Below are 54788 nucleotides of genomic sequence, written 5' to 3' on the forward strand. Positions count from 1 at the left end.
GGTCGGTGTGCATACCGCTGACCGTCGACGAGGTCGGACCCGGCACGTTGTCGTGGCCGAGGATGTGCTGCCGGTCCAGCGGGATGCCGTACTTCTTCGCCAGATACGTCACCAGGCGGGCCGAGGACCGGTACATCGCCTCCGTGTACCAGGCGTCCGGCCGCGCCAGGAAACCCTCGTGCTCCAGACCGATCGACTTGGCGTTGACGTACCAGTTGCCCGCGTGCCAGGCGATGTCCTTGGCCTTCACATGCTGGGCGATGTGACCGTCCGTGGAGCGCAGTGTGTATTGCCACGACACATAGGTGGGGTCCTGCACCATGGTGAGGACTCCCTCCCAGGCGCCCTCTGTGTCGTGGATGACGATGTGGTCGATGCCCGGGGAGGCCGGACGATCGGCCAGGTCGTGGTTGCCGTAGTCGCCGTCCCCGAACTGCTTGTACGGCGCCGGGATCCACTCGCAGGACACCGTCGCCGGGCATTCCGTCCCCGCGGGATCGAGCGTCCGCAGCCCCGCCCGCCTCAGCTGCCCGGTGTCGGGGGAGAGACGCGGCTGGGCGGCCAGGGCGACCAGCTGGCCCGCGTCCGTGGCGCGCTTGTGGCCGGTGCGCAGCAGGTCGTAGACGTCATCGGCGTACGCCCTCGCCGTCGCCGTGTCCTCGGCGCCGGAGAAGCGGGCCACCGCGCCGTACCAGTCCGCCGGGTCGGAACTCAGCGGTGCGCCCAGCTCCTTCTGCGCGGCGGCGAGCAGAGCGGCACCGCCGGCCACATTGGCCGCCGGGTCCGTACGCAGCTGCCGGGCGCTGAGCCCGGTCAGTTCGGCCGCCCTCGGCAGCGTTCTGAGGCGGGCCGGGATCTCCGCGACCTCCGGCAGCTTCGCCTTGGGGAGCAGGGGCGCGCGGGCGTCGTCGCCGCGTGCGTCCTCCGAGCCGTCGCTGTGGTGCGGCGGCCCCTCGGCGAGCGCGGTGCGGGCGTCGGTGAGGTGCATCGGGCCGTAGCCGCCGGTCACACTGGGCGCCCCGGCATGCGCGTCCCAGCGGGACTGCAGATAGGAGACGCCGAGCAGGACGCTCTGCGGCACGTGGTACTCGGCGGCCGCGGAGGCGAAGGCCGACTGCAGGCGGTACTCCGGGCTCCGTGCATCGGACGGGGCGGCGCCCAGCAGCGGGAACAGCAGTGCCGCAGCGGCCATGGCGGTGACGGATCCTCGCAATGCAGCCTCCAGGGACGGTCGGGCGCGATGAGCCGTGCGGGGCCGGGCGTGTGCTTGTGGCACCGGCTGTCCGACGATCCGTCAATCATGCCGACCGGCAGGGGGATACCCCTGCAAATCGAGGGTCCCGGGAGTTTCGCGGCGGCGGCCTGCGGACCTGCGGGGCGTCCGTGGCGTACACCAAAGGTGCTGTTCACGGCCGCACGGGTGAGCTTTGCGCGGTCGTACGGAGGAGGACTTCGTGGCCGTACACACGACGGTCCGCGGTGCGCCGCTGTCGAGGGCGCACCGCGGACCGTCGTCCCCGTCAGCGAGTGCCGACCGCCGCGCGCACGGCCCGCCGGGCCAGCTGGCAGTCGTCGTGCAGCCGCCTCAGCAGAAGCCGCTGTTCCTCGCCGGACGGCGCAGCACCCGGGTGGGCCACTCCCGGTGCCGCCGGGGTCGGAGCGTCGTGCATCGAACGCTGCACGGCCGTCTCATAGGTACGGATCTCCCGGGTCAGCACGAGCATCAGGTTCACCAGGAACGCGTCCCGTGAGGCCGGGCCCGCCGACTGCGCGATCTGGCTGATCTGCCGACGGGCCGCCGGTGCGTCCCCGAGCACCGACCACAGCGTCGCCAGGTCGTAGCCCGGCAGGTACCAGCCCGCGTGCTCCCAGTCCACCAGCACTGGACCGGCCGGTGAGAGCAGGATGTTCGAGAGCAGTGCGTCGCCGTGGCAGAACTGGCCCATGCCCTGCCGGCCCGCGGTCGCCGCGATGCCGTGCAGCAGCTTCTGCAGATCGCCCATGTCCCGGTCGGTGAGCAGCCCCAGCTCGTGGTACCGGGAGATCCGGGTCGCGTAGTCCAGCGGCGCGTCGAACGTGCCCGCCGGTGGCCGCCATGCGTTGAGCCGGCAGATCGCTCCGAGTGCCGCCCTGATGTCCGCACGCGGCGGCGCCTCCAACGGGTGCCGCTGCAGTGCCGCCACCCGGCCCGGCATCCGCTCGATGACGAGTGTGCAGTTGTCCGGATCCGCTGCGATCAGTCTCGGCACGCGCACCGGTGGGCGGTGCCGGACGAACGAGCGGTATGCCGCTATTTCGTGCCGGATCCGCTCGGCCCACGCCGGCGAGTGGTCGAGTAGACACTTGGCGACGGCCGTGCTGCGTCCGGTCGTGCCGACCAGGAGCACGGACCGCCCATTGCGGCGCAGCACCTGCACCGGAGCGAACTCCGGGCAGATCCGGTGCACCGACGCGATCGCCGTGCGCAGCTGGGCGCCCTGGGGGCCGGACAAGTCGAGTCTCCCGCTGAGCGGTTGGTTGCCGAGCCCCGCGGGACGCCGCGGCCGGCCCGGACCGAGTACGGGGGGGACCGCCGGCCGCGCGGGGTCGAGGTAGGGGCCGCCGCCCGCCGGACGGGGGCGCAGCGGCCTGGGCGGGGCGGACACGGAGGATGATGCTGCGTACATGGGAGAGACAGATCCCTTCGTGTGCCTGCGAAGTCAAAGCGCCGCCCGAGCCGGCCGCCCGGGTACACCCTGGGGAATGCACCAGCCGTAGCTGGAGGGCGACCGGGTCGGGGTGGCGCGTTCCTACCTGACACCCGATGACCAGTGGCACACCATCTGGCGCACCCTGGCGAACCCTGGCGAATAGTCCCGGGGCAACTCTCACCGGGCTACTGTCAACTCAGCCGAGAACCTGGGGGCTTGACGTGAGCGGAGAACCCAACACCCGCCTGGCGGACCTGTTCGGCCTGGCCGGCTGGTCCAAGGGCGAACTCGCGAGGCTGGTCAACCGGCAGGCGGCGGCCATGGGCCACCCCCAGCTGGCGACCGACACCTCGCGGGTGCGGCGGTGGATCGACATGGGAGAGATCCCGCGCGATCCCGTGCCGCGGGTGCTGGCGGCCCTGTTCACCGAGCGTCTCGGCCGTGTCGTGACCATCGAGGACCTCGGTCTGGTCCGGCACGGGCGTGCGGGGAAACGGCAGGACGCCGGGAGTGTGGAGCATCCCGACGGTGTGCCGTGGGCGCCCGAGCGGACGGCTGCGGTCCTCACCGAATTCACGGGAATGGACCTCATGCTCAACCGACGCGGCTTGGTGGGCGCGGGTGCCGCGCTCGCCGCGGGATCCGCACTCAGCAGCGCCATGCACGACTGGCTGCACACCGACCCGGCCCTCAAGGCCGACGCCCCCCAGTTCGACGACCCGTTGCACGTCGACCCCGCCGGGTTCGACCGGTACGAGGCGGCCCCGATCGGGTCGCAGGAGATCGAGGAACTGGAACGCTCGGTCGAGGTGTTCCGGGCCTGGGACGCGGCCCGCGGCGGCGGGCTCCAGCGCAAGGCAGTCGTAGGCCAACTCAACGAGGTGGGCGGCATGCTCGCCTACCGACACCCCGAACATCTGCAGCGGCGCCTGTGGGGCGTCGCCGCCAACCTCGCCGTCCTCGCGGGCTGGATGTCGCACGACGTCGGCCTGGAACCCACGGCCCAGAAGTACTTCGTCATCGCCGCCCACGCGGCCAGAGAAGGCGGCGACCGGCCCCGCGCCGGGGAGGCGCTCTCCCGAGCGGCTCGCCAGATGGTGCACCTCGGCCGGCCCGACGACGCACTCGACCTGATGAAGCTCGCCCAGTCCGGCTCCGGCGACGAGGTGCTGCCGCGCACCAAGGCCATGTTCCACACCATCGAGGCCTGGGCACAGGCGTCCATGGGCAAGGGCCAGGCCATGCGCCGCACCCTGGGACAGGCGGAGGACCTCTTCGTCTCCGACAAGAGCGACGTGCCGCCACCGAGCTGGATGCAGTTGTTCAACGAGGCGGACCTGTACGGCATGCAGGCTCTGTCCTACCGGACGCTGGCGGAGTTCGAGCCGGGCGCGGCCGCGCACGCCCAGCACTACGCGGAGAAGGCCCTGGCGCTGCGCGTCGACGCACAGGAACGCTCAAGGATCTTCGACAACCTGTCCATGGCGTCCGCCTGTTTCATCGCGGACGACCCTGAACAGGCCGACCGGTACGCGCGGCTGGCCCTGATGGCGATGGGCTCGAACTCATCCGGCCGCACCTGGGACCGGCTGCGCCAGATGTACCGGCTCACCGCCGAGTACTCCACCTACCCGAGGATCAACGAACTGCGTGAGGAGATCCGGTCGGCACTGCCCAAGCCGAGGAAGTCGGGCGGTGGCAACAGCGCACAGGCATAGGGGGACTGTGCGCCCGACCGACACGCGGAAGTACTAGGACGTCACCCTGGCCACGAGCACACAGGCATGGTCCTCGCGCTCGCTCTCGCCGAACTCCTCCACGACCAGCCGTACGCAGTCCTGTGCGCTGTGTACCCCGCCGAAGCGGGGGGCCAGGTCGAGGAGACGGTTCACGCCCGCTCCGCTGTGCCCCGGCACCAGTCCGTCCGTGTGCAGCAGGAGCAGATCGCCCACCTCGAGGGTCTCTTCGGCCTGTGCGTAGACGGCACCCGAGGTGGCGCCGAGCAGGACGCCGTCCGGCGCGTGCAGCCTGCGCCCCGTCCCGCCGCGGAACAGCAGCGGGGCGGGGTGTCCGGCCTGCGCCCAGGTCAGGGTGCGGGTGGCGGGCCGGTAGCGGCAGCAGACGGCGCTGCCGAGGGCCGGCTGGACGGTGGCGTCGAGTAACTGGTTCAGCAAGGACATCAGCTGTCCGGGCTGGGTGCCCGCCATGGCCATGCCGCGTACGGCGCCCAGCAGCGTCGCCATGCCCGAGGCCACGGCGACGCCGTGCCCGGTGAGGTCGCCGATGCTCAACAGCGTTTCGCCGTCGGCCAGTTCGAGGGCGTCGTACCAGTCGCCGCCGATCATCGCACTCGTCGACGACGGCAGCCGGTGCGCCGCGAGGTCCAGGGTCTTCGGACCCCGGTGCGGGAGCCGCAGGGAGCCGCGCCACGGTGGCAGCACGGCCTCCTGCAGCTCGACCGCGAGCCGGTGCTCGGTCTGCGCCTGGTGCTGCCGGCGTTGGAGCGAGTCACGGGTCTCGCTCACCGCCCGCTGGCTCAGGCGCAGTTCGCTGACGTCCCGCAGTACGGCCCACATGGAGGCGGTGCTGCCGTCGGCGTCGAGCACGGGCTCGCCCATCATGTGCAGGGTGCGGACCTCGCCGTCCGGCCGTACGACGCGGAACTCGCCGTCGATGGGCTTGGCGTCGACGAGGCAGTTCGTGACCATCGCCGTCAGTTTCGGACGGTCCTCGTCGAGCACCAGGGACGGCAGCTCGTCGAGGGTGAGCGGCGCAGTGGCGGGGTCACGGCCCAGGATCTGGTAGAGCTCGCCGGACCAACTGGCCTCGTCCGTCAGCAGGTTCCACTCCGCGCTGCCCACCCGGCTCAGCAGCGAGTCACGCGCGGGAGCGGGCGGCGCGGCGTCGGACGTGGCCGCGGGAGCCGCGGCCACCGGGGCCGGGCCGTCCCGCAGTTGCGCCAGGTGCTCGTCGAGGTCGTTGAGCTGGTGCAGGGCGAGGTCGTACAGCGCCCGCTGCCACCGCTCCTGCGGGTCCGAGCCGTCGTCGCTGCGGGTGTCCCGGCGTACGGCGTCGACGTCGCCCTTGAGCCGCCGCGTCTGCGATATGAGCGCTTCGACCGAGCCGCGTCCGGGCGGCTGAGCGGCGGGGCGGTCCGCAGAGAGATGGGGCGGCATGACGCACTCCGATGCGAGGACGGTACGACCAAGGCTGACGGAAGGACCATTACGACTGTTGCACAGCCCGCCACGCCCTGTAAGGGATTTGGCAACACCCGATACGGTGGTGCGTCTGGCATATGCCAGAGTCTTCACGGCGGGCTCGTGCCATGCGATTGCCGTAGGTCACCAAGGGGGTCAAGTCGTAGGCTGCGTACGCGATTTGACGTCCTGTCGAGGCGATTGTGCGTCGCTCAATCGGGTGTTCGACGGTCGGATGTTCTAGGGGTGGGGCGGGAGTGGTCGCCGATCGGGGCGATGCGTTCTTCGGGCGTGATGCAGGTCACATAAATGATGTGCGCTCCGGCGTAATGCAAACGGCGTCTGGGGGGTCGTAAAAGCACAGCGGCAAAAACCGTCCTACCTCCGACCCGCAGGGGAGACCGCCCATGGACATCGCCATCGAGCAGCCCGCCCGCGCCCGTCTCATCACCGGCGAGGAGCGCGAACTCCCTGTTCCCGCCAGGCTGCGGTACGCCTCCACGGACCCGCTGGCGGTGCACATGGACTTCCCGGGCGAGGTCTCCCTCGATGGCCAGGGGGCCACCTGGACCTTCGCCCGGAGCCTGCTGGAGGCGGGCCTGCGCGGGCCGGCCGGGGACGGTGACGTGCACATCTGGCCGTGCGGCCAGGAGCGCACGGTCGTGGAGCTGCACTCGCCGTACGGCATGGCGCTGCTCCAGTTCGACACCTCCGCCCTGCACCGCTTCCTGCTGCGCACGTACGCGGTGGTCGCGACCGGTGAGGAGGACCTCGGGGCGGTCGTGGAGCGCGGCCTGAGCTCGCTCTTCGGCGGCGTGTGAGGTAGGCGGGCGGATGAGGAGGTCACCGGGCCGCCGCCGCTGTGCCTCCTCATCGCCCCGGCGTCAGTACCGCAGCACCCCGGCGATCCCCTGGGCGTCGCTCAGCATGCCGTCCGGTACGAAACGGACCTCGGCGCCGGTCTCCAGGCACTGCTCGACGATCTCGTCCACGATGTCCTCGCGGGCGTCGAGGTCGCCGCTCTCGGCCGGGATGAGATGGTCGCCGTCCTCGCCGCGCACCGTCACCCGGTAGTTCTCCTCGACGGCCAGCAACCGGATCCGGCCTTCGCGGGCGCTGCGCCAGACCTCGTCGACACCGGCCGCGAACGCCTTGCGGCCACGGGCCGATTCGAGTTCCCGCGCCACGGCGGCGGCGGTCCTGCGGTCCTCGGCGGTGACCAGCGGACGGATCGCCTGCCACACCGCCTCGTGCGTGCCGTGCGCGAGCCCGCCGTGCGGGACGTGCACCGCGTCCTTGGCGACGCCGCCGATCTCGTCCAGCAGGGACAGCGCCGCCTGCTCACCGGTGACGTACAGCGGCCGCGGGTTGTCCCGGAGGATCGCGCTCATGGCGGAGTCCGCGTCCTTGAGGAAATGGCGGGTGCCCTCGTCGCGGAACGTGCTCGGCATGTCGCCGATCCGCTCCTGGCGCTCGGCGTCGAAGTTGTCGAAACGCCTGGTCAGCGGGAAGCCGCCGATACGGGCCTCGGTGACGCGGTCCGGGCTTCCGGTCCACAGCGTGACACGGTCGGGGGAGACCGAGAGCACCCAGAACGGCCGCTCGGCGGCCTCCGCGGAGACGAGGTTGCGGGTGAGGAAGGTGTCCGAGAGCACCACGCGCTCGGGCACCGTGCGGGCGAGTGACCACACCTGGTGCTCGCCCGGGGCGGCGAAGATCACCAGGCCGTCCTCGGCGTACGTGAGGTCGACCTCCGCGAGGGCCTGGTCGAGCTGTCGCTCGACATCCGCCCGTCGCTCGCGGGTGACCGAGGGATCGGCCTCCAGCTGTTTCTTGGCCTCGGCCACGACATTGCGCAGCCGGACCTGGTCCTGGGCCCGATAGGGCTCTCGGCGATGCGTGGGCGTCAGCACGGACACGGCCGGATAGGGGCGCGGGCGCCGCAGCTCGATGAGGGTCGTGGGACTGAGTGCGTGCTCCATAACAGCACGATAGGGCCGATTCACCGATCGGGCATTAGGGGCAATCCCCTCGCCCTCACGTGCCTACTCCGCGTCGTCCTCCGGCCCGCAGGAGCTGCCGTCGGCCGGCAGCGTGCCGTACAGCAGGAAGGTGTCGACCTTGCGGTGCACGCACTTGGAGGAGGCGTACCCGGTGTGACCGCTGCCCTTGTTGTCCAGGACCACGGCCGAGGGGCCGAGTCGCTTCGCCGTCTCCAGGGTCCAGCGGTACGGCGTCGCAGGGTCGCCGCGGGTGCCCACGAGCAGCATCTTCGGCGTACGTACGTCCTTGACGTCGTCGCGGATGAAGTCCGTGCCCTTGGGGCGGCCGTAGCACATCAGCACCCCCGTGAGCCGGTACGCGCCGAAGACCGGTGACGCCTGCTCGTACTCGGCGCGCAGCCGGTCGAGATCGCCGATGATCTGCTCGTCCGTCGGGCGGTCCGGATCGTCCGCGCAGTTGATCGCCATCAGTGCCGCGGGGAGGTTGTCGAGCGGGATCTCCTCCTCGTCGACGAGACCGCCCTCGGGGTCCTGGGTCTCCTCGGTCCCATCGGTCTTCTCCCGGGCCGTGGGTGCGGCCCCGCCGGTGGCGAAGGTCTCGATGGCGTGCGTGTCGCCGTCCTCGACCAGCGAGGCGAGGGCCCGCTCCAGGGAGGGCCACAACTCTTCGCTGTAGAGCGCCTGTCCGATGGCGCCGACCAGGTCCTGCCCGGTGAACGGCTCACCGAACGCCGACGGCACCGGGTCCTCGTCCAGCGAGTCGACGAGTCGTACGACCTGCTTGCGGGCCTCGCGCGGATCCTGCCCGAACGGACAGGCGATGTCCTTCACACACCAGTTGATGAACTCCTCCAGCGCCTGCTGCTGCCCCTTGGCGCCTGCCACCCCCTGCTCGGTCAGCGGTTCGGTCAGCGTGTCCACCCCGTCGAGCACCAATCGGCCGACCTTCTCGGGGAATTGGGCGGCGTACACCGCGCCCAGCCGCGTTCCGTAGGAGAAGCCGAGGTAGTTGAGCTTCTTGTCGCCGAGGGTCTGGCGCATCACGTCCATGTCGCGCGAGACGTTGACCGTGCCGATATGGGGGAGCACGGGCCCGGAGTGCCGGGCGCACGCGTCGGCCGCCTTCCTCAAGTGCTTGAGGACGGCTTGCGGATCGCGGCCGATCTCCGTGCCGTCGTCCGCCACGGAGATGTCCTCCTCGCCGTCCCCGCAGCTGACCGGCGAGGACCTGCCGACGCCACGCGGATCGAAGGTCACGATGTCGTAGCCGTCCGTCAGCTCCATGAAGTCCTTGCCGCCGGCGGCGAACTCGGGGATACCGGCGCCGCCCGGCCCGCCGAAGTTGAGCAGCACCGAGCCCTGCTTCTTGCCCGTGGCCCGGTAACGGGCGAGCGCCAGATCCAGCGTCCCCGCCCGGGGGCGGGCGTAGTCGAGGGGGACGGTGACCTTGCCGCACTGCAGATCCTTCGGCAGGCCCTCGCCCGGGCACTTGGCCCAGGTGACCTTCTGCCGGTAGAAGCGGGTGAGGTCGGGCTCGGCACCGTCCGTGGCCGTCGGCAGCCCCGTGCCGAGCAGGACCAGTCCGACAGCGCCGGTGACCGCGCAGCGCCGCAGCGAGGGCCGCGTTGACAGCTTGGCCAGCATCAATGCCTCCAGGGACGCCCGTCGCGGACCGGGATACGGCGTCCTCGATCACGATAAGGGGGCCCCGGAACGCACGCCTCCGGACGAGCGGGACACCCTGCACCGACGGCACCGGCTTCGGGCGGACCGGAGCGAGCCCGGCGGGGCGCGCCCGCCCGCGGGCGGGCGCAGCAGCCCCGCATGCGAGCGGCCGACGCAGGCCGCACCCTGGTGCCATGGACGGCGATCAGCCCATCGCGATCTACCCGCCCGCCGAGGACGGCGGTCGGCGGGTCCGCGCCGGTGACCACTTCCTCGGCATGGCGTACGGGCTGCTGGACGTCGCCGAGTTCCTGCGCCGGGCGGGGATCGAGGACGCCGACGAGGAGTACGTACGGCGGTCCAGGCTGATCGAGTGGCGTGGCGGCGGCCCCGAGGCGTGGACGCGGTGACTTCGGCCCCGCGGACGTCGGTGATGCGGTGAGTCCTCCCGCCATCGGCGGCGCGGCGGGCGCGTGGTCGAAGGCGGCGCCCTCGGCGGGGCGGCTTGCCGGGGCGCATGCCCGGCACCACAAGTCGGATGAACGGGGAGTCATCACTCAGTTCGACAACCATGCCGCTCGATGGGGTGAAAGACCGATAAGCCATAACTCGAATGGTTCATCGGCGTTTTATCCGGTGCGGGCGAGTGCTCGCGACCATGTCTGGAAGGCAGGGAACCTATGAGACGGGTTACCCGAAACGGTGTGATCGCCTTCGCCGCCACCGGCGCGATGGCTGTGACGATGCCGGCGTATGCCGACTCCGCGGCGAACGGCGCCGCGGCCGACTCACCCGGGCTGATCTCCGGCAACACCATCCAGCTCCCGGTGCACGTCCCGGTGAACGTGTGCGGCAACACCGTGAACGTGGTGGGGCTGCTCAACCCCGCCGTGGGCAACAGCTGCGCCAACGAGGGCGGTGGGGGCAAGAAGGGCACCGCGTCGAACGGCGGAGCTTCGGCCGAGGGACGCGGAAAGGATTCGCCGGGCGTCGCGTCCGGCAACACCATCCAACTGCCGGTCCACCTCCCGGTGAACGTCAGCGGCAACACGGTGAACGTGGTCGGCGTCGGCAACCCGGCGACCGGCAACGAGTCCGTGAACACTCCCGGCGACCGGCCCGCGCACACCGCGAAGCCGACGCCGAAGCCGTCCGTACCGCCGACCCGGCACCAGCCGCGTCCGGTGCCGTCCGCGTTCGTTCCGGACGGACCCGAGGCCGCCCTCGCCCACACGGGAGCGGACCAGACCCTCGCCGCCGTGGCGGGCGGCACGGTTCTCGTCCTGAGCGGCGCCATCCTGTACCGGCGTTTCCGTCCCCAGGCGGTGCGCTGACCCCGCGTCTCGCACGCGGCACGGAAGGCCCCACCGGACTGCCGAGCGGTGGGGCCTTCGTCGTGCCGAGGTTCCGAACACCCGGACGGTCAGGGCCCTTTGGAACCCGTCAACGGCTTGATCACGCCGTGGCGCCCTCCCGGACGATCCGCAAGGATGCTGCGTGCGCGGTCGCTCACCGTGCGCATACGAAGCCCCCAAGGATTGGAGCGCACCCATGGCCTCTTCGGCCCCCGAAGACCTCGTCGTCACCCGTGCCGGCCTCGACGACTGGCCGGTCATCAGCGGATGGGCCGCCGACGAGAGCTGGAACCCGGGGCTCGCCGACGGACCGGCCTTCTTCGCCCAGGACCCCGACGGCTTCTTCCTCGGCCGGATCGCCGGCGAGCCCGTCTCGGCGATCTCGGTCGTCAACTACGGCACGGACTACGCCTTCCTCGGCTGCTACCTGGTCCGCCCCGACCTGCGCGGCCGCGGCCACGGCCTCACCACCTGGAAGACCGCGCTGGCGCACGCCGGAAGCCGCACGATCGGACTCGACGGCGTCGTCGCCCAGCAGGACAACTACCGCCGCTCCGGCTTCGAACTCGCCCACCGCACAGCCCGGTTCACCGGAACCGCGCCCGCCTTGGAGGTGCCGGCGGATGTGCGGGCCGTACGGTCCGAGGACCTCGCGGACATCACCGCGTACGACGGCACCTGCACCCCCGCCGACCGTCCCCGCTTCCTCGCCCACTGGCTCACCGGCAGCGGACACCACGCCGTGGTCCGCCGCAGCGGCGACCGCGTCACCGGCTACGGCGTGATCCGCCCCGGCCACGACTGCCCGCGTATCGGACCGCTCTTCGCCGACACCGCCGAGGACGCGCGAGCCGTGTTCGCCGCCCTGACCGCCGACGTGGCCGGCCGCGAGGTCGCCATCGACGTGCCCGAGCCCAACGCGGCGGCCGTGGCTCTCGCCGAGGAGGCCGGATTCACCCCCTCTTTCGAGACGGCACGCATGTACACGGGCCCGGTGCGGCCGTACGCCGAGGAACGCGTCTTCGGCGTCACCACCCTGGAACTCGGCTAGCACCCACACCGCTGCGGCGTCCCGCTCTCGTGAACGCCGGCCCGTCAGCCCGTTCGCCGGTGGAAGCGGAAGTGCAGTGCGCGGATGTCGTCCGTCAGCTCGGGCACCGGGCCGTCCACGACCACGCCGGGCGCGACCTCCTGGACCGCAAGGGTCCGCACGGGCGGGGCGGGTACCCCCAACTCGCCCAGCCACCCGGCCAGTTGCTCCGACGAGGCGACGTACACGATGCGCCCCAGGCCCACCCACGCATGCGCGGCCGCGCACATCGGGCAGTGCTCGCCGGAGGTGTACACCGTGGCGGCCGCCCGCTCCTCGGGCGTCATGTGGGCGGCGGACCAGCGCGCCAGCTCGAACTCGGGGTGCCGGGTGCGGTCGCCCGAGGCCACCCGGTTGTGGTCCTCGGCGAGCACGACGCCGTCCGCCCCCACCAGCACCGAACCGAACGGCTCGTCCCCGGCCTCCAGCGCCTGGACCGCGAGCGCGAGGCAGCGGCGCAGGTACGGCAGTTCGTCGTCCTTCACGACCATGACTTCACGACCATGACTTGCGGTCCTCCTCGCGATGAGGCTTGCCCGGCGCACCCTACAGCCGCCCGGCCTGCGTGCGGTCGGGTCGAAAAGGCGTTGCCGTGACGGCGGCCGGGTGCTGGAGTGACCCCATGGATCATGCCGCAGTGCTCGCCCTCTTCGACCGGGACATGCGTGAAGGCGCGCGGCCGGACGGTCCCGACGCGCTGGTCGAGAGGGCCGGCGGGGTGATCCGCCAGGTGTCGTCCGCACTCGGCTGGAACGGCGTCGTGTGGTCCGACCTCGACGAGGCGAGCGCCGACGAGGCGATCGCCGCACAGATCGCCCACTTCTCCGAGCTCGGGCACGAGTTCGAGTGGAAGGTCTACGGTCATGACCGCCCGGCCGACCTCGGTCAGCGGCTCAGGGCCGCCGGGTTCACGTCCGGGCCCGAGGAGACGCTGATGATCGGCGAGGCCGCCGACCTGGACCTGGACGCGGAGCCGCCGGAAGGCATCCGCGTAGTCACCGTGACCGACCGGGCGGGCGTCGACCTCGTCGCGGAGGTACACGCGAAGGCCTTCGGCACCGACGGCTCCCGGCTCCGCCACCAGCTGCTCGCCCAGCTCACGGACGATCCGGACACCGTGGTCGCGGTGGTCGCGCTGGCCGGTGACACTCCGGTGAGCGCGGCCCGGATGGAGCTCGTGCCGGGGGCGCGGTTCGCCGGGCTGTGGGGCGGCGGGACCGTCGAGGCCTGGCGGGGCCGGGGCATCTACCGCGCGCTGGTCGCACACCGGGCACGCGCCGCCGTGGACCGCGGATACCGGTACCTCCAGGTCGACGCCATGAGCACGAGCCGGCCCATTCTGGAACGGCTCGGCTTTCAACCGCTGACCACGACGACGCCGTACGTGTACACGCCGTAGGGACACAGCGGGCCGATCACGCCGAGTGGTCACCTCGCCGGAGCGTCACCCGGCCGGAATGTCACATTTCCCGGCAGATCGCATCCGTCGGCATGTCACACCCACCTGATGTCACATCCGCGCCCGTTCGATCCGTCGCAAGGTCATGACGACGAACCAGAGCAACGACAGCGGCCGCGGCCGGAGCATCCTCCTGGCGGGCGCCGGCGGCGTCCTGGGCAGGCACATCACCCGTGCCCTGACCCAGGCGGGCCACAAGGTCACCGGCCTCGGCCGTGGCGGACGCAACGATCTCCAGGCCGACCTGACGAACCGCGACGCCCTGCTGCGTGCCGTCGACGGCCACCACTTCGACACCGTGATCCACGCCGCGACCGCGCTGCGCAAGCCGCCCATGCGCCACCGTGACATGCACGCCACCAACGCGCTGCGCACCGACGGCACCGTCCATCTGATCGAGGCCGCGCAGGCCACCGGCGCCCGGCGCTTCGTGGCGGAGTCGATGGTCTTCGGATACGGGTACGGCGACCACGGCGACCGTGTGCTCGTCGAGGACGACCCCTTCGGTCCGCGCGGCCGCTCCCCGGAGCTGGAGGGGCATATCGCGGCGATGCGCATCAAGGAACAACTCACCTTCGGCACCGCCGGGTTGGAGGGCATCGCGCTGCGCTTCGGCCTGTTCTACGGCCCCGCCGGCACCGACGCCCTCCTGCCCATGCTCCGCAAGCGGCAGCTTCCCGTGCCCGCCGATCACGGCCGGGTCCTGCCCTGGATCGACCTCACCGACGCGGCCCGAGCGGTGGTCGCCGCCGTCGAGCGCGGGCGCCCCGGCCAGGCGTACAACATCGCCGACCGCACCCCGATGGGCTTCGGGGCCCATGTCCGGTGCGTGGCCGAGGAGTTCGGGCTGCCGAAACCGCTGACGGTGCCGCTGTGGCTGATGCGGCCCATGTCCTACGCGCACACGGTGATGTCGACGACGCTGCGGGTGTCCACCGCGAAGGCGGAGCGGGAACTCGGCTGGACGCCTGCCCACCCTGCGACCCGCGACGGCCTCGCCGCGATGCGGGCCGCGGCACTCACGTGAACGGCGCGCCGCATGCCGTCGGCGCGCCGTCCCTTCGCGGCTGCGTGTCTGCGCGTGTGCCGCCTTCCGTGTGTGCCCCTGTCTCTGCGTGTCTTCGCTTCTCTTTATGAGTCTTCGCGTCTCAATGCGTCCGGCTGTCCGCGTTCTGCGTCAGCGGCGCGCCTTCGTCCGGTCCAGTGCGGCGACGCCCAGTGCGGCGAGGCCGATCTGGATGAGCCACTCGATCCAGTCGACGCCGTCGGTGTCGGCCACGTCGAGGCCGGCCGCGAGTGCGGAGCCGAGCAGCGCGGCCACGATGCCGACGAGGATGGTCCACAGGACCCCGATGCGCTGACGGCCCGGCACCACGAGCCGCCCCAGCACACCAATGATGATGCCGATCACGATGGCACTGATGATGCCCGAGATCTCCATTTCGCCCCTCTTCCTCCTGTCCCCCGCGGTAAGGCGAGTTCCCCCTGGAGGGAGGGACAGTCCGTTCCGCTTCAACCAGTGGTGCCCCACCCGGTGGCGGCCACCACCTCCGCGGCGATGTCGATCACCGAACGGCCGTCGGTCGCCACGCGCACCACGTCCGCCGGTGCCCGCTCGTCCAGGAGCCGGGCCTTGCGGGCGCTGCCCCTCACCTCGTGCTCCAGCTCGGAGCCGAGCTCGCGCCCGGCCAGCCGCTGTTCGGCCGTCTCGTCGGTGGCGGTGAGCAGCACCCGTACGAGCCGTACGCCGTCACCCATGGCCCGGCGGAACATGGGCGCCGCCTCGTCGAGCACGCTGACGGTGTTCGTGTAGACGAGGCGCCGGTGTCCGAGGTCGGCGTAGTTCGCCCACACGGCGGCCAGGTTCCGCTCCGTGATGGCGGCCCGGCGCGCGTCCCCGGCCGGCGCCGGATGGACGGAGCCCATGAAGTCGCCGTCGATCACCGCGTGCGCGACCTGCGCGGCCCGCAGCCGAGCCGAGACCTCCCAGCCCACCGTGGTTTTGCCGACCCCGGCCCGTCCTCCGATGAGCAGTACTTCCGCGTGATCCATGCGGGCAGGGTGCCCGTGCGCGGGCATCCTGTGCCAGTGGGTTTTGGCTCGGGCCGGTGCTGATGGGTGGAGGCGTGGATGGCGGAGTGGGAGCTCGGCGGCGGGGCCGTCAACGAGGTAGTGCGGGTGGGGGCGACCGTACGGCGTAGCGCGCACGAACGCTCCGGGTATGTGCGGGAGTTGCTCGCCTTCTTCGAGAGCCGTGGCTGGGACGGGGCGCCGCGCCACCTCGGGATGGATGAGCGGGGCCGGGAGGTGTTCGGGTACCTCGAGGGCCGGGCGGCCGTCACTCCCTGGGAGAGGGCAGTGGCGTGCACCGACGCGGGGCTCGTGCGCGTGGCTCAACTCGTCCGCCGCTTCCATGACTTGACGCACGGAACGCCCTTGGCGGCCGGCCGGGACGTCGTATGCCACAACGACCTCGCCCCGAAGAACACGGTGTACGCGGTGGACGGCGCCGAGTGGCGGCCCACCGCCTTCATCGACTGGGACCTCGCCGCGCCCGGCGAGCGCGTCCACGACCTCGCGCACGTGTGCTGGCAGTACCTGGATCTGGGACCCCGCATCACCGATGTGTCCGAAGCGGCCCGGCGCATCGCGCTCGTCTGTGACGCGTACGGGCCGGGTGGCGGCGGTGAGGGCATCGTCGACGTGATCCTTTGGTGGCAGGACCGCTGCTGGAGGGGTGTCGAGGCCGGCGCGGAGCGTGGTGAACCGGCCATGGTGGCGCTGCGGGAGCGAGGGGCCGCGGACGAGGTGCGCAGCGCTTACGCCTGGGTGGCGGAACACCGGCGCGAGCTGGAGGCCGTCCTCGGGCGCCTCGATTGACATGCAGGTAATTGCCTGCATAACGTTGAGTGTGCGATCAGAGAGCGATCCGGGGATGGACAAGGTCTTCAAGGCGCTGGCCGACGACACGCGCAGACGGCTCCTGGACCGGCTGCACGAGGACAACGGGCAGACCTTGGGGGAGCTGTGCGCGCGTATCGACATGACGCGCCAGTCGGTGACCCAGCATCTGGCCGTCCTGGAGGCCGCCAACCTGGTCGGTACGGTGCGGCGGGGGCGGGAGAAGCTGCACTACCTCAATCCGGTCCCGCTCCAGGAGATCCAGGAGCGGTGGATCGACAAGTTCGAGCGCCCGCGCCTGCGCGTGCTCGGCGCCGTGAAACGACGAGCCGAGGAAGCCATGAACGACAAGCCCACCTTCGTGTACGTCACCTACATCGAGAGCACGCCCGAGAAGGTGTGGGACGCGCTCACCGACGCGGACCTGACCGCCGCCTACTGGGGCCACAGCAACATCTCGGACTGGCGGCCCGGATCCCGCTGGGAACACGTGCGGACGGACGGCTCCGGCGTCGCCGACGTCGTCGGCACCGTCGTGGAGAGCGAGCGCCCGAGCCGCCTGGTCACCACCTGGGCGGCCCCGGACGAGGAGGGGCAGGAGGACAAGTACTCCCGGGTCACCTTCGACATCCAGCGGCACGCCGAGATCGTCCGCCTCACCGTGACCCACGAGGACCTCCCGGACGAGAGTGCGCGTGCCGACGTGTCGTCCGGCTGGCCGGCGGTGCTGTCCAACCTCAAGTCGCTCCTGGAGACGGGCCATGTGCTGCCGCAGGAGCCGTGGCTGATGCCGGCTCGTTGAACGGGGCGGCTTCGCGGGGACGGGAGAAGGGCGGTCCGCGGAGGGCGAGAGAAGGGCCGGTCCGCGGGTGCGGACCGGCCGTCATGGCTTCCTCTCCGGTGAGCCTCACGACCTGGTGGTGCTCTTGGCCGCCGTACCGGCGCAGATCAGCCCCAGTATCACGGCCAGCGCGCCGATGATGATGTTGTTGACGACGACACCGGCGTCCGGGCTGTCGCCGACGATCCACGGCGCGATGATCATCCAGACACCCATCGCGCTGCAGGCCCAGCTGAGGCCGTACATGCGCTCCGGGGCCCGGGTGAACCCGAGGGCCAGCAGGCCGATCGCGATGCCCACGATCAGGTTGTGGGTCACGAGCGGAGGCTGGCTGGTCGTGTAGTGGAGTATCCAGGGGGACACCGCACAGTACAGACCGAGCAGGAACACCGGTCCGTCCACGAGCGCCACGTCACGACCGCCGAGCATGCGGTCGTAGCGTGCCTGCATTTCGGATACGTCGGGGTGGGCGGATATGTCGCCTCTGGTGGGCTGCACGTTGGCCATGACTCGTCTCCTTTGACTTGCAGGCCTGACCGCGTCTGGTGCGGTATGCGGTTAGCGCCGCCTAGTTCATATTCTGCGCTTATTTCTTCTTTATGTGTAGAGCTCGTCGGGTTCATGACGATGTAGGCGCGGTCGCCGTCCGCGAATCCCTCCGATGCCGGCCTGCGGGGTGTCGATCCGAGGGCGTGCCGTTCGTGTAGGAGGTGAGAGAGCGCCACAGAGGGATGCTCCGACGAGTCAAGGAGGCCGTCATGAAGTACTACCTGCTCAGCGTGATGCAGCCCGTCGGTGACGAGCTGCCCCCGCCGGAGGTGCTCGCCGAGATCGGCAAGGACCTCGACGTCTTCCACCAGGAGCTGAGGCAGGCCGGTGCCTGGGTCTTCGCCGGGGGACTGCACGGACCGGAGTCGTCCACCGTGCTGCGGCCCCGCGACGGCGACGTCCTGATCACCGACGGCCCGTACGCCGAGGGCAAGGAGATGCTCGGCGGGATCTGCCTGATCAAGGCGCCCGACCTGGACGCGGCCCTCGGCTGGGGGCGCAAGGCGGCGCTGGCGACCACGCTTCCCATCGAGGTGCGGCCGTTCATGGGCGAGGCCGGGGACTGATGACGGACCCGGCCATCGAGGACGTCTTCCGCGCCGAGTACGGCCGCGCGGTCGCCGTCCTCGTCCGCTTCCTCGGCGACATCGACCTCGCCGAGGAAGCGGTCCAGGACGCCTTCACCACGGCCGTGCGGCGCTGGCCGCAGACCGGTGTGCCGCCGAGCCCGGCCGGGTGGATCATCACGACCGCCCGGAACCGGGCGATCGACCGGCTGCGCCGCGAGGCCCGGAGGGACGAACGGCACGCCGAGGCCGCCCTGCTGCACGCCCCCGACGCACCGCCCGAGGAGGGCCCCGTGCGCGACGAACGGCTCCGGCTCATCTTCACCTGCTGTCACCCCGCCCTCGCCCCCCAGGCCCGGGTCGCCCTCACCCTGCGTCTCCTCGGGGGACTGTCCACCGCCCGGATCGCCCGCGCCTTCCTCGTGCCCGAGCCGACCATGGCCCAGCGTCTGGTGCGGGCCAAGGCGAAGATCCGCGACGCGCGCATCCCGTATCGCGTACCCCGTGACGCCGACCTCCCGGACCGGCTGAACGGCGTCCTCGCCGTCGTCTACCTGATCTTCAACGAGGGGTACGGCGGCTCGCCCGACCTGTGCGCGGAAGCCGTACGGCTGGGTCGGCTGCTGTCCGAGCTGATGCCGGACGAGCCCGAGGTCACCGGCCTGCTCGCGCTGATGCTCCTCGTCGAGTCCCGTCGGCCCGCCCGGGAGGACGCCGACGGGGCGCTCGTGCCGCTGCCCGAGCAGGACCGGGAGCGCTGGGACCGCGACCTCGTCGCGGAAGGGCAGGACCTCGTACGGCGATGCCTGCGCCGGAACCAGCCGGGGCCGTACCAGATCCAGGCCGCCGTTCAGGCCGTGCACAGCGACGCGCCCACCTTCGAGGCCACGGACTGGGGCCAGGTCCTCCAGCTGTACGACCAGCTGATGGCGCTGGCCCCCAGCCCCGTCGTCGCCCTGAACCGGGCGGTGGCCGTGGCCGAGGTCGAGGGCGCGCGAGTGGCCCTCGACCTCGTGGACGCCCTCGACCTGGACGGCTACCACGTCTTCCACGCGGTCCGCGCCGACCTGCTGCGGCGTCTGGGCCGGGACGTGGAGGCGGTGCGGGCCTACGACGCCGCGCTCGCCCGCACCGGGAGCCCGGCAGAGCGCGCCTGGCTCGAACGCCGGCGCCGCGACCTCACACGCTGAACCCCCACCGCACCGCACCTCGGCCTCCGCGCCGCCCTCACCGAAGGACGTGACCCGCCCGGCTGCCAGGACGTACTACTGCTTGGCCCCCCGGCGTCGCGCCCCCGACGTGCTGCTCGACCACCAGCACCGAGAGCCCGCTCCGCGCGGCCGGCGCGAGGATCGTCTCCTCGATCTCGGCGACCACCGACGGGCAGGATGCCCTCGGTCGGCTCGTCGAGGAACAGCAGCCGAGACTCCGTCACCAGGGCGCGGGCAATGGCGAGTTGCTGTCGTCGACCGCTGGAGAGCAGCCCCGCGCCGCGGTTGGACGGAGCCCGCAGCGCCGGGAAGAGGTTCAGCCCCTCGCCGACCGTCTCCGTGCCGCGCCTGCGCGCGTCCGCGACGAGCTGGAGGTTCTCGGCGGGGACAGGTGCGGGAACGACTGCTGGCCCTCGGGGCGTACGCCGTGCCGCGCGCGACCCGTTCGTGCGGCTTGCGGCGGGTGATGTCCTCGCCGTCCAGGCGGATCGTGCCGCTGGTCGGCGTGAGTGGCGGCGATGATGAAGTACCCCTCCGCCGGTTGGCCGGGTCGTCGAGGGCGTAGGCGAAGAAGCCCTGAATGTCGGTCAGTCCGCTGGTGCCGCCGGTCGTGGCCTGCCGGCCGATCAGTCGGATGGGCCACTCATCAACTCCCTCGGCCGATCACCCGAGTTGATTGGTCCGTACCATTGACTGGTGCAGACCAAAGCGGTTGAGTGTGTCTCCACACCCCCCACCACGGCCGCCCCCACGCCGTGGCCGACCTGGTCGGCGCGTGCGCGCAAGGCTCTGCTTCGCCCTGCCCTTGTCCGGGTGCGGCCGTGCTCCGCAAAGGAGTTGATCCTGTGTCGAGGCGCCGCATGGCCGCACTGCTGTCCTCACTCGCGCTGGGAACCGCCGCACTGCTGCTCCAGCCCGCCCCGAGCGCGTCCGCCGCCGGGTTCGTAGTGAGCGAGTCGCAGTTCAACCAGATGTTCCCGAACCGGAATTCGTTCTACACGTACAGCGGCCTCACCGCCGCCCTCAGCGCCTACCCCGGCTTCGCCAACACCGGCAGCGACACGGTGAAGAAGCAGGAGGCGGCAGCCTTCCTCGCCAACGTCAACCACGAGACCGGCGGCCTGGTCCACATCGTCGAGCAGAACCAGGCCAACTACCCCCACTACTGCGACTGGAACCAGCCGTACGGCTGCCCCGCGGGCCAGGCCGCCTACTACGGCCGCGGCCCCATCCAGCTCAGCTGGAACTTCAACTACAAGGCCGCGGGCGACGCCCTCGGCATCGACCTCCTGGGCAACCCCTGGCGGGTGCAGAACGAGGCGGCCGTCGCCTGGAAGACCGGCCTGTGGTACTGGAACACCCAGAGCGGCCCCGGCACCATGACCCCCCACAACGCCATGGTCAACCAGGCCGGCTTCGGACAGACGATCCGCAGCATCAACGGCTCCCTGGAATGCGACGGCAAGAACCCGGCGCAGGTGCAGAGCCGCGTCAGCGCCTACCAGCGGTTCACGCAGATCCTCGGGGTCGCCCCGGGCGGCAACCTGTACTGCTGACGCCCCCGGTGCCCGAGGCGTGTGCGAGACTCCGCCGATGACCTCCGAAACGATCACCGCGGATGCCGCGGGCACCTGGAAGCTCGGCGACCTGTCCGTGAGCCGCGTCGGCTTCGGCGCGATGCGGCTCACGGGCAGTGCCGCCTTCCACCACGGGGTGCCGAGCGACCGGGGCCGCTCGATCGCCGTACTGCGCAAGGCGGTCGAGCTCGGCGTCACCCACATCGACACGGCCGCCTTCTACTTCTCCGCCCTTCGCTCGGCCAACGAACTGATCAACACCGCGCTGGCGCCGTACCCCGACGGCCTGGTCATCGCCACGAAGGTCGGCCCCCACCGCGACTACCACGGTGCGTGGGGAACCTCGGCCCGCCCCGACCAGCTGCGCGGCCACGTCGAGGAGAACCTGCGCCAGCTCGGCCGCGACCACCTGGACGTCGTGTACCTGCGCCGCATGGGGCAGGACTCCATCGCCGAGCACTTCGGCGCCCTGGCCGAACTGCGCGAGGCGGGACTGATCCGGCACCTCGGCATCTCCGCCGTGGAGCCACGGCACCTCGCCGAGGCCCAGACCGTCGCGCCCGTGGTGTGCGTGCAGAACCGGTACGCGCTCGACCGGCCCGACCCCGAGGCCGACGAACTCCTGCGCCTGTGCGGCGAGCAGGGCATCGCCTTCGTACCGTTCTACGCCGTGGCCGGCGACACCGGGGAACGGGGCGCGACCGCCGCCCACGACGACGAGGTGGTCGCCGTGGCGCGGGCGCACGGCGCGAGCCCCGCCCAGGTACGCATCGCCTGGACCCTGCACCAGGGCCCGCACGTCCTCGCCATCCCCGGCACCGGCAACCCCGAGCACCTGGTCGAGAACGTGGCCGCGGGTGCGCTCCGCCTCACCGGCGACGAGCTGGCCCGGCTCGACTCGGCGCGACAGAAGACCGGTTGAGCCGCAGCCATCGGATCATCGCTCAGCCCGCGTACCCGGTCACCGGATAGTGGTCCGAGAGATTCGTGTACGTGTAGTCCGTACCCCAGCTCGTCACCGTCCAGGGCACGCTCTGCTCCTTGACCACCTCGTTCTTCCAGACCGGGGGACGGGCGTGACCCGCGCGGTGAAGGACGTGGTCCAGGTCCTCGCGCGGGTCGTCGGGGTAGCGGTCGCGGGCGACGGAGTTGTCCCGCGTGTCGAAGGAGTACGGGTGCCCGGTGCGCGCGTCGGTCCCGACCAGACCGCCGTCGGCGAGCATGGAGGCGTACTCGGCGGTGCGCGAGTCGATGTTCAAGTCCCCCGCGACCAGGACCTGTTCGCCCGCGGGGATGCTCTTGGCGTCCAGGAACGCGTCGATCGCCCTGAACTGCCGGCTGCGCGTCGCGGCGGCCTCACCGGCGGCACAGCCCGGGTCGGTCGACTGGGCGTGCGTGCCCACGACGTGCACCTTGGCACCGTTCACGTTCAGCACCACATAAGCGAAACCCTTGTTGGACCACCAGTCCGCCCCGCACGCGTCCTTGTACACGTACTGCTCCTTGCGCAGTACCGGCCACTTGCTGAGGATCGTGACCCCGCCGTCCTCGGGCGTCGTCGACGAATACGCCCCACCCGTCGCGTCCCAGCCGTCCTTGCTCCGCCCCACCACCGGCGTCTGGTACGAATACTCGCCCGACACGGCGGACTTCAGCGCATCGGACGACGAGTTGTCAAAGGCCTCCTGCACCACCACGACGTCGTTCCCGCGGAAGAAGGACGCCTTCGCGATCTCCGCGGCCCGGTGGTCCTGGCCCCAGTTCGGGTACAGGGTCTTGCTGAAGAGGAAGACGTTGTACGAGAGCACCCGCAGCGGCGGTGCCTGGTCGGCGGCCGTGGCGGTGGGCGCGGCGCCCGCGAGCCCGGTGGTGGCGAGCGTGAGGGCGAGCACGGCTGCGCCCGGGGTGCGGCGCGGTGCGAAGAGCGTCACTGGATCTCCCTGAGGGTGAGGGCTGAGTGGCGCCGCACATCAAACCACCGGCGATTACTCCCAGGTAACTCCCGTGCGTGAAAAGAACGTCGGGCAGCGGTACGCCCGGCTCAGACCACCCACGCCCCGTCCCGCATGAGATACCGTCCGCGCATCTCGTGCTCCCCGTTCCGCGCCTGCACCAGGCGTGGACGCACCCGGAAGTAGACGTACACGGCCTCGTCCGCCCGGGGATCCCAGCCCGTCTTCGTGAGGAAGGCCTCGGCCGCCGCGGTCGGCACATCGTCGGCGGTGTGCAGTTCCGCGTCGCCGTCGACGAGGACGACGTCCAAGGTGTCTCCGAGCGCCAGCCGGGCGCGCCCGCCGTCGCTCAGGTTGCGTCCGGTCGGGGTGGTCGGCCGGGTGGCGAGCCACAGGGACTCGCCGTGCCACACGAACCAGAGCGGAACCAGGCACGGCAGCCCGTCGGGGCCGGCCGTGGCCACTCAGATGTCCATCTCCTTCTCCAGGCGGGCCAGGAGGTCGCGCTTGCGCTGCTCGGGTGCACGGGGTGGCTTGGTGATCTTCATGGCCGGGACGGTACCGGGGGAGCGGGCTCTGCGGATCGGGCCCGGGGCCCGCCTCGATTCGGGCCTGGGTCCTAGGTCTGCGGACCGGAGTCGAGGGCCCCTTCCGCGGGCGACTGGCGTCCGCGACGTTTTACGTATAACCTCTCCCGTCAATCGCACCTCCCGGAAGGGTCCCGATGAGACGCATCGCCCTGGTCACCCTCGTCGTCGACGACTACGACGAGGCGATCCGCCACTACACCGAAGCCCTCGGCTTCCGGCTCGTCGAGGACGCCCCGCGCCCGGACGGCTCCCGCTGGGTCGTCGTCCGGCCAGGCGACGAGGGCGCCTGTCTGCTGCTGGCCCGGGCCAAGGGGGACCGGCAGCGCGCCCGGGTCGGTGACCAGACCGGCGGGCGCGTCGGGTTCTTCCTGCACACCGACGACTTCGCCCGCGACCACGCCCGCATGCTCGCCGCGGGCGTGACCTTCCTGGAGGAGCCACGGCACGAGCCGTACGGCTCCGTCGCCGTCTTCCAGGACCTGTACGGCAACCGCTGGGATCTGCTCCAGCCGGCCGACTGAACCGCCTTACGCTCCTCCCTCCCTCCCTCCCTCCCTCGCTCGCTCCTCCTCCCGCCGCACCGAACCACCCCGCTCAAGGCTCAAGGAAAGACTCGCCATGACTGCTACGCGCGTAGACACCGAAGTGATCCGCCACCTCCCCAAGGCCGTCCTGCACGACCACCTCGACGGCGGCCTGCGCCCCGCCACCGTGGTGGAGCTCGCGGAGACGGTCGGCCACACCCTGCCCACCACCGACCCGGACGAGCTCGCCGCCTGGTACTACGAGGCCGCGAACTCCGGCGACCTGGTCCGCTACATCGCCACCTTCGAGCACACCCTCGCCGTCATGCAGACCCGCGAGGGCCTGCTGCGCACCGCCGAGGAGTACGTCCTCGACCTGGCCGCCGACGGTGTCGTCTACGGCGAGGTGCGGTACGCCCCCGAACTGAACACCAGGGGCGGGCTGACGATGAGCGAGGTCGTGGAGACCGTCCAGGAGGGCCTCGCCGCCGGTATGGCGAAGGCGGCGGCCGCCGGCACCCCGGTGCGGGTCGGCACGCTGCTGTGCGGAATGCGGATGTTCGACCGGGTGCGCGAGGCCGCCGACCTCGCCGTGGCCTTCCGTGACGCGGGCGTGGTGGGCTTCGACATCGCCGGAGCCGAGGACGGCTTCCCGCCCGCCGACCACCTCGACGCCTTCGAGCACCTGCGCCGCGAGAGCGTCCCGTTCACCATCCACGCCGGCGAGGCGCACGGCCTGCCCAGCATCCACCAGGCGCTCCAGGTGTGCGGCGCCCAGCGCATCGGGCACGGCGTGCGCATCACCGACGACATAGTCGACGGCAAGCTCGGCCGCCTGGCCGGCTGGGTGCGCGACCGCCGTATCGCCCTGGAGATGTGCCCCACCTCCAACCTCCAGACCGGCGCCGCCACCTCCATCGCCGAGCACCCGATCACCGCGCTCAAGGAACTCGGCTTCCGCGTCACCCTCAACACCGACAACCGTCTGGTCTCCGGTACGACGATGACGCGCGAGATGTCCCTGCTGGCCGAGCAGGCCGGCTGGACCGTCGAGGACCTGCGCACGGTGACGGTGAACGCCCTGAAGAGCGCGTTCATCCCGTTCGACGAGCGCAAGGCCCTCATCGAGGATGTCGTCCTGCCGGGGTACGCGGCCGCGCTGTGAAGCGGCTCGCCGGCTAGGAGCTCTTCAGCAGCCCGCGGAGATAGGCGGCCTGTCCGATGTGCTGCAGATCGTCGGACAGCACGCTGACCAGCCGTACGCCCAGACTGACCGGCGGATCCCAGCGCTCGTCCACGATGCGCTCCAGATCCTTGGCGGCCACCTCGTGCAGTGCCCCGAGGGTCTGGGCGTGCACGGCGTCGTAGTAGCGGGTCAGCAGGTCACCGGAGTCGACCCGTACCTTGGCGACCTTCGCGGGGGTGTGCCCGTAGCCGGTGTCATGGCGTGGCAGGTCGAGCCCGAAGGTCTTCTGGAAGTCCTGCGTCAGCCACACCTGGTCGAGGTCGAAGGCGTCGGCGATGTGGTCGTCCTGGACCCGGGTGAGATGCCAGACGAGCCAGGCGATGGAGTTGGCGTCGGGGGAGGGGCGGGCGGTGAGGTCGTCGGGGCCGAGGCCCTCGACGGCGGCGTGGACCTCTTCCTGGATGCGGTTGTATCCGTCGATGAGGATGTCCTTGGCATGCATGGCTCCACCATCGCGCACCCGTCCGTCACGCGCCTTCCGTCTCCAGCAGCGTCATCAGGGCCCGGGCCGCCGGGCTGGTGGCCTGCGGCGGCGGAAGCAGGGCGACCGTCTCGTAGACGTTCTCGTCGGCGACCTTCACGGGCAGCGCGGTCAGCGACCGCCGCTTGTGCCGGAAGTGGCGCGGTACGACGGCCACGCCGAGGTCCTCGTCCACCAGGTCCAGGAGGCTGTGCACGTCGTTGACCTCCAGGGAGACGCTCCGTCGGACCCCGGCGGCGGCGAAGACCGCGTCGGTGGTGCGGCGCGGGCCCCAGTCCGGGTGGAAGTCGACGAAGACCTCCCCGCCCAGCTCCTCCGGAGTGACCGCCGCCCCGGCGGCCGCGAGCCGGTGGCTCGGATGGCACAGGACGGTCATCGGTTCGCCGGTCAGCGGTACGACCCGCAGCTGGTCGGTGTCCTCCTGCGCGGCCCGTACGGCGAAGGCCATGTCGAGGCGCCCGGCCGCGACCTCCTCCGCGAGCGCGCCCGAACCCGCCTGGCGCAGGCAGATCTCCACGTCCGGATGCTGCCGTCGGAAGGCCGCCAGCAGCCCCGCCACATGCACCCCGGCGATGCACTGCTCCGACCCGAGCGCCAGCATCCCGCGCAGCACACCCTGTACCGCGGCCACCGCCTCATGGGCCGCCCGCACCTGCGCCAGGATCCGCTCCGCCTCGCCCAGCAGCGCCCGGCCGGCCGGGGTGAGCGTCACCCGGCGGGTCGTCCGTACGAACAGCGGGGTCTGCAACTCCCGCTCCAGTGCCCGGATCGAGGCCGACAGGCCCGACTGGGACACCATCAGGCGTTCGGCCGCCCGGGTGAAGTGCTGGTCCTCGGCGACCGCCACGAAGTGCTGGAGATGGCGTAGTTCCATGATTGAGCAGCGTATCCGCTGAATCCCATCGGATTTACCTGTTGGACCACTGCCCGCAGGTCGCGAAAGAGTGGATACCGACTGGAATACCGGTTCTCAGGAACCGTCCTCCGTGTGCCAACCCCTCTGGAGTCGCGTTGTACACCGCACACCCCGACCGCTACGCGGACATGCCCTACCGGCGCACCGGACGCAGCGGCCTCAAGCTCCCCGCGCTGTCCCTCGGACTGTGGCACAACTTCGGCCCGGCGGACCGCACCGTCGAGACCCAGCGGGCCATCCTGCGCCGCGCCTTCGACCTCGGCGTCACCCACTTCGACCTGGCCAACAACTACGGCCCGCCGCCCGGCGCCGCCGAGTCGGCGTTCGGTGAGGCGCTGAAGACGGACTTCGCGCCGTACCGCGACGAGCTGATCATCTCGACCAAGGCCGGCTATCACATGTGGCCCGGCCCGTACGGCGAGTGGGGCTCGCGCAAGTACCTGCTGTCGTCGCTCGACCAGAGCCTGAAGCGGATGGGCCTGGACTACGTCGACATCTTCTACTCGCACCGCCCCGACCCGGACACTCCGCTGGAGGAGACGATGGGTGCGCTGCACTCGGCGGTGCAGCAGGGCAAAGCGCTCTACGTCGGCGTCTCCAACTACTCGCCCGAGCAGACCCGGGAGGCCGCGCGCATCCTGGGCGAGCTGGGCACCCGGCTCCTCATCCACCAGCCGCGCTACTCGATGCTGGCCCGTGGCCCGGAGGAATCCGGACTGCTGGACACGCTCGACGAGCTTCAGGTCGGCTCCATCGTCTTCTCCCCGCTGGAGCAGGGCGTGCTCACCGGCCGCTACCTCGACGGCATCCCGGAGGACTCGCGGGCCGCGAGCGACAGCCCGTTCCTGAACTCGGACAGGCTCACCGAGGACCTGGTGGGTCAGCTGCGTGCCCTCGACGACATCGCCAAGTCCCGCGGCCAGACGCTGGCTCAGATGGCGCTGGCCTGGGTCCTGCGCGGCGGCCGGGTGACCTCGGCGCTCGTCGGCGCGAGCAGTGCGCAGCAGATCGAGGACAGCGTCGCCGCCGCCCGCAACCTCGACTTCGACGCGGAGGAGCTGGCCCGGATCGACGCGGTGATCAAGGGCTGAGCCGTTCCGTCAGCCGAGCCGTTCCGTGAGGTGGACGGTCACCCGGTCGCCCTCCTGTTTCCCGATGGCCTTGCGCACATCGGCCTTGACGGGGAGCTTGTGGGTGCCGTCTCCGAGAGCCATGAACGAACTCTGGAACGGATGTCCGTCGACGGTCCCGCGGATCTTGACCAGCCCGCGGGTGCCGAAGAAGTCGGCGGACTCCGGCCAGACGACATAGGTCCAGCCGCCCTTGCTGGGGCTCTTGAGCAGGACGGCGGTGAATTCCGCGTCCAACTTCTCGTGCGTGGCCATGTTCCCGCTCGTGGTCATGGTGTCCTCCATCGCGGCGGTCTGTACGTCCTTCAGAGGTCAGACCGCCGCGAGGCACGGAACTCATCGCTCACGCCTGAGCGGGCACCCGGTCGAGGAATCCCAGGACGGACAGGATCCGTCCCTCGGCGTCCAGTGTGATCACATCGGACCCGGCCACCGGCGCCGAACCTCCCCCAGAGGGGGTATCCCCGGCCTCCCGTGCCAGCTCCCAGGAGAAGCGCGCGGTGTCGTGGTGGCCGTCCACGGAGCCCGTGAGCCGGAAGGTGAAACCGGGGAAGCGCGCCTGCGCCGCCGCGATGACGGCCACGATCCCCTCATGGCCGCGGACGTCGGCGAGGGGGTCGGTGTAGCCGCCCTGCGGGGTCCACGCGGTGGCGACCGCCCGGGCCAGCTCACCGGGCTCGCGGGCGTTCCAGGCCTCGAAGTATCGGGCGACTGCGATGTCGTAGCGGTCGGTGGACGCGGGCATGGCGATCAGCCTCCACGAGGTCGTCGATGAGGTCGTCACTGCTGGTCGGAACCCGGATGCCGGTCACGGCGACCCGGTAGCGCCACGATGCCCGCCCGGTGCGGAAAGCTCGATTACTCCCGAGGTAATGCCCGGTCGTTCCCCGAGGTTGACGTGTACCCGCCGTATTTCGGCCAACACCGGCTGTGAATATGCCAGGAGACTGGCCGGAAAGTCGTGGTGACAGTGTTTCAGTAGTGAACATACTCGACTACGAGGGTGCCTCACATGGGGCGACGGCGCCCTTACACACCGCTCACGAGCCGCATGGAAAGCGAGGTCCGCCGAGAGGCGAACACGGCAACACGGGGGAGGCTACGTGCACGACGAGTTCCTGTGCCATGTCACCGCATACGGAGTCTGCGGCGGACGGCGCATCGGTGTACCCCTGGGGACCTACAGGGCGCCCACCCTGGCCCTCGCCCTGTGGTGGTTACGCGACCGGGCTTCCTGGATCGCCGAGCGATTAGACCCGCAACCCGACGCCGAGCACTTCCCGCCCGGCGCGCTCGTCCCGGTCGGCGACACCGTGCCCGACGTGCCGGCCGTACTGCGCAACTGGTGCGGTGACGTCGGTCAACAGGAGCTGGTCGCCGACGAGTTGGCGGCCGGTCGACTGGTGAGGCTCGCGGTGAGCGACGACACCACCGAGTACGAACTGCTCGCCGAGTCGGTGGACGCGCTGCGCATGCAGCGGACCATCCCGGCGCTGTTCGTGTCCATCGCGTGAAGCCGCACAGCCGCGACGCCCGACACGGCGCGCCGATCCGGCGCCACACCGGCGATCCCCTTCCTGCGTACTGGCCCGGCAGCCGGTCCACCTCGCCGAACGGCGCTCAAGGACCCGCCCACCGCCGACGGCGGCCCTCTCTTCCGCACCGCCCCGGCCCTCGGGCGGATGTCATCCTTCCCGCGGCGCCGCGCCCTCGCCCCCGTGCCGCACCCGCCGGGCCGCCACCCCGCCGAGGAACCCGGCGACCAGCCCCCACAGCAGCGCCAGGCCGAACGCGGCCCACACCTCGGGCCTCAGGACCAGCTCACCGCCCAGATCCCCGCCCAGGTCGCCGATGCCCAGGACCGACAGGCCGTAGTGCGCGGAGATCCGGCCGACGAGGCAGATCATCAGGACCGTGAGTGCGAGAGCGGCCGCCATGTGGACGGCGTGCTGCCAGGCGCGCATCCGGGCGGGTGAGAGCCTCGCCAGCACGAACGCGACGACCAGCAGCAGGGCCGAGTCGACGGCGACGAGCCACCACACCCGGCTGTCGTGCTCGGCGAGCGTGCCCAGATTGAGCGCGGCGTCGTCCCGGCCGCGCAGCACCTCGTCGAGGACATGCGGCATGGGCAGCCCGAACGGCCCCTCCACCCGGCCGTTCCACGTCGCGCCGAGCCCGATCGTGAGGGCGAGCCACACCAGGTTCGGCATTCCGAGCAGGATCACCGCGAGCGTCTCGGCTGCGTGCCCGCGTGTCGCCGCGACGACCAGGCCGACGACGACACCCAGCCCGACCCACGCCAGCAGCAGCACCACCATGGCGTACGCGGCGGGACGTACCGCCTCCTGGAAGCGCGGCAGCCGGCCCGGCAGCGGAGTCCCGCGCGAGACCGGCAGGGCCACCACCAGCACGCCCGCCAGCCACAGCAGACCGAAGAACACGGTCGCCGGGACGTCCGTGGTGAAGCCGACTTCCGGTGAGATGCCGAACAGGTCACCGAGGTCGCCCAGGACGTCCTCCCCGAGGTCGCCGAGGGAGAGGGAGAAGGTCTGGCGGGCGGCGTAGGCCAGCGCGACCAGCCCGGCCGACCACAGCACGGCGATCCGGGCCGCCCATCCGGCGAGATCCCCGGCGCCGCTGACCGACCGGTGCCGCAGCGGCCGCAGGAAACCGGCGGCCAGGACGAGGGCTCCGACGAGCGTGACGGACAGTGGCATCACGGTCAGCCCGGCGTCGGTCTCGGCCAGCCCACCGGCGTCCCCGGAGAGCTCGACCGTGCCGCCGACCGCCGTGACCACGGTCGCGGCGACGACCCGCGGAAAGGCGTTGTCCGGAAGCTCCGCGGCCCCGGCCGCCCACAGCCCCAGCGATGCGACGACCCCCATCGACACCAGCCCGGCCAGCACCGCCGCGAGGGCCTGCACCCAGCCATGGCCGGCCACGGCCGGACGAGTGGGGGTCGGCACGCTCACCCTGCCCACGCTAAGCAGCGCCGCCGCGGGGCGCCCTCCGGGAGGTCCGTCCGCGTCGGCCTGCCGGACGAGTGGCTCTCCCGCCGGCGGAGCCCCCTCCGTCGCTGTGACGTACAGCGCCACCTGCAGGGAGACTGCGCGGCTCCGCACTGGGTACGAGGACTGGTGCAGCAGCGTCCGGCCAGGGCCGGCTTCCGAGAGAGAAACGCATGATCGAGCACGTGGACGGGGCAGTGATTCCGACTGGTTTCGACGTGCCCGTGGAACCGCTTCGGCGGGCGGCGCACTACAGCGGTGAACCGGGATGCATCGCCGAGGCGCGGTCCTTCGCCGCACGGTTCCTGGGCCGGCTCAGGACCGAGTGGTGCGCGACGATCGGCGAGCCCGCCCAGGACAAGGTGCTCCTGGTGGTCAGCGAACTGGTCACCAACGCCGACCGGCACAGCAACGGCCCGTACATCCTGGACCTGGAGGGCACGGACGACGCGGTGATGATCTGCGTGTACGACAGCAGCTCCGCCCTGCCCCGCCGCTACCCCAAGGACCCGGAACGGATCGGCCGGCACGGCCTGGAGATAGTGCACGCCCTCGCGGCGGAGGTCACCGTGGAAAAGGTGCCGGTCGGCAAGCGGGTGCGGGCACTGCTGCGGCTGACCGACGAGTGACGCACCGGCCGAACACCGGTGGCGCCAGGATGAGTTGGCCCTGCCCGGCCCCCTCCCTGCCCGCCCGGCGATTCTCCCCAGAGCAGAACGCTGATCCCTTCCCAGCGGGGCCAGGGAACCTAGTCTGAAGAAGTGAGCAACCAACCGCCGAACGAAGCCCGCGTCATTCCGCTGCGCCCGCCTGCCGCGCGTCCCGCCGCCGCTCCGTCACCGCAGGGGGAGACCAAGGAACCCCTGTGGCGCGACCTGGTCGGCGACGTCCTGCGCCGCGAGCGCCTGACCCAGGAGCGCACGCTCAAGGACGTGGCCGACGCGGCCCGGATCTCCATGCCGTATCTCTCGGAGGTGGAGCGGGGCCGCAAGGAGGCCTCCTCGGAGGTCCTCGCGGCCGCCGCCCACGCCCTCGGGCTCGGCCTCGGCGACCTGCTGTCGCGTGCGCAGGGCGAGCTCGTCCGGATCACCAGCCGCCGGATGCCCCACGGTGGCCGCAGCAGGGCCGGTGCGCCGTACGACGGGATGTGCCTGGCGGCCTGAGGATGCGCCGGCGCCTCAGACCCGCACGAGGCGCCGGCTCACCACCTCGTCGGCCAGCCCGTACGCCACCGCCTCCTGCGCGGTGAACACCTTGTCGCGGTCCATGTCCGCACGCAGGGTCGCGATGTCGTGGTGCGTGTGCCGGGCCAGCACCTCCTCGACCTGCGAGCGGATCCGGACCATCTCCTTGGCCTGCAGGGCGAGATCGGACACCACGCCCCGGCTGCCGCCGGTGGCCGGCTGACCGAGCAGCACACGCGCGTGCTCCAGCACGAACCGCCGGCCCGGATCCCCTCCGGCCAGCAGTACGGCCGCGGTGGACGCCGCCTGGCCGACGCAGAACGTGGAGATCGGCGCCTGCACGTACGTCATCGTGTCGTAGATCGCCATGAGCGAAGTGAACGAGCCGCCGGGGGAGTTGATGTAGATCGCGACCTCGCTCTCCGGCGACGCCGACTCCAGATGGAGCAGTTGCGCGATGACGACGTTGGCGACGCCGTCGTCGATCTCCGTGCCGAGGAAGATGATCCGCTCCGACAGCAGCCGGCTGAACACGTCGTAGGACCGCTCGCCCTGCGGGGTGCGCTCGACGACGTTCGGAATCGTGTAGGTCCCCATCTCACAGCCCCATCCGTCGTCGGGAGGAAGCCGGGCGGACGTCCGTGAGGGACTCCACCACCCGGTCCACCATGCCGTACTCCCTGGCCTCCTCGGCCGTGAACCAGCGGTCGCGGTCGCCGTCCCGGGAGATCGTCTCCGGGCTCTGGCCGGTGTGCTCCGCGGTGATCCGCTCGATGGTCCTCTTGGTGAACTCCAGGTTCTCCGCCTGGATCTCGATGTCCGCGGTGGTGCCGCCGATGCCCGCCGACGGCTGGTGCATCATGATCCGCGCGTTCGGCAGCGCGTACCGCTTGCCCTCGGCGCCGACGCTCAGCAGGAACTGGCCCATGCTGGCCGCGAAGCCCATGGCGAGCGTCGAGACGTCGTTCGGGATCAGCCGCATCGTGTCGTAGATGGCGAGGCCCGCGTGCACCGAACCGCCCGGGCTGTTGATGTACAGGGCGATGTCGGTGCGCGGGTCCTCCGCGGACAGGATCAGCAGCTGGGCGCAGACCCGGTTCGCGGAGACCTCGTCGACCTGTGTGCCCAGCAGGACGATGCGCTGCGCCAGCAGCTGGGACGCGAGCTGGTCGTCGAAGCGGGTGGGAGGGGTGTCGCCCTCCTCCGCCCGCGGAGCGAGTGTGCTCAGTGGTGTCATCGGTTCTCCTCGTCGTGGCGCGGATGCCGTCGACTCCACTGTTGACCGCGGATGAGGCCGGAAGGCGGTTTCTCTGCCCGCGGCAGATTCGCCACGGGCAGAGCATGGACAGAACGCCGGGTCAGTCCTTCTCGCGCACCTGCCGGAAGAAGGCGCGCACGTCCTCGACCAGCAGGTCCGGCTGCTCCATCGAAGCGAAGTGCCCGCCCTTGTCGAACTCCGTCCAATGGACGATGTTCTCCGTGCGCTCCGCCTTGTGCCGCAGCGGGATCTGCGGGTCGCCGGCGAACGACGCCACCGCGGTCGGGGCGGTCGAGGGCTCGTGCGGGGCGGCGACGCGGTCGCCCTCGGCGTGCGCGCGCTCGTAGTAGACCCGGGCGGACGAACCCGCCGTGCCCGTCAGCCAGTACAGCATCACGTTCGTGAGCATCTGGTCCCGGTCTACGGCCTCCTCGGGCAGATGCTCGGAGTCGGTCCACTCCTGGAACTTCTCCACGATCCAGGCGAGTTGGCCGACCGGCGAGTCCGTGAGCGCGTACGACAGGGTCTGCGGCCGGGTGGACTGCTGATGGAAGTAGCCCGCCTGCTCCCGGAGGTAGTACGACCACCGGTGCCACGAGGTGAGCGCCCGCTCCTGCTCCGCAGGGCTCAGCGCCGCCAGTTCCTCGGCGGTCGGCTCGGTGGCCGCCTGTGAGCCGGGCAGCAGATTGAGGTGGATGCCGATGACCCGGTCGGGGTGGACCCGGCCCAGCTCGCGGGAGATGCCCGCGCCCCAGTCGCCGCCCTGGGCGCCGAACCGCTCGTAGCCGAGGCGGCTCATCAGCTCCACCCACGAGTCCGCGATCCGGCGCGCCTCCCAGCCGCTCTCCCGGGTGGGCCCGGAGAACCCGAAGCCGGGAATGCTCGGCAGGACCACGTGGAAGGCGTCGGCGGGGTCGCCGCCGTGCGCGGCCGGGTCCGTCAACGGGCCGACGACGTCGAGGAATTCGACGATCGACCCCGGCCAGCCGTGCGTGATGATCAGCGGGGTGGCGTCCGGCTCGGGGGAGCGGATGTGCGCGAAGTGCACATGCGCGCCGTCGATCTCGGTCGTGAACTGCGGCCACTCGTTCAGCCGCGCCTCGGCGGCCCGCCAGTCGTACTCGTGCCGCCAGTACCGCACCACTTCGCGCAGATACTCCGACGGAACCCCGTACGCCCATCCCACCCCGGGAAGTTCGTCGGGCCATCGGGTGTCGTCGAGGCGGCGGTGGAGATCGTCCAGGTCGCTCTGCGGTATGGCGATGCGGAAGGGATGAATGCCGCTGTCGGCGGGAGAAGGCGTCATGAACGGGATGCTAGTGCCGAAGGGTGTAACGGCCATCTGGATTAACGGGCCACGCGACCGATGAGTTCCGGGGCGAGGATCGGTCGACACAGATGACAGCGTTCCGCTCGCCCAGGAGGTACTCATGGCAACCGACGGCTTCACCACGTGTCTCTGGTTCGACGGCCAGGCCGAGGAGGCCGCCCATTTCTACGTCTCGATCTTCAAGAACTCCAGCGTCGGCAAGATCGCGCGCTACCCCGAGGGCGCGATGCAGCCCGCCGGCAGCGTGATGACCGTCGAGTTCACGGCCAACGGCCAGAAGTTCCTCGGGCTCAACGGCGGACCCGAGTTCAAGTTCACCGAGGCGACCTCCTTCATGATCTTCTGCGAGGACCAGGAGGAGATCGACTACTACTGGGCCAAGCTCACCGAGAACGGCGGCGAGCCCGGCCCGTGCGGCTGGCTCAAGGACCGGTACGGCGTGTCCTGGCAGGTCGTCCCGGACCGGCTCCAGGAGATGATCACCGACCCGGACCCGGCGAAGACGGCCCGCGTGACCGAGGCGTTCATGGCGATGGGCAAGTTCGACATCGCCGCCCTGGACAAGGCCTACGCCGGCGAGTGAGCCCGGCCTACGGATTCTCGCGGATCGCCCGAGTGATCGCCAGGGCGATCCGCAGGATCCCGGGCGAGCGCACCGGGCACGGCTTCGGTGTCGACGTCGTCGGCGCCAGACAGAAGTGCAGGTAGTCGTCGTCGCGGTGCAGCGCCGTCCGATCGCGGCCCGGCTGCGTGCAGTACTCGGCGTGTGCGCGCTCGTACGCGGTGCACGGCAGGTACTGGACCCAGGAATAGCGCGCCCCGGCCGCGCTCACCGCCTTGCCCGCGTCGGCGACCAGGTCCCCCGAGGCGGCGGCCTGTGCCTCGTAGAGGGCGTTGACGCGCCGGACCCGGTCGGGGGTGATCGGGTCCGGGCCCTGCGCGACCCAGACGATGCGTGCGTCCCCGGCGGCCGCGATCTGGTCGGCGAGCCGCTTCACGTCGGCCGCGTACCGCTTGAAGTACTTCTCGGGTGAGGCGTCGTAGGTGATCTTGTCCATGCACGGTGTGTAGCCCCACGCGTTGCCCCAGAACTGCAGCACCACGAAGTCCGGCCGCAGCTTGCGCACCAGGGTGGCCGCCTTGTCCGCGACCGGGACGAGGGACCGCTCGCCCGTGCCCTCGAGGTAGTCGCACACGGTGGTGCCCGAGTACGGGGCGCTCGTGTACGTCGCCCGCAGGTCGCGGCGCAGCTCCTGCCCGAGCACCTTCTGCGCCTCCATCGCGAGCGAGTCGCCCAGATACAGCACGGAGGGCGCCTGTGCGGCGGGCGCCGTGGCGGAGGTGCCGGGCGAGGCGGGCGCCCGCTGGTGGGTGGTGGCCGACGCCCGAGGCACCTCGGGGGGCGCGGCCTCCGGCTCGGACGCCGGGTCCCCGCACGCCCCTAAGAGCACGGCGGCCAGCAGCACCCCGACGACCCACGGCTTGCGCATACGGCGACTCCCGCCCCGGACACCGAAAACGGTTCCCCAGGCAAGCACAGCCGGGCCGACGGGGGAAGACCCGCGTCGGCCACGGAACGCCTGTGGTCGACGCGGACCTGACGGTCGCTCAGACGCGGTCCGCCACGATCAGCAGGTACTGGAAACTGCCGTTCCGGTACGCGTCCAGGAACGTGTCCTCGATGCCCGTCACCAGGTGCTCGGCCTCGCGGCGCAGCTCCCAGTAGGGGAGGGTCGCCTCGGTGAGGTCCTCCACATGGACCGGGACCAGCCGGTTGCGGGCCATGGCCCGGAAGTACGCCGAGCGTGGGTGGATGTCGCAGATGTAGTGGGCGTTGATGAGCGACACCTCGCGGGAGGCGCGCCCGTAGGTGTCGTTGTAGCAGCCGGTGATCACCACATAGCGGCCGCCGCGGCGCAGCAGCCGGGCGTGCTCGGCGAACAGCAGGTCCAGCTCGACGTACATCGTGGACTCGTTGTTCCATGACGCCGCGAACGATCCGGACGGCAGCCCGGTGTCGAGCATGTTGCGGCAGTGGTAGCGGACCCGGTCGTCGATGTCCCGCTTGCGGGCCTGCTCGTTGGCGAACTGGGCCTGCTTGGCGGAGAGCGTGACGCCGTCCGCCTGGCAGCCGTACCGCAGATGCGCCACCACGCTGCCGCCGCCGCGTCCACAGCCCGCGTCGAAGACACGGTCGGCGGGCGTCAGCGGGCCCAGATGGGTGGCGAGCAGTTCGGCCTGGGCGTGTTCCAGCCGGTGCAGTTCGGCGGTGATGCGCTCGCGGCGCAGTCCCGGATCGGGCTCGTCGAGCACGGAGCGGTCGGCGGCGCCGATGCCGTAGTGGTGGTGGTACAGGTCGTCGATCTTTCCGAGTTCGAGGTTGACCGGGTTCTCCTCGGCGTTCCAGTAGTCCGCGACGCGGGTCTGGTACGTGGACTGGGACGGCACCGGTGCTGCGGCGGTGCGGGCTTCGGGGGCGATGGTCAACGGTGACTCCTCGTGCCGTTGTGTCTGACGTTCTGTCATGCGGTCGCGCTCTACCAGTAGTTGGGCAGGTGGTAGCGGTGGCTGTTGGTGGCGTGCCACTCGTGGTTGCCGGCCACCCAGTCGGACAGGCCCCGGGCGTAGCGCTCGACCAGGGGCGAGGTGGCGGAGAGCAGGGCGGACTCCTCCTCGAAGGCCGCCATGATCCGGTTGTGGATCTCGACGGCCCTCAGATACGCGGCCTTGAGCCCGCACCGCTCGTTCGCGGCGATGACCTGCGGAAGGTTGAGGTGGGTCGGGTCGCTCGCCAGCTCCTTGGTGAAGGAGTACAGGTCGTTGACGATCGTGGTCGCGTTGCAGGCGAGCGCCGTGATCCGCTGGATCTCGGGCCGGGCATAGACCGGCTCGGGCAGTTCGTAGCCGTCCACCGCGTCCACGATCGACAGACAGGGACGGAAGTTGTTGAACTGCCGCATGACCAGGTACTCCCACACGCGCGGCACGTACCGGGTCTCCGCCCAGGCGGCCTCGGCCAGATACCCCAGGTGCAGCCGGGCGATGTCGTGCACGAAACGGTCGGTCTGGCTGGGCGTGGCGAAGGCGGCGTAGTCCGCGAGGGCGAAGTGGTACGAACGCAGCGGACCGTCGGCCCGCACGCCGTGCCGCCACTCCTCCTCCAGCTCGGGAATGCCGTGGTACGGGTCGATCGCCGACTGGGCCATGATCAGCCGGCCCCCGAGGCCCCGGCGCGCCCCGCCCCGGCCCTCGTCCTCCTCGCAGTAGCAGGAGTCGACGACGTTCTCGGCGAGCAGCAGCTCACCGGCGACCGTCAGCCGGTCCAGATCGGCCGCCTCCGGATGCTGGAGCACCACGGCCCGGCCGAACTGGAACCCCGAGAAGTCCCCTTTCCACGCCTCGGGGAACAGGTCGAGCCGCCGGGCCCAGGCCTCCAGCCTGCGGTCGACCTCCGCGGCCTTGCCGGGGTCGGCAGGCGCGACCTGCCGGTACCGCAGCCCCGGAATCGCCCCGCCGCGGCGGGTGGGGCGCAGAGTGCTCGCCACCTTCGGTGGGCCCGGCAGGGAGAAGGCGGACGTGCTCATGACGTGCTCCACGCGGTCACTCGGCCGTCCGGCCGATCTGGGCGTTCTCGAGGATTCCGACCGCGTCGGGCACGAGGATCGCCAGCGAGTAGTACGCGGTGACGAGATAGCGGATGATCGAGTTGGTGCCGATGCCCATGAACCGCACGTTCAGACCGGGCTGGTACTCCTCGGGGATCCCGGTCTGGTACAGCCCGATGGCCCCCTGGTCGCCCTCTCCGGTGCGCAGCGCGATGATGCTGCTGGTGTGCTGCGGGCTGATCGGGATCTTGTTGCAGGGGAAGATCGGCACACCGCGCCAGGCGGGGATCTCGTGGCCCTCCACGCTCGCCGTGCCGGGCACCAGGCCGCGCCGGTTGCACTGCCGGAAGAACGCCGCGATCGCCTTCGGATGGGCGATGAACAGCTTGGTCTTGCGGCGCATCGACAGCAGCTCGTCCATGTCGTCCGGGGTCGGCGGCCCGGTGAAGGTGCTGATGCGCTGCCCGTAGTCGGCGTTGTGCAGCAGCCCGAACTCCCGGTTGTTGACCAGCTCCCACTCCTGGCGCTCGCGGATCTCCTCGATGGTCAGCCTCAGCTGCTGCTCGGTCTGGTCCATCGGGTTGTTGTAGAGGTCGGCGACCCGGGTGTGGACGCGCAGCACGGTCTGCGTCAGCGACAGCTCGTACTCGCGCGGGGCGAGGTCGTAGTCGACGTAGCCGCCGTTGATGGTCGGCTCGCCGCTGTGGCCGGCCTGCACGGGAACGTCGGCCTCGCCCTTGCGGTTCATCGGCAGGCTCTGGCGCGCGGCATAGGCTTCCAGGTGGGCCCCGAGGGACGGCACCCGGTCGGTGAACTCCTCCACCACGGTCCAGGGGAGCACGAGCAGCACACCCGCGGTCTCCGCCCGCACCGAGCTCAGCCACAGCGGGTCGTGTCGGCCGATGGCCTCGTCACCGATCTGGTCGCCGTCGGTGACGACGCCGAGGATCTCCTCCTCGCCGTACTTGCCTTCCGTGAAGCGGGTGAACCGGCCGTGCACGACGAGGTAGGCCTCCGTGACGGGTTGCCCGGCCTCGACGAGCACCTGGCCGGCGCGGACCTCCCGCACCCGGAAACGGGTGGCGACCTCCCTGAGGACGTCGGTGTCGGAGTAGCCGCGCAGCACCGGCAGTTCGGTGAGCGTCTCGGGGATGACCTTGATGTCGTCGGCGCCGTTCTGCTCGAACTGCACCCGGCCCCGGCCGACGCGCAACTGCAGACGCCGGTTGACCCGGTAGGTGCCGCCCTTGACGTCCACCCAGGGCAGCATCCGCAGCAGCCAGCGCGAGCTGATGGCCTGCATCTGGGGTTCGGACTTGGTGGTCGTGGCGAGCTGCCGGGCCGCCTGGGTACTGAGGCTGGTGAGCTGACCGTCGGACTGGGGTTCGGGATCGGGTTCGTCGATGACGGGACCGGTGGCGCTGTCCGGTGTGGACACATTCCCTCCTGGGAGGTGAGCGGGGCTGGCCAAGCGCGGTACCAGCCAACAGCGGGGGAGGCGGCAGGGTCAGGGCGTGAACGGGGCGACTTCAGGCCCTGGAGGTGCCAAACCTGCCGTACGAGGCAGTGGGCACACCGTGAGTGATCCCGCTCCCCATCTGTGCCCCCGCGCGCTGGGGTGGGACGCTCAGGACAGGTCGTCGACCAGCACCGCCGCCCCGTCGAACCGCCCGGCCTTGAGATCCGCGAGCGCCCGGTCGGCCCGCGACATCGGATACGCGTGCGTGGTGGCGTGTACGGCGTGCTCGGCGGCGAGCGCCAGGAACTCCCGGCCGTCCTCACGCGTGTTGGCGGTGACGCTGCGCAGCTGCTTCTCGTGGAAGAGCTCGCTGTCGTAGCGCAGCGCCGGGACATCGCTGAGGTGGATCCCGGCGATCGCCAGTGTGCCGCCCCGGTCGAGGGCCCGCAGCGCGACGGGGACCAGGTCGCCGGCCGGCGCGAACAGGATCGCGCTGTCCAGCGGCTCCGGCGGCATCTCGTACGCGTCGCGTGCCGAGGCGGCACCCAGGCCGAGCGCCAGCTTCCGCGCCGCCGCGCCCCGCGTCAGCACATGCACGGTGGCGCCCTCGGCCAGCGCCACCTGCGCGCACAGATGGGCGCTGCCCCCGAAGCCGTACAGCCCCAGCCGCCCGCCCGGCGGGAGGGCCGCCCGCCGCAGTGCGCGGTAGCCGATGATCCCGGCGCACAGCAGCGGCGCGGACGTCACGTCGTCGAGACCACCGGGCAGCCGGTAGGCGTACGCGGCCGGTACGGTCGTGTACGGCGCGTAACCCCCGTCGGCGTCCCAGCCCGTGTACCGCGAGGCCGGGCACAGGTTCTCGGCGCCGCGCGCACAGTAGACGCAGGTGCCGTCGGTGCGCCGCAGCCAGGCCACCCCCACCCGCTCCCCGACGTCGAAGCCCCGCACCGCCGCCCCGGCCTCGGCCACCTCGCCGACCACCTCGTGCCCGGGCGTGACCCCCGGCCGCCGCACCGGCAGCTCCCCCTCCGCGATGTGCAGATCCGTCCGGCACACCCCACTCGCGCGCACCCGCACCAGCAGTTCGTCGTCCTCCGGCACCGGCACCGGCTTCTCGACGAGCCGCAGGGCCCCTTCCTCCACCGGCCCGGGCTCGACCACCGACCACGCGCGCATCGTCCCGTCCGGCATAGCGCGCCCCCTTCGTCGCCGTTCTCCGTGTCCCAGTCTGGAACGGAAGCCGTCATTCGGCGCGCGACCGGACTCACGGGTGACTAGCGTGAGAATCCGGACAACTCACCAAGCCGGAAGAGGGCCGCAGCCATGGCCGTGCAACCTCAAGGAACCCCCTGCTGGGCCGACGCGATGTTCAGCGACGTCGAAGGAGCCAAGAACTTCTACGGCGACGTCCTCGGCTGGACCTTCGGCGAGTCGTCGTCGGAGTACGGCAATTACACCCAGGCCTACGCGAACGGCAAGGCCGCCGCCGCGGTGGTCCCGCCCATGCCGGGCCAGGAGGGCATGTCCCAGTGGTGTCTGTACTTCGCCTCCTCCGACGTCGCCGCGACCGCCGCCACGATCCGTGAGAACGGCGGCGAGATCCTGATGGAGCCGATGGCGGTCGGCGACTTCGGCAGCATGTGCCTGGCCCGCGACCCCGGCGGAGTCGTCTTCGGTGTGTGGCAGGCCGGCGCCCACGAAGGCTTCGAAACGGCGATGGACGAGGCCGGCGCCTTCTGCTGGGCGGAGGTCTTCACCCGCGAACCGGAGAAGTCCGACGCCTTCTTCCCCGCCGTCTTCGGCTACGGGCAGCAGCAGATGGAGGACGACGCGATCGACTTCCGCCTCTACACCCTCGGCAAGGAGACCATGGCCCTCGGCCGGATGAAGATGACCGAGGACTTCCCGCCCGAGGTCCCGCCGTACATCAACGTCTACTTCAACGTCCCCGACTGCGACGACGCCGTCGCCAAGGCCACCAAGCTCGGCGGCGTGCTGCGCTTCGGCCCGATGAGCAGCCCCTTCGGCCGGTTCGCGGCGCTGAGCGACCCGCAGGGCGCGAACTTCTCGGTGATCGACACCCGCACGACCGAGGGCGACATGCCCAAGCTCAGTGCCGTCTCCTGAACGGCTCCGCGACCTGGCACCCGGTCCACCCATGGCATGATCGGCGCATGCTTGAACGAGTTGTGGCCGCGTGCGACGGGGCTTCGAAGGGAAACCCCGGGCCGGCGGGCTGGGCCTGGGTCGTCGCCGACGGCAAGGAGACCCCTTCTCGGTGGGAGGCGGGCCCGCTCGGCAGGGCCACCAACAACGTCGCGGAACTCACCGCACTGGAACGCCTGCTCACGGCGACCGACCCCGGCGTACCGCTGGAGATCCGGATGGACTCGCAGTACGCCATGAAGGCGGTCACCACCTGGCTGCCGGGCTGGAAGCGCAACGGCTGGAAGACGTCCGCCGGCAAGCCCGTCGCCAACCAGGACCTGGTCGTACGCATCGACGAACTGCTCGACGGCCGCACCGTCGAGTTCCGCTACGTCCCCGCCCACCAGGTCGACGGCGACCCGCTGAACGACTTCGCCGACCGCGCCGCCAGCCAGGCGGCCACCGCGCAGGAGTCCGCGGGCAGCGACCTCGGCTCACCCGAGCCGCCGCCCTCCCCGGACACCCCGTCGGCCAAGGCCCCGCGCCGCAAGGCCGCCGCGCCCCGGAAGAACGGCAGCTCCTCCCGCACCATCAAGGCCAAGTTCCCCGGCCGCTGTATCTGCGGCCGCGGCTACGCGGCGGGCGAGCCCATCGCCAAGAACCCCCAGGGCTGGGGCCACCCGGACTGCCGTACCGCCGAGGCCTGACGGATCGTCCGAAGGAGGCGGTCCGTACGGCGGTCCATACGGACGGTCCGTACGGCGCCTCAGGCCGCGTCGAACGTGTAATGCGCGGTGTGGTCCAGCAGGTCGGCGGGACGCACGTCGTTCCACGGCTTCATCGTGTCGCCCAGGTCGACCACGTTCGGCGTCCCGGCGGCCGGCAGATAAGCCGAGCCGGGATGCCGCCGCTGCCAGTCCGCCCACAGCTTGTCGATGTAGGCGTGGTGCAGCCAGAACACCGGGTCGTTGGGGGACACCCCCGTCGCCATCTGTCCGCCGACCCAGACGTGCACCCGGTTGTGCAGATTGACGCCGCGCCAGCCTTCGAGGTGGTTGCGGAAACCGTCCGACCCGCTGTTCCAGGGCGCCATGTCGTACGTCGGCATGGCGAGCACGGACTCCACCTCGGCCCGGGTCGGCAGCTCCCGCACGGCCGCGCCGAGCGAGCGGCGCAGAAACGTACGGCCGTCGACCCGTACGTTGATCGGCCAGTTGCCGGTGGACGCGGCGAACGGCCCGTCCATCACCTGTCCGTCCCGGCTGCGCCCGGTGCCGCCGAGGAAGTCGGGCGCCCACAGCGAGGACCGTATCGAGCGGTCGGTGCTCCAGTCCCAGTACGGCAGCGCGACCGAGGCGTCGACCTCCTGCAACGCGCGCTCGAACTCCAGCAGGAATCTGCGGTGCCAGGGCAGGAAGGACGGTGAACGGTGGCCGACGCGCTCCCCGTTGTCGGTGTCACCGACGATGAAGGCGTTGTGGGTCGTGACGAACGCGTCGTAGCGGCCGCTGCGCTTCAGCTCCAGAAGGGCGGCGACGAAGCGGCGCTTCTCGTCGGCGGTGAGCAGGGCCTGGTTCTTGCGGACAGTCATGAGGTGCGGATGCTCCAAAGTGCGGGTGGGGCAGGTCAGTTGGCGGGGAAGGGCAGGAGTGCGGCGCCCTGGAGCTCGTCCACGGCGGCGCGGGCCGCGGCGCGCGGGGTGGGTACCGGGTCGTAGTGGCTGACGACGCTGATCCAGCTGCCGTCGGCGTTGCGCATCACATGCAGCTCCACCCCGTCCACGAACACGGAGTAGCCGGCGCCGTGATGTTGGTGGCCGCCACCCGAGGCCGGCCGCCCCTGTATCCGGCGGCCCTTGTAGACCTCGTCGAAGGACGCCGGGGCGTGGTGGTCGTGTCCGGCGGCGGACGCGGCGGGGACGGTGAGCGTCTGGACGCCGGCCGCGGTGGCGAGGGCGGCCGCGGCGGTGAGCGCACGGCGACGGCTGAGTTCCGGCATGCGGACCTCCTGGGTTGGTTCGGTTGGCGACTCCGCATGCCTATCGGGCCGGACGAGAGCGGGAGAAATCGGTCGGGAGTGGTTGGCTCCGATCCGGACAAGTGTGCACATGTCGTACAGAGTTGAACGAAGATGATCTTTCCGTGGAGGGCGCCCCGGGGGCCCGGAACCGGGAATTCCTTCTGCTGGGAATCGCGATCCGGATGGTCCTTCGCGGGCGGGTGTGTCGACAGTGGCCTGCCTCACCGGTCGAAACTGGCGCGATCCGGAATGTCCCGGCCAGGCGCACCCGCCTTGCTACCCTGCAAAGTGATATGACCGTTTTAGACCATTTCTAGGGGTGTGTGTGAAGGTCGCCTGCGTCGGTGGCGGGCCCGCCGGCCTGTATCTCTCGATCCTGCTGAAGCTACGGGACCCGTCCCACGACATCACCGTCCACGAGCGCAACCCGGAGGGCTCCACCTACGGCGTGGGCGTCACGTACTGGCGCGGACTGCTGGACAAGCTGCACGAGCACGACCCCGTGTCCGCGCGCGCCATCGAGGAGAGCTCGGTCCGCTGGAACGAGGGCGTCGCCCACGTCCGGGGCCGCACGACCCGCCGCTCCGGCGACACGGGGCACGGCATCGGCCGCCACCGGCTGCTGGAGATCCTCGCCGGACGCGCCCGCTCGCTGGGCGTACGGCTGGAGTTCGAGCACGAGATCATGCCGGAGAAGCTGCCCGTCGCCGATCTGGTCGTGGCGGGCGACGGAGTCCACAGCACCCTGCGCACCCAGTACGCCGACCACTTCGGTACCCGGACCAGACGCGGCCGCAACCGCTACATCTGGCTCGGCACCAGCAAGGTCTTCGACGCCTTCACCTTCACCTTCGTCGAGACCGGCCACGGCTGGATCTGGTGCTACGGCTACGGCTTCGGGCCCGAAGGCAGCACCTGTGTCATCGAATGCGCCCCCGAGACCTGGACCGGTCTCGGCCTCGACACCGCGGACGAGGACGACGGGGTGGCCCTGCTGGAGAGGGTCTTCGCCGACGTCCTCGACGGCCACCCCCTCGTCGGCCGCTCCGGCGCCGACGGCGGCGGGTCCCAGTGGCGGACCTTCCGCACCGTCACCAACCGCGCCTGGCACCGCGACAACCTCGTCCTCGTCGGCGACGCCGCACACACCACCCACTACTCCATCGGCGCCGGCACCACCCTCGCCCTGGAGGACGCCATCGCCCTCGCCGGCGCCCTGCACGAGCACGCCGCCCTCCCACAGGCCCTCGCCCGCTACGAACAGGAGCGCAAGCAAGCCCTGTTGGCCGTCCAGAGCGCGGCCCACTACAGCGCCGAGTGGTACGAGAACCTGCCCCGCTACATCCGGCTGCCCCCGCAGCAGATGTTCGCCCTGCTCGGCCAGCGCCACTCGCCCCTGATGCCGTACCTGCCGCCCCAGCTGTACTACCGGATCGACCGGGCGGCCGAGCAGGTGGAGGCCTTGCGGCGCCTCAAGCGCCGGCTCGGTCCGAAGGTCGCGCGCACCGTGCAGGCCAGGGCGCTGGCCTCCGGCAAGTAGCCGCTCCTCACCGCAACAGGCGGTCGAGAAAGGCGTTGGCGAACACGCCGTGCGGGTCGAGCCGGTCCAGCACCCCGGCCGCATGCCCCCACACGTCCTCCCCGAAGGACCCGGGCACGACCGTGCCCAGCACCTCGCCGTCGCTCCAGGCGCTGTCCCTCGTATAGGCCCACCCCTTCGACCACTCGACGCGGGTCATGGCGTACTCGCCCTCGAAGGTGCGCAGCAGGAACCGTTCGATCTGGCTCAGGAACTCCTCCGCGTGCGGCGTTCCCGGCAGCGACAGGATGTTCAGCCACACGACGGTGTCCCACTCGGGACGGTCCTCGCGCGGCCTGAGCGCCGACAGCAGCGGGGTGCGCGCCCCCTCCACGCCGACGTCCGCCGGATCGTCGAGGCCGGTGACCCGGATCTCCACCGAGCCGTTGACCGGGAACCGGCCCCGGTCGGCGTACGCCGTGAGCCGCTCCCGGTAGAAAGCGGTGAACTCGGCGACCACGCGCTGCACTTGGGCCCGGCTGGTGAGCACCGCGTACCCGTTCGTGGCTATCCTCAGCGTCGTCGGCCGCAGATACAGCAGCGTGTTCTTGGACGGCCCCCACAGGTCAGCCGACAGCGTCGCCACCAGCCCGAGCGCGGCCGCGTCGTACTGCGCGTTGCCGAGCACCGGCGCCAGATACCAGGCCCCGTCCGACACCATGTGCCCGACGAGCTCCGCCACCGGGCGCGGGACGATGTCGGAGAACGGGTAGTTGTACGGCGTCGTCACGTGCCGCGAGGTCAGCGGCCGGGTGGGGGAGACGCTCCACACCTTCAGCCACGGGAACTCGGTGAAGGCGAACCAGATCGCCTCGACGCGCCCGGCCCGGTCCAGGAAGCTCGCGAGGGTACGTCCGTCGGTGCCGGGCGCGGCGAAGAGCTCGTCGGCCGGGATGTCCGTACGGCTGACGCACCGCAGGTTCGTGTCCGCGCCCACGCGCAGCACGACCTCGGTGAGCAGGGAGCGGCCGAGATGGGTGAGCAGCGCGGCGCAGTCCGGCTCGTCGCGGTCGTACGTCCGCAGCACGTACGCGCAGCTGTCCTCGTCCCAGACGACGGCCGTCAGCGACAGCACGAGATTGCTCAGCGAGCCGTACGTGTGCCCCGGCAGCCGCTGTTCGCCCCGCGCCGGTACGGCGGTGCCGTGCGCGTCGATGGCCAGCGCGCCGCCCAGCGTGAGGTTGCCGGGAGCGGGCGCGGCGGTGACGCCGAGGCCGTGCTCCTCCAGGTAGGAGAGCAGGGCCTCCAGGGTGACGCCGGTGCCGACGCGTACCGACGTCGGCGACTCCAGGGACAGGCCGGTGAGATGGGAGGCGGTGTCCACGAGGAGGACCGGTGCGTCCGACTCCGTGCCCTGCGTGATCGTCAGCGGTGACCAGCCGTGCGAGGCACCCCGGGCGCGGACTCTCCATTCGTGCCGCCAGGCCCAGTTGACGACGGCGACCACTTGGTCCGGGCCGGCCGGTGCGCAGGCCCACAGCCCGTCGGCGGTGATCTCGCCGACCCAGTTCCGGTACGCGGAGCGGTACAGCGCCACATCCGCCGGGAACTCCGGCAACTCCTGTGCCGCGACGGCCGGATCCGCAGCGAGGAGAGTCGGTACGGCGGCCATGGCGGCGGTGCGGAGGAAGCCCCTGCGGCTGAAGTCTTCGTTCACGGGTTCACGCTAGGTACCGGCTTGACAGCCGCCGTCGGCCTGTCGAGCCGATTCACCCGTGTGAGTGACGGATTCACAGGTAGGCGCGCGGAGGGGGGCCGTTCCGCGCACCCGGCTGACGAATGACACACTGACGCCATGGACGAGCGTGTAATCGGTAGGTCGGGTCAGCGGGCATCCGTCGTCGGTCTCGGTACGTGGCAGCTGGGCGCCGACTGGGGAGACGTCGACGACAAGGAAGCCCTGGCGGTGCTGGAGGCGGCGGTCGAGTCGGGGGTGACCTTCTTCGACACGGCCGACGTGTACGGCGACGGGCGCAGCGAGCAGACGATCGCCACGTTCCTGCGCGGCAGGCCCGAACTGGACATCTTCGTGGCGACCAAGATGGGCCGCCGCGTCGACCAGATCCCCGAGAACTACGTCCTGGACAACTTCCGCGCGTGGAACGACCGTTCCCGGCGCAACCTCGGCGTGGACCGCCTCGACCTGGTCCAGCTGCACTGCCCGCCGACGCCGGTCTACTCCACGGACGAGGTGTTCGACGCGCTGGACACCCTGGTCGCGGAGGAGCGCATCGCCCACTACGGCGTCAGCGTGGAGACCTGCGTGGAGGCGCTGACCGCCATCGCCCGCCCCGGCGTCGCGAGTGTGCAGATCATCCTCAACCCGTTCCGCATGAAGCCCCTGCGCGAGGTGCTGCCCGCCGCCGAGCAGGCGGGCGTCGGCATCATCGCCCGCGTCCCGCTGGCCTCCGGCCTGCTGTCGGGCAAGTACACCAAGGACACCGTCTTCCCGGCGAACGACCACCGCACCTACAACCGGCACGGCGAGTCCTTCGACCAGGGCGAGACCTTCTCCGGCGTCGACTACGAGTCGGGTGTGGAGGCGGCCGTCGAGTTCGCAGCCCTCGCCCCCGACGGCTTCACACCGGCCCAGCTGGCGCTGCGCTGGATCATCCAGCAGCCGGGCGTGACCACCGTGATTCCGGGCGCCCGTTCGCCCGAGCAGGCCCGCGCCAACGCGGCCGCCGCCGCGCTGCCGGAGCTGTCCGACGCGACGCTCGCGGCGATCGCGGACCTCTACGACCGGCGGATCAAGGACCAGGTCGAGAACCGCTGGTAGACCCGCGCGGCTCCGGGGCGGCCGCCCGCCGCTCCCGGAGCCCCGCCGTTTGAGGGCTCGGCGCCCGGGATACCCGGCCCGCATGACCGAGAAGGAAAGACGGACGGGACGCGACGAGACGGAGGACGAGCGGGCCGACCGGATGTGGGGCGAGCTCATCCAGGAGGTCCGGGTGGCCCAGATGGGCGTCCAGATCCTGTTCGGCTTCCTGCTCACGGTCGTCTTCACACCGAAGTACGACACCCTCGACGACACGGACCAGACCATCTACATCGTGACGGTCGTGCTGGGCGCCGCCTCCACCGGCGCCCTGATCGGTCCCGTCTCCCTGCACCGCCTGGTGTCCGGGCGGCGCATCAAGCCGAAGGCCGTGGAGTGGGCGTCCCGGCTGACCTTCGTCGGCCTGATCCTGCTCCTCGCGACAACGGCGTGCTCGCTGCTGCTGATCCTGCGGGTCGCCACCCACGACGGCTTTGTGCCCTACCTGGTCTCGGGAGTGGTCGTCTGGTACCTGGCGTGCTGGTTCGTGCTGCCCCTGTGGACACGCCACCGCTACACGGAGTGAGCGGTGGCGCGTCGGTTGTGTGAGGGCTACTGCTGCGGCGCCGTACCGCCACCCTGCGCCCCGCGCAGTGCCGCGATGCAGCTGGAGATGGCCTGCTGGAGCTCCTCCAACTGCTGGACCATGTCGTCCTCGACGAACTCCTGCACATCGTCGAAGGTCAGCTCCTCGAAGACCTTCGTCGCCTTCTGCAGGCTGCTGTAGAACTTCGTCCGGCGTTCCCGCACCCGCAGCTCCGGGTCGGCCTCCACCGCCTCGGCGACGAGCGACTTCATCGTGCCGTAGGCCTCGGTGGCCCACTCGCCGGTGTCCTCGTCCTCCTCCAGCTCGTCGATCAGCGACAGGTGCCGCTCGGCCTCCTGGCGCAGGTCCACGGGCGCGTCGACGGTCTGTCCGGCCGGGGTCTTGATCTGGCCGGACTCCGCGATCTGGCGGACGTAGTCGATGCGGTCGGCCGCCCGGCTCTCACTGGCCACGGCCTTCTTCAGGTCGTCGGTGCGCACGACGTCCCGCGCCAACTCGGCCTGCAGGTCCGGGTCCTCCATGACCCGGTCGAGGAGGGCCTGGCGGGCCGCGCGGGCCGTCGACGGGTCGGCGAGGATCGCGGCGCGCAGCGCGGTGGGGTTCTCGGCGACCTCCAGGGCCTTCGTCGGACGGATGCCCTCGGCCTCCGCGGCCTCGGCGATGGCGGTGCCGCGCTCGGAGGTGGCGCTGTTGCGGGAGACGTAGTAGCCGATCCACACGTCGGCGTCCGGCAGCTGGACCTCCTGGCCCGGCGCGAGCGCCTCGAAGTGCGGGACGAGACCGTCGTCGGCGGCCCGGTCCCAGGCCTTGTAGTAGCGCATGACGCGCTCGGGGGAGCACCCGGCGAGCTCGGCGAACTCCTTCGCGGACACCTTCGGCGTCTCACCCGCGCTCTGCCCGCCGGGCCGCACGCTGCGCGCCACCATCAGGCCGAAGGCCCACCCCCCGGTCCGCGCGTAGACCCCGAACTCGCGCGCGTCGCGGGCGACGAGGTCGGACAGGGGCACGGGGGACGTCTCGGACGGGACGATCGCCAGGCTCACGGATGACTCTCCTGTACAGGCTGCTGGAAGGCGAAAATGCAGACCAGCAGCCTATGGCACCCGCGGGCGACGTTCCGGCCGCATCCGGCGCCGCCCCGTGCGGTGGGGTGGACGCGCGGTCAGCCGAGAGCGTCCCGCAGCGCGGGCAGCAGCGTCTTCTCCGCCCAGTCGAGATACGGCAGCTGCGTCTCGCCCCCGATCTGCACCAGGGCGATCTCGGTGAACCCCGCCTCGGCGTACGGTCGCACGGCCTCCACGAAGGCGTCCGGGTCGTCGCCGCACGGGATCGAGTCGGCGACGTCGTCCTGGGTGACGAACTGGGTGGCCGCCTCGAAGGAGTCCGGGTGCGGCAGCTCCGAGTTGACCTTCCAGCCGCCGCCGAACCAGCGGAACTGGCTGTGGGCCCGCTTGATCGCGGTGTCCCGGTCGGGGTCGTAGCACACCGGCAGCTGCCCCACGCGCGGCTTGCCCTCGCCGCCGTGCCGGTCGAACGCCTCCAGCAGGCCCGCCTTGGGCTCCGTGGCGATCACCAGGTCGCCGAGCCGGCCCGCGAGCTCGCAGGACTGCTCCCCGGAGACCGCGATGCCGAGGGGCGGCGGCTGGTCCGGCAGATCCCACAGCCGGGCCGACTCGACGTCGAAGTGCGTGCCGCGGTGGTTGACATGGCCGCCCTTGAAGAGCGCGCGGATGATCTCCACCGCCTCCGCGAGCATCTCGTGCCGCACGTCCACGGGCGGCCAACCGCCGCCCACGACATGCTCGTTGAGGTTCTCGCCCGAGCCGAGCCCCAGCCGGAACCGGCCCTCGGACAGCAGCTGCATCGTGGCCGCCTTCTGGGCCACCACCGCCGGGTGGTAGCGGACGGTCGGACACGTCACGTACGTCATCAGCGGAATCCGCGACGTGGCCTGGGCGGCCGCGCCCAGCACACTCCACGCGTACGGCGAGTGACCCTGTGAACGCAGCCACGGAAAGTAGTGGTCCGAGGTCACGGAGAAGTCGAAGCCCACCTCCTCGGCGCGGACCAGGTGGTCCACCAGCTCACGGGGGCCGGCCTGCTCGGTCATCATCGTGTATCCGATCTGCACCATAGGGGCCGAGTCCCCGGACACGGGTGGGGAAAACGGGACGGACGGGGCACGACTCCGGTGGACCGCGAGGGCCGGACGCACGCCCGGTGAAAAATGTCTCGGCGAGGTGCCCGGGTATCGGGAGAGGATGCCCGTATGTCTGCCCGCCCGCTGCCCTCGAGCTCCCCCGCCGCCCAGGGCGTCGACGCCTCCGGTGTCCTCGCCTTCCTCGACGCCCTCGACACCGCCCGCGACATCGAGCCGCACAGCCTGATGATCCTGCGGCACGGCCATGTGGTGGCCTCCGGCTGGTGGGCGCCGTACGCCCCCGAACGCCCGCATCTCCTCTACTCGATCAGCAAGAGCTTCACCGCGACCGCCGCCGGGATCGCCGCCGGCGAAGGGCTGATACGGCTCGACGACCCGGTGATCTCCTACTTCCCCGAGTTCGAGGCCGACATCACCGATCCGCGCAGCCGCGCGATGCTCGTGCGGCACGTGGCGTCCATGGCCAGTGGGCACGAGACCGACACGATCTTCGCGGCGCGCGACCTCGACCGCGAGGACCTCGTCCGCGGGTTCCTGCTGGTGCCACCGACCCGCGACCCGGGGACCGTCTTCGCGTACAACCAGCCCGCCACCTTCACGCTCGCCGCCATCGTCCGGCGGGCGAGCGGCCAGTCGCTGACGGAGTACCTCCGGCCGCGGCTGCTCGACCCGCTCGGCATCGGCGAGATCGGGTGGCTGTGTGACCGCAGCGGCCGGGAGCTCGGCTTCAGCGGGCTGCACGCCACCACCGACGCGATCGCCCGGCTCGGCCAGCTGTATCTGCGCGGCGGTGTGTGGGAGGGCGAGCGGCTGCTGCCCGAGTGGTGGGTGGCCGAGGCGACGCGCCGGCAGATCGCGAACACCGGTGTCATGCCCGGGGACGACTGGCGGGAGGGCTATGGCTTCAAGTTCTGGATGTCCCGGCACGGCTATCGCGGTGACGGCATGTTCGGTCAGTTCTGTGTGGTGCTGCCCGAGCAGGACGCCGTGATCGCGACGACCGCGGACACCTGGGACATGCCGGGACTGCTGGAGCTGGTCTGGGAGCATCTGCTGCCGGCCTTCCGGCCCGCGCCCCTGACCGGCGGCGAGGCGGCGGACGCGGCCCTGGCCCAGCGGCTGGCGGGCCTCGCGCTGCCGCCCGCCGCCGGCAAGCCCGCACCTCCCGAGCGGGCGGAGGCCTGGTCCGCCGCCGCCTTCACTCCGGACGCCGGTGTACGAGGACACCTGCCCAAGCTGACCGCGATCGACCTCACACCCGGCGCGGACGGCTGGACCCTGACGCTCACCGAGGACGGCCACCCCCTTCGGCTGCGGCTCGGGGATGCCGGCTGGACCGTCGCGGAGGAGCCGGTGCCCACCGCGGTCAGCGGCGGCTGGACCGACGCGGACACCCTGGTCGTGGACATCGCCTTCCTGGAGACTCCGCACCACCTGGACGTGACGTGCTCGCTCAAGGACCGGACGTTCACGGCGCGTTGGCGCACCGATCCGCTGCACCGCCTGCCCCTGCGCGCGATGCGCGCACCTCGCGCCTCGACCTGATCAGCCCTCGGGCACCCGGAAGGTCCGCAGGAAGACCTCCAGGGCCTCCTGGTTGGCCGGGTCGTCCCAGTCGGCCTCCGGGGTCGTCCAGCGCAGTGAGTAGCCCCGGTGCTCATCGATGAGGAAGCCGCGGCCGAAGGTACGGACACGGACGCCGTCCTTGTCCGAGAGCCACTCCATGTCGGCGGCCTCGTATCCCTGGTACGTGGTCGCCTCGATCTCGCCGATCCGCTCGAACCCGCTCCGCTCCTCCAGGCCGGGTTCGACGTCGTCGCGCCAGATGGCGACCGGGTCCGGGCCCAGGGCCTCGCTGTAGGTGATCGCCAGCTTGCGCTCGTCGCCGTCGGCGCTGAAGAAGACGCGGTACGCCAGGTCCGAGGCACGCTTGGTGCGCAGCGGCTGCCAGCCCTCGGGCAGGGCGACGGAGAAGCCGTCCGGTGACTTGTACGTCGTGAAGCCGGGGGGTACGGCTGCCGTGTCCGACGGGGACGCGGTGGGCGTCCCCGGCTCCGTCGCCTCCTGCGTAGGGGACGCACTGGGCGACGAGCTGGGTGTGGCAGTGGGGGACGGACCGGTGGGCGCCCCGCTGGAGGCGGACGGGCCGGGTGTCGTATCCGCCGCCGAGGGACCCGACTCGTCCGGCCGGCCGTTGGTCACCACCAGGACGGCAGCCGCGACGGTGACCACGGCGAGGGCGGTGCCGGCGACCATGGCACGTCTGCCCCAGCCCGGGCCCCCGGCGTACATGCCGCGCAGGCGGGGGCGCGGGTCCGTCCGCAGGGCAGCCTCGGGGTCCTCGTTGAGGACCCGGACGAACGCGTCACGCACCACCGGGCGGCTCAACCGGTCCCGGGAGTCCTTGCGCAGCAGCCCCTGTACCGCCTGGGTGAGCGGCCCGGCCCGCACCGGGGCGCGCAGCGGAAGCCGGTCCACGCCCTTCAACGTGGCCTCGGGCCGGTCCCGTTCGCGATACGGCGGGCGCCCCTCGACCATCGTGTACAGGATCGCGCCGAGCGCCCACAGATCCGACGCCGGCCCGATGCGCTCGTCACGGGCCTGCTCCGGGGACGCGTACGACGGTGCGGCGACGCGGGGCGCGAGGGTCGCGCCGGCCAGCCCGAAGCCGGTGACGACGACGGAGCCCTCGTCGCGCACGAAGACCTGGCCCGGGCTCAGCTCGCCGTGGGTGATGCCCGCGACGTGCGCCGCCTCCAGCACGTCGAGCAGTTCCAGGCCGATGCGCGCGGCCCGCACGTAGTTGAACGTGCGCTGCTGGGTGAGGAGTTCGCCGAGGGGCGTGCCGTCGATCCACTCGGTGACGGTCCACAGGCTGCCGGCCTCCTCGACGACGTCCAGGACGGTCGCGACCCGGCCCGGCCGCAGCAGCCCCATCCGCTCGGAAGCCCGAAGGATGCGCGAGGTGGCCCGGCGCCCGTCCTCGCCCGCGGCGGAGCCGCTGTCGGATGCGGCCGGATCGTCGGGGAGCCCGATCTGGGTGAGAAGGAACGGGTGTTCGGTCTCTATGTCCTCGCCGTAGTAACTGACGCGGTTCGTCTCGCGATGGACGACATCGACGAGCCGGTACCTTCCGGCGACCAACTCGGCTGTGGAGACGCGCGCCTTGACCATGGCCATCCCTCGCTGAACCCCTGGCTCCCATTTCTCACAGGAGTACGACAGGAACGACGGTAAGCGTTCAACGAAATCCTCAACCAAACGGCCTCTCTTTCCTTTTGCTGCTTACGCGTGAGTAAGCATCCGAAAAACCACGGGAATTGAGACAGCAGGTGTCAGTGAAGACCGAAATCCTTCGCCCAGCGCAGTACATCCCCGGTCGTCGCGTTGCCCCCGCACACGACCAGCCCGAGCCGGACGCCGTCCCCGATCCGCTCCACCACGCGCCGGGCCGCGGGCAACAGACACCCGGCGGCCGGCTCCGCCCACACCTTGGCGTGCTCGGCGAGGTCGAGCACGCCCCGCACCGCCTCCCGGTCCGGGACCACGAGCACCTCGTCGACCAGGGCGGACACATGGTCGTACGTCAGCTGCGACACGGCCGGCGCGCTCAGGGTGGACACGATCGACGACAGCGCCACCGGCACCGGCGCGCCCGCAGTCAGCGCCTCGGACATGGCCTCGGCGCCCTCGGTCTCCACACCCCAGATCCGCACGTCCGGACGG

General features: G+C 71.1%; 56 protein-coding genes and 2 pseudogenes (2 of these 58 cut by a window edge). 26 read left to right on the plus strand and 32 right to left on the minus strand.

Going from position 1 to position 54788, the window contains the following annotated elements; genetic code table 11:
• On the minus strand, positions 1 to 1192 hold the 5' portion of the coding sequence (locus ACIREI_RS40670) for an N-acetylmuramoyl-L-alanine amidase (RefSeq protein WP_403344493.1). It extends 704 nt beyond the left edge of the window; 1192 of the gene's 1896 nt are visible here — the first part of the coding sequence; the start codon lies at positions 1190 to 1192; the stop codon falls past the left edge of the window.
• 328 nt (positions 1193 to 1520) lie between these two features.
• A complete protein-coding gene (locus tag ACIREI_RS40675) occupies positions 1521 to 2666 on the minus strand; it encodes an aminoglycoside phosphotransferase family protein (RefSeq protein WP_403344495.1) in 1146 nt (381 codons plus the stop codon).
• Positions 2667 to 2911: 245 nt separating this feature from the next.
• Between ACIREI_RS40675 and ACIREI_RS40680 the strand changes: the two genes are divergently transcribed.
• A complete protein-coding gene (locus tag ACIREI_RS40680) occupies positions 2912 to 4408 on the plus strand; it encodes a hypothetical protein (protein WP_403344498.1) in 1497 nt (498 codons plus the stop codon).
• Between the two features lie 33 nt (positions 4409 to 4441).
• On the opposite strand, the gene ACIREI_RS40685 is transcribed toward ACIREI_RS40680, so the two are convergent.
• Entirely contained in the window at positions 4442 to 5866 is a 1425-nt protein-coding gene (locus tag ACIREI_RS40685) for a PP2C family protein-serine/threonine phosphatase (protein ID WP_403344500.1), read from the minus strand.
• A gap of 431 nt (positions 5867 to 6297) precedes the next feature.
• Between ACIREI_RS40685 and ACIREI_RS40690 the strand changes: the two genes are divergently transcribed.
• On the plus strand, positions 6298 to 6711 hold the full coding sequence (locus ACIREI_RS40690) for an SsgA family sporulation/cell division regulator (RefSeq protein WP_403344503.1): 414 nt from the start codon (positions 6298 to 6300) through the stop codon (positions 6709 to 6711).
• Between the two features lie 63 nt (positions 6712 to 6774).
• On the opposite strand, the gene ACIREI_RS40695 is transcribed toward ACIREI_RS40690, so the two are convergent.
• The gene (locus ACIREI_RS40695) at positions 6775 to 7872 is read right to left on the minus strand and encodes a chemotaxis protein (RefSeq protein WP_403344505.1); all 1098 of its coding nucleotides are present in this window, start codon (positions 7870 to 7872) and stop codon (positions 6775 to 6777) included.
• A 63-nt stretch (positions 7873 to 7935) separates the two neighbouring features.
• Positions 7936 to 9537, minus strand: coding sequence for an alpha/beta hydrolase (locus ACIREI_RS40700; protein WP_403344508.1), 1602 nt, complete (start codon positions 9535 to 9537; stop codon positions 7936 to 7938).
• A 215-nt stretch (positions 9538 to 9752) separates the two neighbouring features.
• On the opposite strand from ACIREI_RS40700, the gene ACIREI_RS40705 reads away from it, so the two are divergent.
• The 3 genes from ACIREI_RS40705 to ACIREI_RS40715 all read left to right on the plus strand — a co-directional run bounded on the left by ACIREI_RS40705 (position 9753) and on the right by ACIREI_RS40715 (position 11964).
• Positions 9753 to 9968, plus strand: coding sequence for a hypothetical protein (locus tag ACIREI_RS40705; RefSeq protein ID WP_403344511.1), 216 nt, complete (start codon positions 9753 to 9755; stop codon positions 9966 to 9968).
• A 270-nt stretch (positions 9969 to 10238) separates the two neighbouring features.
• Positions 10239 to 10892 (plus strand): chaplin family protein, encoded by a 654-nt coding sequence (locus ACIREI_RS40710; RefSeq protein WP_403344514.1) that lies wholly within the window; start codon positions 10239 to 10241, stop codon positions 10890 to 10892.
• Between the two features lie 217 nt (positions 10893 to 11109).
• Positions 11110 to 11964 carry a GNAT family N-acetyltransferase gene (locus ACIREI_RS40715; protein WP_403344517.1) on the plus strand — a complete coding sequence of 285 codons (855 nt, stop codon included), beginning with the start codon at positions 11110 to 11112 and terminating at the stop codon, positions 11962 to 11964.
• 44 nt (positions 11965 to 12008) lie between these two features.
• Here ACIREI_RS40715 and ACIREI_RS40720 read toward each other — a convergent pair whose 3' ends face one another.
• A complete protein-coding gene (locus ACIREI_RS40720; protein ID WP_403344520.1) occupies positions 12009 to 12494 on the minus strand; it encodes a nucleoside deaminase in 486 nt (161 codons plus the stop codon).
• A 131-nt stretch (positions 12495 to 12625) separates the two neighbouring features.
• On the opposite strand from ACIREI_RS40720, the gene ACIREI_RS40725 reads away from it, so the two are divergent.
• Both ACIREI_RS40725 and ACIREI_RS40730 read left to right on the plus strand, forming a co-directional pair.
• Positions 12626 to 13402, plus strand: a complete 777-nt coding sequence (locus ACIREI_RS40725; RefSeq protein ID WP_403344522.1) for a GNAT family N-acetyltransferase — start codon at positions 12626 to 12628, stop codon at positions 13400 to 13402.
• A 145-nt stretch (positions 13403 to 13547) separates the two neighbouring features.
• Positions 13548 to 14489 carry an NAD-dependent epimerase/dehydratase family protein gene (locus tag ACIREI_RS40730; protein WP_403344525.1) on the plus strand — a complete coding sequence of 314 codons (942 nt, stop codon included), beginning with the start codon at positions 13548 to 13550 and terminating at the stop codon, positions 14487 to 14489.
• Between the two features lie 150 nt (positions 14490 to 14639).
• Here the strand turns inward: ACIREI_RS40730 and ACIREI_RS40735 are convergent, their stop codons facing one another.
• Positions 14640 to 14903, minus strand: a complete 264-nt coding sequence (locus ACIREI_RS40735; protein ID WP_062697420.1) for a hypothetical protein — start codon at positions 14901 to 14903, stop codon at positions 14640 to 14642.
• A gap of 71 nt (positions 14904 to 14974) precedes the next feature.
• Positions 14975 to 15514, minus strand: coding sequence for an AAA family ATPase (locus tag ACIREI_RS40740; RefSeq protein WP_403344528.1), 540 nt, complete (start codon positions 15512 to 15514; stop codon positions 14975 to 14977).
• A 78-nt stretch (positions 15515 to 15592) separates the two neighbouring features.
• Here ACIREI_RS40740 and ACIREI_RS40745 point away from each other — a divergent pair, with 78 nt between their 5' ends.
• Together ACIREI_RS40745 and ACIREI_RS40750 are read left to right on the plus strand one after the other, a co-directional pair.
• On the plus strand, positions 15593 to 16342 hold the full coding sequence (locus tag ACIREI_RS40745) for a phosphotransferase (RefSeq protein ID WP_403344531.1): 750 nt from the start codon (positions 15593 to 15595) through the stop codon (positions 16340 to 16342).
• A 55-nt stretch (positions 16343 to 16397) separates the two neighbouring features.
• On the plus strand, positions 16398 to 17165 hold the full coding sequence (locus ACIREI_RS40750; RefSeq protein ID WP_403344736.1) for an ArsR/SmtB family transcription factor: 768 nt from the start codon (positions 16398 to 16400) through the stop codon (positions 17163 to 17165).
• A gap of 105 nt (positions 17166 to 17270) precedes the next feature.
• Here the strand turns inward: ACIREI_RS40750 and ACIREI_RS40755 are convergent, their stop codons facing one another.
• Positions 17271 to 17711, minus strand: coding sequence for an SPW repeat protein (locus tag ACIREI_RS40755; protein WP_403344534.1), 441 nt, complete (start codon positions 17709 to 17711; stop codon positions 17271 to 17273).
• Positions 17712 to 17962: 251 nt separating this feature from the next.
• Here ACIREI_RS40755 and ACIREI_RS40760 point away from each other — a divergent pair, with 251 nt between their 5' ends.
• Both ACIREI_RS40760 and ACIREI_RS40765 read left to right on the plus strand, forming a co-directional pair.
• The gene (locus ACIREI_RS40760) at positions 17963 to 18319 is read left to right on the plus strand and encodes a YciI family protein (RefSeq protein WP_403344536.1); all 357 of its coding nucleotides are present in this window, start codon (positions 17963 to 17965) and stop codon (positions 18317 to 18319) included.
• Positions 18319 to 19509: an RNA polymerase sigma factor gene (locus ACIREI_RS40765; RefSeq protein ID WP_403344539.1), complete on the plus strand. Its 1191-nt coding sequence runs from the start codon at positions 18319 to 18321 to the stop codon at positions 19507 to 19509. Before ACIREI_RS40760 ends, ACIREI_RS40765 begins: the two co-directional genes overlap by 1 nt.
• Before the next feature lie 18 nt (positions 19510 to 19527).
• Here ACIREI_RS40765 and ACIREI_RS40770 read toward each other — a convergent pair.
• A pseudogene (locus ACIREI_RS40770) lies at positions 19528 to 20040 on the minus strand (ATP-binding cassette domain-containing protein); the annotation flags it as partial.
• Positions 20041 to 20375: 335 nt separating this feature from the next.
• On the opposite strand from ACIREI_RS40770, the gene ACIREI_RS40775 reads away from it, so the two are divergent.
• Both ACIREI_RS40775 and ACIREI_RS40780 read left to right on the plus strand, forming a co-directional pair.
• Positions 20376 to 21086, plus strand: a complete 711-nt coding sequence (locus tag ACIREI_RS40775) for a chitinase (protein ID WP_403344542.1) — start codon at positions 20376 to 20378, stop codon at positions 21084 to 21086.
• A gap of 37 nt (positions 21087 to 21123) precedes the next feature.
• On the plus strand, positions 21124 to 22029 hold the full coding sequence (locus ACIREI_RS40780) for an aldo/keto reductase (RefSeq protein WP_403344545.1): 906 nt from the start codon (positions 21124 to 21126) through the stop codon (positions 22027 to 22029).
• A gap of 22 nt (positions 22030 to 22051) precedes the next feature.
• Here ACIREI_RS40780 and sph read toward each other — a convergent pair whose 3' ends face one another.
• On the minus strand, positions 22052 to 23038 hold the full coding sequence (gene sph, locus ACIREI_RS40785) for a sphingomyelin phosphodiesterase (RefSeq protein WP_403344546.1): 987 nt from the start codon (positions 23036 to 23038) through the stop codon (positions 22052 to 22054).
• Positions 23039 to 23148: 110 nt separating this feature from the next.
• A pseudogene (locus ACIREI_RS40790) lies at positions 23149 to 23607 on the minus strand (pyridoxamine 5'-phosphate oxidase family protein).
• Positions 23608 to 23783: 176 nt separating this feature from the next.
• On the opposite strand from ACIREI_RS40790, the gene ACIREI_RS40795 reads away from it, so the two are divergent.
• Together ACIREI_RS40795 and ACIREI_RS40800 are read left to right on the plus strand one after the other, a co-directional pair.
• Positions 23784 to 24170: a VOC family protein gene (locus tag ACIREI_RS40795; protein ID WP_403344548.1), complete on the plus strand. Its 387-nt coding sequence runs from the start codon at positions 23784 to 23786 to the stop codon at positions 24168 to 24170.
• Positions 24171 to 24267: 97 nt separating this feature from the next.
• Positions 24268 to 25338 carry an adenosine deaminase gene (locus tag ACIREI_RS40800; protein ID WP_403344550.1) on the plus strand — a complete coding sequence of 357 codons (1071 nt, stop codon included), beginning with the start codon at positions 24268 to 24270 and terminating at the stop codon, positions 25336 to 25338.
• A 13-nt stretch (positions 25339 to 25351) separates the two neighbouring features.
• On the opposite strand, the gene ACIREI_RS40805 is transcribed toward ACIREI_RS40800, so the two are convergent.
• Together ACIREI_RS40805 and ACIREI_RS40810 are read right to left on the minus strand one after the other, a co-directional pair.
• Positions 25352 to 25861: a DUF664 domain-containing protein gene (locus ACIREI_RS40805; protein WP_403344552.1), complete on the minus strand. Its 510-nt coding sequence runs from the start codon at positions 25859 to 25861 to the stop codon at positions 25352 to 25354.
• A 25-nt stretch (positions 25862 to 25886) separates the two neighbouring features.
• Entirely contained in the window at positions 25887 to 26774 is an 888-nt protein-coding gene (locus ACIREI_RS40810; protein WP_403344554.1) for a LysR substrate-binding domain-containing protein, read from the minus strand.
• A 137-nt stretch (positions 26775 to 26911) separates the two neighbouring features.
• On the opposite strand from ACIREI_RS40810, the gene mgrA reads away from it, so the two are divergent.
• On the plus strand, positions 26912 to 27907 hold the full coding sequence (gene mgrA / locus ACIREI_RS40815; protein WP_403344557.1) for an L-glyceraldehyde 3-phosphate reductase: 996 nt from the start codon (positions 26912 to 26914) through the stop codon (positions 27905 to 27907).
• A gap of 9 nt (positions 27908 to 27916) precedes the next feature.
• On the opposite strand, the gene ACIREI_RS40820 is transcribed toward mgrA, so the two are convergent.
• Positions 27917 to 28201: a DUF1905 domain-containing protein gene (locus tag ACIREI_RS40820; protein WP_403344739.1), complete on the minus strand. Its 285-nt coding sequence runs from the start codon at positions 28199 to 28201 to the stop codon at positions 27917 to 27919.
• 88 nt (positions 28202 to 28289) lie between these two features.
• Positions 28290 to 28691, minus strand: coding sequence for a nuclear transport factor 2 family protein (locus tag ACIREI_RS40825; protein ID WP_403344563.1), 402 nt, complete (start codon positions 28689 to 28691; stop codon positions 28290 to 28292).
• A 358-nt stretch (positions 28692 to 29049) separates the two neighbouring features.
• Here ACIREI_RS40825 and ACIREI_RS40830 point away from each other — a divergent pair, with 358 nt between their 5' ends.
• Complete coding sequence (locus ACIREI_RS40830) at positions 29050 to 29460, plus strand: hypothetical protein (protein ID WP_403344566.1); 411 nt, start codon at positions 29050 to 29052, stop codon at positions 29458 to 29460.
• A gap of 171 nt (positions 29461 to 29631) precedes the next feature.
• Here ACIREI_RS40830 and ACIREI_RS40835 read toward each other — a convergent pair whose 3' ends face one another.
• A complete protein-coding gene (locus tag ACIREI_RS40835; RefSeq protein ID WP_403344569.1) occupies positions 29632 to 30918 on the minus strand; it encodes a streptophobe family protein in 1287 nt (428 codons plus the stop codon).
• 209 nt (positions 30919 to 31127) lie between these two features.
• On the opposite strand from ACIREI_RS40835, the gene ACIREI_RS40840 reads away from it, so the two are divergent.
• Entirely contained in the window at positions 31128 to 31583 is a 456-nt protein-coding gene (locus tag ACIREI_RS40840; RefSeq protein ID WP_403344572.1) for an ATP-binding protein, read from the plus strand.
• 132 nt (positions 31584 to 31715) lie between these two features.
• Positions 31716 to 32117 (plus strand): helix-turn-helix domain-containing protein, encoded by a 402-nt coding sequence (locus ACIREI_RS40845; protein ID WP_403344574.1) that lies wholly within the window; start codon positions 31716 to 31718, stop codon positions 32115 to 32117.
• Between the two features lie 15 nt (positions 32118 to 32132).
• Here ACIREI_RS40845 and ACIREI_RS40850 read toward each other — a convergent pair whose 3' ends face one another.
• The 3 genes from ACIREI_RS40850 to ACIREI_RS40860 all read right to left on the minus strand — a co-directional run bounded on the left by ACIREI_RS40850 (position 32133) and on the right by ACIREI_RS40860 (position 34702).
• The gene (locus tag ACIREI_RS40850; RefSeq protein ID WP_403344577.1) at positions 32133 to 32735 is read right to left on the minus strand and encodes a ClpP family protease; all 603 of its coding nucleotides are present in this window, start codon (positions 32733 to 32735) and stop codon (positions 32133 to 32135) included.
• A gap of 1 nt (position 32736) precedes the next feature.
• Complete coding sequence (locus ACIREI_RS40855; RefSeq protein WP_403344580.1) at positions 32737 to 33375, minus strand: ATP-dependent Clp protease proteolytic subunit; 639 nt, start codon at positions 33373 to 33375, stop codon at positions 32737 to 32739.
• A gap of 121 nt (positions 33376 to 33496) precedes the next feature.
• Positions 33497 to 34702: an epoxide hydrolase family protein gene (locus ACIREI_RS40860; RefSeq protein WP_403344583.1), complete on the minus strand. Its 1206-nt coding sequence runs from the start codon at positions 34700 to 34702 to the stop codon at positions 33497 to 33499.
• A 124-nt stretch (positions 34703 to 34826) separates the two neighbouring features.
• Here ACIREI_RS40860 and ACIREI_RS40865 point away from each other — a divergent pair, with 124 nt between their 5' ends.
• The gene (locus tag ACIREI_RS40865; protein ID WP_403344586.1) at positions 34827 to 35309 is read left to right on the plus strand and encodes a VOC family protein; all 483 of its coding nucleotides are present in this window, start codon (positions 34827 to 34829) and stop codon (positions 35307 to 35309) included.
• Between the two features lie 7 nt (positions 35310 to 35316).
• On the opposite strand, the gene ACIREI_RS40870 is transcribed toward ACIREI_RS40865, so the two are convergent.
• From ACIREI_RS40870 to ACIREI_RS40890, 5 genes are all read right to left on the minus strand, one after another.
• On the minus strand, positions 35317 to 36216 hold the full coding sequence (locus tag ACIREI_RS40870) for an SGNH/GDSL hydrolase family protein (protein WP_403344588.1): 900 nt from the start codon (positions 36214 to 36216) through the stop codon (positions 35317 to 35319).
• A gap of 118 nt (positions 36217 to 36334) precedes the next feature.
• Complete coding sequence (locus tag ACIREI_RS40875) at positions 36335 to 37213, minus strand: geranyl diphosphate 2-C-methyltransferase (protein ID WP_403344591.1); 879 nt, start codon at positions 37211 to 37213, stop codon at positions 36335 to 36337.
• Positions 37214 to 37263: 50 nt separating this feature from the next.
• Positions 37264 to 38310, minus strand: coding sequence for a family 2 encapsulin nanocompartment cargo protein terpene cyclase (locus ACIREI_RS40880; protein ID WP_403344593.1), 1047 nt, complete (start codon positions 38308 to 38310; stop codon positions 37264 to 37266).
• A gap of 16 nt (positions 38311 to 38326) precedes the next feature.
• Positions 38327 to 39769: a family 2B encapsulin nanocompartment shell protein gene (locus ACIREI_RS40885; protein WP_403344595.1), complete on the minus strand. Its 1443-nt coding sequence runs from the start codon at positions 39767 to 39769 to the stop codon at positions 38327 to 38329.
• Positions 39770 to 39958: 189 nt separating this feature from the next.
• Positions 39959 to 40966, minus strand: a complete 1008-nt coding sequence (locus ACIREI_RS40890) for a zinc-binding alcohol dehydrogenase family protein (protein ID WP_403344741.1) — start codon at positions 40964 to 40966, stop codon at positions 39959 to 39961.
• 147 nt (positions 40967 to 41113) lie between these two features.
• Here ACIREI_RS40890 and ACIREI_RS40895 point away from each other — a divergent pair, with 147 nt between their 5' ends.
• Positions 41114 to 41917 (plus strand): VOC family protein, encoded by an 804-nt coding sequence (locus tag ACIREI_RS40895; RefSeq protein ID WP_403344599.1) that lies wholly within the window; start codon positions 41114 to 41116, stop codon positions 41915 to 41917.
• 47 nt (positions 41918 to 41964) lie between these two features.
• Positions 41965 to 42645: a ribonuclease H gene (locus tag ACIREI_RS40900; protein WP_403344602.1), complete on the plus strand. Its 681-nt coding sequence runs from the start codon at positions 41965 to 41967 to the stop codon at positions 42643 to 42645.
• A gap of 59 nt (positions 42646 to 42704) precedes the next feature.
• Here ACIREI_RS40900 and ACIREI_RS40905 read toward each other — a convergent pair whose 3' ends face one another.
• Together ACIREI_RS40905 and ACIREI_RS40910 are read right to left on the minus strand one after the other, a co-directional pair.
• On the minus strand, positions 42705 to 43529 hold the full coding sequence (locus tag ACIREI_RS40905) for a tyrosinase family protein (RefSeq protein WP_403344605.1): 825 nt from the start codon (positions 43527 to 43529) through the stop codon (positions 42705 to 42707).
• A 35-nt stretch (positions 43530 to 43564) separates the two neighbouring features.
• Positions 43565 to 43936 carry a tyrosinase cofactor gene (locus tag ACIREI_RS40910; RefSeq protein ID WP_403344607.1) on the minus strand — a complete coding sequence of 124 codons (372 nt, stop codon included), beginning with the start codon at positions 43934 to 43936 and terminating at the stop codon, positions 43565 to 43567.
• Positions 43937 to 44276: 340 nt separating this feature from the next.
• On the opposite strand from ACIREI_RS40910, the gene ACIREI_RS40915 reads away from it, so the two are divergent.
• Positions 44277 to 45497 (plus strand): FAD-dependent monooxygenase, encoded by a 1221-nt coding sequence (locus ACIREI_RS40915; RefSeq protein ID WP_403344610.1) that lies wholly within the window; start codon positions 44277 to 44279, stop codon positions 45495 to 45497.
• 7 nt (positions 45498 to 45504) lie between these two features.
• On the opposite strand, the gene ACIREI_RS40920 is transcribed toward ACIREI_RS40915, so the two are convergent.
• A complete protein-coding gene (locus tag ACIREI_RS40920) occupies positions 45505 to 47148 on the minus strand; it encodes a cholesterol oxidase substrate-binding domain-containing protein (protein ID WP_403344744.1) in 1644 nt (547 codons plus the stop codon).
• Between the two features lie 183 nt (positions 47149 to 47331).
• Between ACIREI_RS40920 and ACIREI_RS40925 the strand changes: the two genes are divergently transcribed.
• On the plus strand, positions 47332 to 48315 hold the full coding sequence (locus ACIREI_RS40925) for an aldo/keto reductase (RefSeq protein ID WP_403344612.1): 984 nt from the start codon (positions 47332 to 47334) through the stop codon (positions 48313 to 48315).
• A gap of 82 nt (positions 48316 to 48397) precedes the next feature.
• On the plus strand, positions 48398 to 48880 hold the full coding sequence (locus ACIREI_RS40930) for a DUF6328 family protein (protein ID WP_403344614.1): 483 nt from the start codon (positions 48398 to 48400) through the stop codon (positions 48878 to 48880).
• A gap of 26 nt (positions 48881 to 48906) precedes the next feature.
• Here ACIREI_RS40930 and ACIREI_RS40935 read toward each other — a convergent pair whose 3' ends face one another.
• The gene (locus tag ACIREI_RS40935; RefSeq protein WP_403344617.1) at positions 48907 to 49944 is read right to left on the minus strand and encodes a hypothetical protein; all 1038 of its coding nucleotides are present in this window, start codon (positions 49942 to 49944) and stop codon (positions 48907 to 48909) included.
• A 119-nt stretch (positions 49945 to 50063) separates the two neighbouring features.
• Positions 50064 to 51035, minus strand: coding sequence for an LLM class F420-dependent oxidoreductase (locus ACIREI_RS40940; protein WP_403344620.1), 972 nt, complete (start codon positions 51033 to 51035; stop codon positions 50064 to 50066).
• Between the two features lie 135 nt (positions 51036 to 51170).
• On the opposite strand from ACIREI_RS40940, the gene ACIREI_RS40945 reads away from it, so the two are divergent.
• A complete protein-coding gene (locus ACIREI_RS40945; RefSeq protein ID WP_403344623.1) occupies positions 51171 to 52607 on the plus strand; it encodes a serine hydrolase domain-containing protein in 1437 nt (478 codons plus the stop codon).
• Here ACIREI_RS40945 and ACIREI_RS40950 read toward each other — a convergent pair whose 3' ends face one another.
• Together ACIREI_RS40950 and ACIREI_RS40955 are read right to left on the minus strand one after the other, a co-directional pair.
• The gene (locus ACIREI_RS40950) at positions 52608 to 54242 is read right to left on the minus strand and encodes a serine/threonine protein kinase (RefSeq protein WP_403344626.1); all 1635 of its coding nucleotides are present in this window, start codon (positions 54240 to 54242) and stop codon (positions 52608 to 52610) included.
• 155 nt (positions 54243 to 54397) lie between these two features.
• Positions 54398 to 54788: the final stretch of a threonine/serine dehydratase gene (locus tag ACIREI_RS40955; protein WP_403344629.1), read on the minus strand. It continues 569 nt past the right edge of the window; the window shows 391 of its 960 coding nt (coding positions 570-960); its start codon lies off the right edge, out of view; its stop codon occupies positions 54398 to 54400.

The organism is Streptomyces sp. NPDC093591 (genome assembly GCF_044764885.1).
Taxonomy (GTDB): Bacteria; Actinomycetota; Actinomycetes; order Streptomycetales; family Streptomycetaceae; genus Streptomyces.

Bases quoted from the DNA above. Each gene is read 5' to 3' on its own strand.
- ACIREI_RS40820 (WP_403344739.1), bottom strand. From the start codon at position 28,201: ATGGCCACGCACGAGAAGTTGGACGCGGAATTCACCGCCGTCCTGCTC.
- ACIREI_RS40725 (WP_403344522.1), top strand. From the start codon at position 12,626: ATGGATCATGCCGCAGTGCTCGCCCTCTTCGACCGGGACATGCGTGAA.
- ACIREI_RS40840 (WP_403344572.1), top strand. From the start codon at position 31,128: ATGATCGAGCACGTGGACGGGGCAGTGATTCCGACTGGTTTCGACGTG.
- ACIREI_RS40780 (WP_403344545.1), top strand. From the start codon at position 21,124: ATGACCTCCGAAACGATCACCGCGGATGCCGCGGGCACCTGGAAGCTC.
- ACIREI_RS40795 (WP_403344548.1), top strand. From the start codon at position 23,784: ATGAGACGCATCGCCCTGGTCACCCTCGTCGTCGACGACTACGACGAG.
- ACIREI_RS40800 (WP_403344550.1), top strand. From the start codon at position 24,268: ATGACTGCTACGCGCGTAGACACCGAAGTGATCCGCCACCTCCCCAAG.
- ACIREI_RS40750 (WP_403344736.1), top strand. From the start codon at position 16,398: ATGGACAAGGTCTTCAAGGCGCTGGCCGACGACACGCGCAGACGGCTC.
- ACIREI_RS40850 (WP_403344577.1), bottom strand. From the start codon at position 32,735: ATGGGGACCTACACGATTCCGAACGTCGTCGAGCGCACCCCGCAGGGC.
- ACIREI_RS40930 (WP_403344614.1), top strand. From the start codon at position 48,398: ATGACCGAGAAGGAAAGACGGACGGGACGCGACGAGACGGAGGACGAG.
- ACIREI_RS40720 (WP_403344520.1), bottom strand. From the start codon at position 12,494: ATGGTCGTGAAGGACGACGAACTGCCGTACCTGCGCCGCTGCCTCGCG.
- ACIREI_RS40920 (WP_403344744.1), bottom strand. From the start codon at position 47,148: ATGGCCGCCGTACCGACTCTCCTCGCTGCGGATCCGGCCGTCGCGGCA.
- ACIREI_RS40890 (WP_403344741.1), bottom strand. From the start codon at position 40,966: ATGCGCGCGTGGTCGGTGGTCGAGCCCGGGCCGGTGGAGGAAGGGGCC.
- ACIREI_RS40760 (WP_403344536.1), top strand. From the start codon at position 17,963: ATGAAGTACTACCTGCTCAGCGTGATGCAGCCCGTCGGTGACGAGCTG.
- ACIREI_RS40945 (WP_403344623.1), top strand. From the start codon at position 51,171: ATGTCTGCCCGCCCGCTGCCCTCGAGCTCCCCCGCCGCCCAGGGCGTC.
- ACIREI_RS40870 (WP_403344588.1), bottom strand. From the start codon at position 36,216: ATGCGCAAGCCGTGGGTCGTCGGGGTGCTGCTGGCCGCCGTGCTCTTA.
- ACIREI_RS40940 (WP_403344620.1), bottom strand. From the start codon at position 51,035: ATGGTGCAGATCGGATACACGATGATGACCGAGCAGGCCGGCCCCCGT.
- ACIREI_RS40925 (WP_403344612.1), top strand. From the start codon at position 47,332: ATGGACGAGCGTGTAATCGGTAGGTCGGGTCAGCGGGCATCCGTCGTC.
- ACIREI_RS40910 (WP_403344607.1), bottom strand. From the start codon at position 43,936: ATGCCGGAACTCAGCCGTCGCCGTGCGCTCACCGCCGCGGCCGCCCTC.
- ACIREI_RS40690 (WP_403344503.1), top strand. From the start codon at position 6,298: ATGGACATCGCCATCGAGCAGCCCGCCCGCGCCCGTCTCATCACCGGC.
- ACIREI_RS40865 (WP_403344586.1), top strand. From the start codon at position 34,827: ATGGCAACCGACGGCTTCACCACGTGTCTCTGGTTCGACGGCCAGGCC.
- ACIREI_RS40950 (WP_403344626.1), bottom strand. From the start codon at position 54,242: ATGGCCATGGTCAAGGCGCGCGTCTCCACAGCCGAGTTGGTCGCCGGA.
- ACIREI_RS40900 (WP_403344602.1), top strand. From the start codon at position 41,965: ATGCTTGAACGAGTTGTGGCCGCGTGCGACGGGGCTTCGAAGGGAAAC.
- ACIREI_RS40765 (WP_403344539.1), top strand. From the start codon at position 18,319: ATGACGGACCCGGCCATCGAGGACGTCTTCCGCGCCGAGTACGGCCGC.
- ACIREI_RS40705 (WP_403344511.1), top strand. From the start codon at position 9,753: ATGGACGGCGATCAGCCCATCGCGATCTACCCGCCCGCCGAGGACGGC.
- ACIREI_RS40675 (WP_403344495.1), bottom strand. From the start codon at position 2,666: ATGTACGCAGCATCATCCTCCGTGTCCGCCCCGCCCAGGCCGCTGCGC.
- ACIREI_RS40715 (WP_403344517.1), top strand. From the start codon at position 11,110: ATGGCCTCTTCGGCCCCCGAAGACCTCGTCGTCACCCGTGCCGGCCTC.
- ACIREI_RS40805 (WP_403344552.1), bottom strand. From the start codon at position 25,861: ATGCATGCCAAGGACATCCTCATCGACGGATACAACCGCATCCAGGAA.
- ACIREI_RS40860 (WP_403344583.1), bottom strand. From the start codon at position 34,702: ATGACGCCTTCTCCCGCCGACAGCGGCATTCATCCCTTCCGCATCGCC.
- ACIREI_RS40855 (WP_403344580.1), bottom strand. From the start codon at position 33,375: ATGACACCACTGAGCACACTCGCTCCGCGGGCGGAGGAGGGCGACACC.
- ACIREI_RS40810 (WP_403344554.1), bottom strand. From the start codon at position 26,774: ATGGAACTACGCCATCTCCAGCACTTCGTGGCGGTCGCCGAGGACCAG.
- ACIREI_RS40825 (WP_403344563.1), bottom strand. From the start codon at position 28,691: ATGCCCGCGTCCACCGACCGCTACGACATCGCAGTCGCCCGATACTTC.
- ACIREI_RS40745 (WP_403344531.1), top strand. From the start codon at position 15,593: ATGGCGGAGTGGGAGCTCGGCGGCGGGGCCGTCAACGAGGTAGTGCGG.
- ACIREI_RS40895 (WP_403344599.1), top strand. From the start codon at position 41,114: ATGGCCGTGCAACCTCAAGGAACCCCCTGCTGGGCCGACGCGATGTTC.
- ACIREI_RS40755 (WP_403344534.1), bottom strand. From the start codon at position 17,711: ATGGCCAACGTGCAGCCCACCAGAGGCGACATATCCGCCCACCCCGAC.
- ACIREI_RS40740 (WP_403344528.1), bottom strand. From the start codon at position 15,514: ATGGATCACGCGGAAGTACTGCTCATCGGAGGACGGGCCGGGGTCGGC.
- ACIREI_RS40735 (WP_062697420.1), bottom strand. From the start codon at position 14,903: ATGGAGATCTCGGGCATCATCAGTGCCATCGTGATCGGCATCATCATT.
- ACIREI_RS40880 (WP_403344593.1), bottom strand. From the start codon at position 38,310: ATGAGCACGTCCGCCTTCTCCCTGCCGGGCCCACCGAAGGTGGCGAGC.
- ACIREI_RS40700 (WP_403344508.1), bottom strand. From the start codon at position 9,537: ATGCTGGCCAAGCTGTCAACGCGGCCCTCGCTGCGGCGCTGCGCGGTC.
- ACIREI_RS40905 (WP_403344605.1), bottom strand. From the start codon at position 43,529: ATGACTGTCCGCAAGAACCAGGCCCTGCTCACCGCCGACGAGAAGCGC.
- ACIREI_RS40730 (WP_403344525.1), top strand. From the start codon at position 13,548: ATGACGACGAACCAGAGCAACGACAGCGGCCGCGGCCGGAGCATCCTC.
- ACIREI_RS40685 (WP_403344500.1), bottom strand. From the start codon at position 5,866: ATGCCGCCCCATCTCTCTGCGGACCGCCCCGCCGCTCAGCCGCCCGGA.
- ACIREI_RS40710 (WP_403344514.1), top strand. From the start codon at position 10,239: ATGAGACGGGTTACCCGAAACGGTGTGATCGCCTTCGCCGCCACCGGC.
- ACIREI_RS40695 (WP_403344505.1), bottom strand. From the start codon at position 7,872: ATGGAGCACGCACTCAGTCCCACGACCCTCATCGAGCTGCGGCGCCCG.